Raw genomic sequence first — 56,989 nt, forward strand, 5'->3', positions numbered from 1 at the left:
CGAGGAACTTGCCAAAGCTGTGGATGTCCTCGAGACCCTTCTCGATCTCCAAGGGGTAGATGTCCACGCCGCTGCGGCCGAGCGTGATGATGTCGAGATCGGGTGCTGCCATGGGTCTCGTGGCCTCTCTGCTGACGGAACGGGTCGGCTACCCGGGGTGACCCGGCCGACGATGTCGCTCGATATCTCCATTGTGACATTTCCGACGCTATTTGTACAGACAAACAGGCCGGGGCGTCGGCGGCTAACGGTTGGCCTCCGGCGGCATTCCGCCGCTCCACCCCCGCACCGCGGGCCACCCGCTCCCGACGGGCCTTCGTTATGCTCGCACTCATGCCTCCCTCCCCCCAGGCGGTGCCGCAACGGCCGACAATCCGTGACGTCGCGGCGGTGGCGGGGGTCTCGAAGTCCCTGGTGTCGCGGGCTTTCGCGTCCCCCGGACGCGTCGGCGAGGACAGCCTGCGACGGATCATGGAGGCGGCCGATCAGCTCGGCTTCCGGCCCAGCTGGCCGGCCAGGGCGCTGAACAGCTCCGACGGGGGTTTCACGGGCATCGTCGTCTCGGATCTGTACTCGCCGGCGCTGGCTCCCATCGTCATCGGGGCGCATCGACGGCTCGAAGCGGCCGGCCGTCGTGTGCTCCTCTGCTCGGCGAGCTTGAACCAGCCGGGAGCCGATCGCGCCCTCGAGAAGGCCGCGATCGCCTTTTTGGGCGATCTGCGCCCCCAGAGCCTCCTGATCGTGGGCGCGGTGCGGGACGAGTCCAGCCTGGAGCCCCTGGGGAAGCTCGAGCCCACCGTCATCGCCGGGACCAGGGACGCCGGCATCGCCGCCGCGGCGGAGGTGTCAACCGATGACGAGGCCGGGATGCTCGCCGTCATCGACCACCTGGCGGGCCTGGGCCATCGGCGGATCGCGCACACCTCCGGGATCGGGCGGGTCGGCGAGGCTCGTGCCAGGGCATATGAGCATGCCATGGAGAGCAGCGGTCTCGCCGGGCACGTCCTGATCGACCGGGCCGACTTCGAGGAGGAGGCGGGCTACGCAGCGGCTCGACGTCTCCTCGCGCTGCCCGAGCCGCCGACGGCGATCACCACGGCAGGGGACCATGCGGCGCTGGGGGTCCTGGCGGCCGTGCGCGAGGAGGGGTCAGGGACGTCCGTGGTCGGCTACGGAAACGCTCCGGCCTCGGCCTATCACCTGGCGCGGCTGACGACCGTCGATCCCGACAATCAGGCGATTGGTGCGGCGGCGGCGGAGGCCCTGCTCGATGCGGGCCCGACGCAGGGGTCCCCGCCGCAGCAGATCCGCGTGGCACCGCGCCTGGTGGAGCGTTCCACGACGGGCCCTCCGCCGCGGCGCTGAGCGCGGGAGCCGAGGAGCGCGGGAGCGCTCGGCGACCCCACCGGTCGGGAGCTCCCGGCGCACCCGGAGCACCGCCCGCACGCAGACCTCTCGAGCCGTCACCGGCGGTCTCCGGAAGAGAAGTCAACCTCCAGCAGAACATTGACAGGACATGAAACGCCGATGTACGTTGTGGACCGGTCCACGGCTTGTGGACCGGTCCACATGGTCGTGGACGACTTCCACGCTAACGGAGGAAGAGCCGATGCGCACAGTCGCGGAGGAGTACGACGTCGTCGTGTGCGGAGGAGGGCTGGCCGGATTCTCGGCCGCCCTGTCCTCCGCGCGGCATGGGGCCCGGACGGTCCTGGTCCAGGACCGTCCGGTACTCGGCGGCAACTCGTCCTCGGAGGTGAGAGTCACCCCGCACGGCGCGGCGGCCTTCCACGGGTATGCCCGCGAGACCGGCATCATCTCCGAAGCCCTGATCCAGGACCGGGCGACCAACCACGTCCCGATCGAGGAGAACGGCTGGACCAACTCGGTCTGGGACATGATCCTGTACGACATGGCGGTCCGCACGCCGCACCTCACCCTGCTCCTCAACACCGGTGTCGAGTCCGCCGTGGTGGCGAACGGCAGGATCGCCGCCATCACGGCGCGCACCTGGGGTGCGGAGCTGATCCACGAGATCACCGGATCGGCGTTCATCGACTGCACCGGCGACGGGACGCTCGGAGCGCTCGCCGGCAACCCGTCGCGCCAGGGCATGGAGGCCGCCGCGGAGTTCGGTGAGACCTATGCGCCCGAGGAGGCGGGCTCGGGAACCATGGGATCCTCGCTGCATTTCAAGACTGTCGACACCGGTGTGCCCACGCAGTTCCGCGCTCCCGACTGGGCAGAGCGCTACGACAACGACGACTTTCTCGTCAAGGGCGGGAGGAAGATCCAGACGTTGGTGAGCGGATACTGGTGGATCGAGCTGGGTGCTCCGTGGGACACCCTGTACGAGAACGAGACGCTGCGCCACGAACTCACCCGCCATGTCCTGGGCATCTGGGACTACCTCAAGAACCGCCACCCCTACTGGTCCCCGCGTGCCGAGAACCTCGCCCTGGACTGGGTGGGGCAGGTGCCCGGCAAGCGCGAATCCCGTCGTCTCGAGGGGCGCCACATGCTCGTCGAGCAGGACCTCATCGAGAACCGGGTGTTCGAGGACGAGGTCGCGTTCGGCGGCTGGTACATGGATCTCCACACCATCGGCGGACTCCTGAAGGAGGTCGCCGAGCCCTCGACGCAGAAGCAGTGGGCTGATCCGGCCACGGCGTCGATGGGATCGAAGTACGTCAGACCGTTCGGGATCCCCCTGGGTGCGCTGACCTCCGGCAGCCTGGACAACCTCCTCTTCGCGGGGCGCAACATCTCGGCCTCGCATGTTGCGATGTCCGCCACCCGCGTGATGGGCACCGCCGCGTCCATGGGCCAGGCGGTGGGGGTCGCGGCGGCCCGGAACTTCGCCGCTCCGAAGGTCCTCGACGCCGCCTTCGCGGACATCGACGGGATCCAGCAGTCGCTGCTGCGCGACGGGGCGTTCCTCGTGGGTGTCAGCAATCATGATCCCGCTGACCTCGCGCGCTCCGCCGAGGTGACCGCAAGCTCCACCGACGTCGTACGCGGTGTCGGGCCGGCGACCGCGGCTCGCCTCGGCGGACTCGACTACTGGCGCAACTATCCGCTCTTCCCCTACAGCGGTAAGCTGGAGCGCCGCGTCGGCCAGTGGATCGCACGCGGGCAGGGCCAGCACCTGGAGACGATCGGCCTGTGCCTGTCCAACCACCACGACGCTCCCGTCGCAGTGTCGGCGACCGTCCACGCGGTCGACGGCATCTGGGACTACCGCACGGAGCCGGGAGAGCCGCTGGCGACCGCCGAGCTGATGGTCCCCCCGGGGGGGCCGGCCTGGCTGGACTGGGACATCGGGCTGCCCGAGGCCGCGGAGAGCGACTACGTGCGCATCGATCTCCGACCGGCCGACGGTGTCGAGTGGCACATCTCCCCGGCGGTGCAGCCGGGACAGATCGCCGCCTTCGAGGATCGACCGGGCCACTATCGCCGGTTCGGCTCGGGCCAGACTCTGAGCTTCCGCCTTACCCCGGCGCAGCGTGCCTACGAGCCCGCCCAGGTGACCTCCGGCTGCACCCGTCCGCGCCGCTCCACGAACCAGTGGCGCTCCGATCCGGCAGAGCCCCTGCCACAGTGGTTGCAGCTGAGCTGGACGGAGCCGCAGTATCTGCGGCAGGTCCAGCTGACCTTCGCGGGCCACCTCCTGCGCGAGTACCACGCGTATCCCCCGTTCTACCGGGACCCGCAGTGCGTCCGGGACTACGATCTCCAGGTCCCCGAGGGGGAAGGATGGCGGACGATCATCCGGGTGGAGGACAACACGGCCACCCGGGTCGTGCACACCCTCGACACCCCCGTGAGGAGCGACCGCCTGCGCCTGGTGGCGCTGGCGACCCACGGCGACCCCTCCGCCGGGGTGTACGAGTTCCGCGCCTATGCCGACTCGGTATGCACGGAGCCCTCGTTCTCGGGTCGCGAGACGACCCCCGCTTAGCCCCACAGGGCGACTCCCAGGCAGTCGCCACCCGCGCCGGGCGGATCGAATGATCGATCGACCCGTCACCCGCTGCAAGCAGTGCTCGACGAGGAGAGGCTTGAGAGACATGAGATCGCAGATGGCACCCTCGAGGTCGGTCCGACCTCCCGCCCTTTCGAGGGCCGACAGGTGAGCGTCGCCCAGGGCGCCGCGACGGCGCACCGCGAGCAGAGCCATCACCGCAGGGGGTGGAGCAAGCGCGGGTTCGCCTACGCCCTCGCGGCGCCCGCGCTGGTTCTGTTCGTCGTGGTGATCGCGTACCCGCTGCTCCAGGCGCTCTGGTACGGCTTCACCGATCAGAGCCTGCTGGATCGGGAGGGCGGCTTCATCGGCCTCGTGGGCATCACCGCGAAGCTCACCGATCCGGAGTTCTGGCGCGTGGTCGCACAGACGGTGATCTTCGTCGTGGGATCCACCGGCGGATCCTTCGTCCTCGCGCTGGCGATGGCCCTGGGACTGAACGCCCCTATCCGCGCGGTCGCGGTGTGGCGTTCGGCGCTCCTCATCCCGTGGTTGCTGCCGGGGGTCGTCGTCTCGTTCCTGTGGGCGTGGATCCTCAACGCGAACTACGGCCTCCTCAACGGCGTCATCGCACTGCTCGGCGGGGACGGGACGATGAATTGGCTCGACTCCCCGGTCTTCGCGATGGCCGGCGTCATCCTCGCCAAGGTGTGGACGACGTTCCCCTGGATGGCCGTGCTGCTGCTGGCAGCTCTGCAGGGTGTACCCGACGAGGTGCACGACGCGTCCGCGGTCGACGGCGCCTCCGGCTGGAAGAAGCAGTGGCACGTCATTCTGCCGCAGATCAAGCCCGCGATCGCGCTCACGCTGCTCCTCGAGTGCATCTGGGGATTCCAGCACTTCGAGATCCCCTACGTGATGACGGGCGGCGGGCCCGTTGGATCTACGACGACGCTGTCGGTCGATCTCTACCAGGCCGCGTTCGAGCGCTTCGATCTGGGCGAGGCGGGCGCCATCGGCGTGCTGTGGACGATCCTCATGTCGGCCATCGTCGTCGTCTATCTGCTCTACACCGCACGGCAGGAGAGGGAGGCGAAGTGATGACCGCGATAAAGACATCACCCACAGTGACGCCGCGGCACGGCCGCTCGAGACTGCAGGCGCGCCCCACCGCTCCCTATCTGACCCTGATCGTCGTCGGGCTGTTCGCGCTCGTACCCGTTGTCTGGATGGTCATCACGTCGATGACCTCGGACACGGACATCTTCCAGTTCCCTCCGACACTGGCGCGGGACTACACGCTCGACAACTTCCTCTTCGTCCTCACGGATGCGACGCTGCTCGGCTTCGTCGCCAACGGCATCCTGGTCTCGGGCCTGACGTGCCTGTGCAGTCTCGTCGTCGGATCCTTCGCCGGGTACGCGTTCTCGAAGTTCCGGTTCCGCGGACGCGCGACCATGATGTTCCTCATCCTGACCGCCCAGATGGTCCCGCAGGTGCTGCTGCTCATCACCCTGTACACGCTGTTCGACGCGGTGGGCATGATCGATACCTATCTGGCGCTCGTGCTCTCGTACACGACGTTCACGCTCCCGCTGTCGGTCATGATGATGAAGAACTCCTTCGATGCGCTCCCCGACGCCCTCCTGGAGGCGGCCCGTCTCGACGGGGCCGACGAGCTGCGCACGATGTTCAGCGTGATGCTCCCGGCGGTGCGCACGCCGATGATCGCGATCTGCCTCTTCTCCTTCATCCGGGCCTGGAACGACCTGCCCTTCGCACTCACGCTGGTCAGCACGGAGAGGCAGACGCTCCCCGCCGGTCTCGCGCTCGCCTTCACGGGGGAGTTCCAGAACGCGTACGGCGAGATGATGGCGGCCTCCATCCTCACCTCCCTGCCGGTAGTGGTCATCTTCTTCGCGCTGCAGAAACACTTCGTCAGCGGTGCCATGACAGGAGCGGTGAAATGAACTCCACTACGGATCGACGCGGCTTCCTGCGCACGTGCGCGGCCGGTGCCGCCGGCGCACTGCTGGCGGGTTCGGCCTCCTGCTCCACGGCCGATCGCAGCGGTGCTGACGACACCTTGTCCTTCACCTCCTGGGGGTTCGCCGAGACCCGGAGCAGCACGGCCATGCGAGAGGCCTGCGAGGTCTACACGGAAACCACGGGCCTGACGGTCGATGAACGGGTGTATCCGTACGACAAGTACCTCAACCAGCTCGTCCTCTCCGCGCGCGGTGGTCGGATGACAGGGATCGTCCACATCGACGAGGAGTGGATGAGCGCCCTCGCGACCGCGGAGGTCATCAAGGATCTCAATCCTCACGTGGACACCGCGCTCTACCCCCGGGTGATCGACAAGGCCGGCAGCTACGACGGCGTGCGGTACGCCATGCCCTGGACGCAGTCCGCCCTCGGGATCGTGACGAACGGTCCGATGCTCCGCGATCTCGGGATCGACACTTCGACCTTCGACGACATCGACGGGTTCACCCGTGCGCTGCGGCGCATCAAGGATTCCGATGGTTCGCTGATCCCCTACGCCCCCTGCTCCGCGGTCACCCAACTCAAGGACTTCATTCCCTGGATCTGGGCGTTCGGCGGGACCGTGTACGAGAGCGGCGAGGTCACGCTCGGCGACCCGGGCTCGAAAGATGCTCTGGACTACTGGAAGATGCTGCTCGACGACGGGCTGATCCAGGCGGGCATGGACCGTGAGGGCGCCCGGACCCTCTTCGCTCAGCAGCGGACAGCGATCTACGATGACGCCCCGCAGGCCATCGGGGTCATACCGCCGCAGTCCAGCGATCCCGACATCGCGTCCAAGATGGAGGTGGTGCGGCGCCCCGCACGAGACGGCGAGGGCCACAACCTGATCTGGAGCCAGCCTCTGGTCGCGCTGGACGACAGCGAGGCCACCGTGGAGGCCCTGCGCATCTTCAGCACGGATCTCCGCACGCAACAGATCGCCTTCGAGGGACTGGGGAACCCGCCCACGACGATCGAGGCGATCGAGTCGCCGTGGTTCGCCGAGGACAGCTTCCACGAGCAGTGGAACCGCGTCGTGGTGGCGTCCGCCCGGCGCAATCCGCTGTGGGACTTCCCGATCGGCTCATCGGCGCAGCGCGCTCATGACGAGGCGATCGAACAGGGGCTGCGCGGCACGGTGTCCTCGACCCAGGCGTTGAAGGAAGGCAAGGAGGCGCTGATGGAGCTCCTAAGGGGCTGAGAACGACGCGCGGGGCGCGCCGGACAACCCGGGTCACTCACACGACGGCATATGTCCTGACAAATACTTGACAGCTGCTGTCATGTCTCGTCATGCTGGTCCCATCTGAACTCACCGTCGAGTCCGAGCGACAGATGGTGTCACCCACGGCCCGTCCAAGACGGATCCAGCATCACGGAGGCAGCATGAGCGAGAATCCTTCGGCCCCTGCCGCGGCGTCGGCCGCCGGCGCATCGTCGGCCCCCGCCGGCACGATCCGGCTCACCGTCGCCCAGGCCCTGGTGCGCTTCCTCGCCGCTCAGCACAGCGAGCGCGACGGCGTGCGACAGCGTCTGATCCCCGGCACCTTCGGCATCTTCGGCCACGGCAACGTCGCGGGCGTCGGCCAGGCGCTCCTGCAGAACGCGCTGGACCCCGCCCCCGCCGAGGCCGGCGCGCCGGCCGAGGCCGCCATCCCCGCCGAGGCGGAGATGCCCTACTACCAGGCCCGCAACGAGCAGAACATGGTCCACACGGCCGTGGCCTACGCGCGCACGAAGAACCGTCTGCAGGCCATGGCGTGCACCGCCTCGATCGGCCCGGGCTCGACGAACATGGTCACCGGCGCGGCCCTCGCCACCATCGACCGGATCCCCGTGCTGATCCTGCCCAGCGACGTCTTCGCCAACCGCGCCGTGGACCCTGTGCTGCAGCAGCTCGAGGACGAGCGGGCCATGGACGTCACCGTCAACGACGCCTTCCGCCCCGTCTCGCGCTACTTCGACCGCATCTGGCGCCCCGAGCAGCTGATCCCCTCGCTGCTGGCCGCGATGCGCGTGCTCACCGACCCCGCCGAGACCGGCGCCGTGACCCTCTGCCTCCCCCAGGACGTGCAGGCCGAGGCGCACGACTGGCCCGTGGAGCTGTTCGCCGAGCGCACCTGGCACGTCGGCCGCCCCGTGCCGGAGCCCGCGGCGCTGGACCGCGCCCTCGAGGTGATCCGCGGGGCGGAGCGCCCCGTCGTCATCGCCGGCGGCGGCGCGATCTACTCCGAGGCGAGCGAGGCGCTCGCGGCCTTCACCGACGCGACCGGCATCCCGGTGCTGGACACTCAGGCCGGCAAGGGCGCCCTCAGCGCCGACCACCCGCTGTGCATCGGCGGCGTCGGCGCGACCGGCAACGACGCGGCGAACACCCTCGCCGCGGAGGCCGACGTGGTGATCGGCGTGGGCACCCGCTACACCGACTTCACCACCGCCTCCCACACCGCCTTCCGCAACCCCGACGTGCGCTTCGTGAACCTCAACGTCAAGGCCTTCGACGCCGCGAAGCACGCCGCGACCATGCTGGTGGCCGACGCCCGCGAGGGCCTCGCCGCCCTGCAGGCCGGGCTCTCCGGCTGGCAGGCCCCGGCCGCGCACGGCGAGCGGGCCAGGCAGCTCCGCGCCGACTGGGAGCAGCTCGTCGAGCCCTGCTTCCGGCCCCACGACCAGGAGCTGCCCGCCCAGACCGAGATCTTCGGCGCGCTGAACGAGCTGATGGGCGACACCGACATCGTCATCAACGCCGCCGGGTCCATGCCCGGCGACCTGCAGGCGCTGTGGAAGGCCCGCTCCCCGCAGCAGTACCACCTCGAGTACGGCTACTCCTGCATGGGCTACGAGCTGCCGGCCTCGCTCGGCGCGAAGATGGCCGCGCCGGAGTCGGAGGTCGTCGCGATCATCGGCGACGGCACCTTCCAGATGGCGCCGCAGGAGATCGCGACCATCGTCGCCGAGCGGATCAAGGTCATCCTGGTGATCCTGCAGAACCACGGCTGGTCCTCGATCGGCTCCCTCTCGGAGTCCCACGGCAGCCAGCGCTTCGGCACCAAGTACCGCATGCGCGACGAGAACAGCGGGATGCTCGACGGCGACAAGCTCCCCTTCGACATCCCCGCGAACATCCGCTCCTACGGGCTCGAGGTGCAGGAGGTCTCCGACACCGAGTCCTTCCGCGAGGCGTACCGCCGGGCGGAGCAGTCCGAGGAGGCGACCGCGATCGTGGTCAACACGAACCTGTACGGCCCGAACCCGCCCGGGATCGGCTGGTGGGACGTGCCGGTCAGCGCCGTCTCCCGCCTGGAGTCCACCCAGCAGGCCCGCGCCCAGTACGAGCAGGACCTCGTCCCGCAGCGCCACTACCTCTGAACCGTTCCAGGCCGCGCACGATTCTGCGTCCTGTGCGTGGCCTTAACTCCATATACGTCCTGAGGTCACGCCTGGAGCGCAGAAGTTCGCGCAGCGCCACTACCTCTGATCCACCGCAGACCACCACGACACCCCACCTCCGAGGAGAGACACCATGGGATACGAGATCACTCACTGGATCGACGGCCGCGAGGTCGCCGGAGCCGGCTCCACCCAGCCGATCATGAACCCCGCCACCGGCGGCGAGGTCGGCACGCTGCAGCTCGGCGACGCCTCCACCGTCGACCAGGCCGTCGAGGTCGCCCGGCGCGCGCAGAAGGAGTGGGCGAAGGTCTCGCTCGCCAAGCGCACCCAGATCCTCTACCGCATGCGGCAGCTGATGATCGAGAACACCGACGAGATCGCCGTCGTGATCTCCCGCGAGCACGGCAAGACCGTCGGCGACGCGAAGGGCGAGATCGCCCGCGGCCTGGAAACGCTCGAGTTCGCCACCTCCATCACGCAGGACCTCAAGGGCGGCTTCTCCCAGAACATCTCCACCGGCGTGGACGGCCACACCCTGCGCCAGCCGCTCGGCGTCGTCGCCGGGATCACCCCCTTCAACTTCCCGGCGATGGTGCCCTTCTGGATGCACCCGATCGCGATCGCGACCGGCAACGCTTTCATCCTCAAGCCCTCCGAGCGCGATCCCTCCGCCTCGAACATCGTCGCCCGCCTCTACCAGGAGGCCGGCCTGCCCGACGGCGTGTTCCAGGTGGTCCACGGCGGCAAGACCGTCGTCGACGCGCTGTGCGAGCATGACGGCGTCGCAGCCGTTTCCTTCGTCGGCTCCACCCCGATCGCCAAGCACGTCCACGCCACCGCCTCCGCGGCCGGCAAGCGGGTCCAGGCCCTCGGCGGCGCGAACAACCACGCCGTGGTGATGCCGGATGCGAACGTCGAGTTCGCCGCCGCGCAGGTCGCCTCGGGCGCCTTCGGCTCCGCCGGCGAGCGCTGCATGGCCGTCCCGGTCGCGGTGACCGTGGGCGACGTGCACGAGGAGTTCCTCGCCGCGATCAAGGCCGAGGCCGAGAAGCTCGTGGTCGGCCCGGGCGACGACGAGAGGACCGACATGCCGCCGGTCATCACGCCCGACGCGAAGGCGCGCGTGATCCGCATGACCGACGAGGCCGAGCAGGCCGGCGCCACCATCGTCGTCGACGGCCGCGGCCTCGTGGTCGAGGGCCACGAGAACGGCAACTTCGTGGGGCCGACGATCATCACCAATCTGGCCGCCGACCACCCGACCTACACCGAGGAGGTCTTCGGCCCGGTGCTCGTGGTGATGCACGTGAACAACTTCGACGAGGCGATCGACCTGGTCAACGCCTCGCCGTTCGGCAACGGCACCGCGATCTTCACCGACTCCGGCCACTACGCGCGCCGCTTCGAGGACGAGATCCAGGTGGGCATGATCGGCATCAACGTGCCGATCCCGACCCCGGTGGGCTACTACTCCTTCGGCGGCTGGAAGGACTCGCTGTTCGGCGAGCACCACGCCCACGGCCCCGAGGGCGTGTCCTTCTACACCCGCCAGAAGGCCGTCACCACCCGCTGGCCCTCGCAGAACGAGACGGTCGAGTCCTCGATGAGCTTCCCGACCCACCACTGAGCAGCTGCACGGGCGGCCGACGGGGCCAGGCGGGCTCCGTCGGCCGCCCGGCCCCGTCGAACATTCGACCTGTCCTGTCAGCCGCCCGCCCGTCGGCCATCCGACCCGTCCCGTCAGCCACCTGGACCGTCCCGCTGGCCGCTCAGTCCGGCGCTTCAGCCGCATGGCGCGTCCCGTCGGCCCCCGGTTCCCGGCCCCGCAGGTTTTGCGTCCGCTACGACTCATAGCAGCACCCGCATGAGTCGTAGCGACAGCAAAACCTAATCAGCAGCCGCGCAGCCGCCGGTTCCACGGCCGGCACCGCCGGCCCCACGCCCCGCATGACCTCCGAAGGAGCAGAGTCTTGACCACCACCTCGCCCTCCCCCGCCGCCGGCGACAAGTCGCGCAATCCCGAAGCGCCCTACGACAAGCTCACGATCGGCGTGTGCCCCGACCAGTGGGGCGTGTGGTTCCCCGAGGACGAGAAGCAGATCCCGTGGCGCACCGCGCTCGGCGAGATGGCCGAGGCCGGCTTCTCCGTGATGGAGACCGGGCCGTGGGGCTACTTCCCGAAGGACGCGAAGGAGCTGAAGTCCGTGATGGACGAGCACGGCTTCCGCGTCGTGGCCGGGACCGGCTGGGGCATCCTGCACAAGGAGGAGGCCTGGCCGGAGACGGAGAGGACCTTCCGCGCGATCGCCGAGACACACGCCGCCGTCGGCGCGGAGTACATGGTGCACCTGCCGCCGATGTACCGCGACGAGAAGACCTGGGAGTTCACCGACGATCGGGAGCTGACCGGCGAGGCGTGGCGGCGCTACGTCGAGAACGCGAACGAGCTGGGCCGCATCATGAAGCAGGACTACGGCCTCACGATGGTGCTGCACCCCCACGGCGACTCCCACATCGAGACCCCCGAGGAGATCGCCCGCGTCTTCGAGGCGACCGACCCGGAGCTGGTCAGCTTCTGCCTGGACACCGGCCACATCGTCTACGGCGGCGGCGACCCGATCTCGATGATCGACGAGTACCCCGAGCGGATCGGCTACGTGCACATCAAGGCCTTCGACCCGGACATCACCCGCGAGGCGCACGAGAAGGACTGGCCCTTCGGCGAGGCCGTCGCCAAGGGCGCCTCGGTGAAGCCGCCGGCGGGCCTGCCGGACATGAAGGACCTGGTCCAGAAGCTGGTCACCCTCGACAAGGAGCTGTACGTGATCTGCGAGCAGGACCTCTATCCCTGCGATCCGTCGCTCCCGCTGCCCAACGCCATCGCGACCCGCGAGTTCCTGGCCGAGTGCGGCCTGGGCGTGAAGTGAGAGGAGACCTCCCATGGTGAAGATCCTGCTTGACCCGTCCATGTACCACCCCCACCTCAGCGTCGCCGAGGAGCTCGCGAAGGCCGCCGAGCTCGGCTTCGAGTACCTCGAGCTCTCGCCCCGCGCCGACTTCCACGAGTGGCACCACTACCCCAAGGTGGACCGCCACCAGATCGCCGAGGTGAAGCAGGCGATGAAGGACACCGGAGTGAAGATCTGGACCTTCAACCCCGTCTTCGACTGGGCGAGCCCCGACGAGCAGGAGCGCCAGGCTCAGGTGCGCAACTGGAAGCGGCTGCTGGAGATCGCCGACGCCCTCGAGGTGCCGCTGATCGCGACCGAGTTCTCCGGCGACCCGAACCGTCCCCGGCAGAGCGAGGGGCAGTTCTACAGGTCGATGGAGGAGCTGATCCCCGTCTTCGAGAAGTACGGCCTGGAGTGCACGATCGAGGCGCACCCCTACGACTTCGTCGAGGAGAACGACCGGGCCGTGCAGATCATCCGCGGCGTGGACCGCGACTGGCTCAACTACGAGTTCTGCTTCCCGCACGCCTACCACCTGGGCCAGGGCGCGCGGGATCCGCGCGAGATGATGGACTACGCCGGTGACCGGCTGAAGCACCTGCACATCGCGGACGTCTTCGACCACACCGCGAACGTCGGCAACCGCTACATCATGAACCCGCCGGGGGTCGACGCCCGCATCCACCAGCACAACGAGATCGGCAACGGCGAGATCGACTGGGACGCCGCCTTCGCCTACCTGCGCGAACGCGAGTACGACGGGCCCGTGTCCGTGTGCGTGTTCGGCTGGGAGGAGGAGGCCGACGCGATCAACGTGCGGATGCGCGAACGGATCCAGAAGGAGCTCGGCGCCGACTGAGCCCCGGCGGCCCGACCTCGACCCTCGAAGGAGACGACATGCGTGAGATCGGCATCGGCGTGGTGAGCCTCGGCTGGATGGGGCGGCTGCATTCCGCGTCCTACCAGCGGATCCCCTCCCGCTTCCCGGAGCTCGGCATCCGTCCGCGGCTCGTGGTCGCGGCGGACCCGATCGAGGAGAACCAGCAGGCCGCCGTGGAGCAGTTCGGCTTCGAGAAGGCCGTCGCCTCGATCGACGAGGTGCTCGCCGATCCGGAAGTGGACGTCGTCTCGATCTGCTCCCCGAACTTCCTCCACCGCGACTTCGCGGTGAAGGCGGCCACGGCGGGCAAGCCCTTCTGGATCGAGAAGCCGATGGGCGTCTCCGCCGAGCAGTCCCGCGAGATCCGCGACGCCGCGGCGGCGGCGCGGGACGGCGCCGGCATCGCGACCGCGGTGGGCTTCAACTACCGCCATGCCCCCGCGATCGCGCACCTGCGCGAGCTCGTCCGCGGTGGGCGGCTGGGGCGGATCACGAACGTGCGCTGCTGGCTGATCGCCGACTACGCCTCCTCCCCCGAAGGCCCGCTGACCTGGCGCTACGACCGCGCCAAGGGTGGCAGCGGTGTGATAGGCGACCTGCTCTCGCACGGCGCGGACCTGGTCCAGCACGTCACCGGTCAGCGGATCGCCGAGGTCTCCGCGACCACCGACATCTTCGTCCGCGACCGGCCGGTCCCGACGAAGCTCGGCGTGGGCCACGGCGGCTTCGAGGTGGGCGAGGAGCGAGGAGAGGTCGAGAACGAGGACTGGGTCGCGGCGCTCGCCACCCTCGACGGCGGTGCGCATGCAACGCTCGAGTCCTCCCGCGTCGCCCGCGGCCACCGCAGCGACTACGCGCTGGAGGTGTTCGGCACCGAGGGCTCGGCCCGCTGGTCCTTCACCCGCATGAACGAGTTCGAGGTGATGATCGGCGAGGGCGGCACCGAGCACGGCTATACCACCGTGCTCGCCGGCCCCGGCCACGGGGACTACGCCCGCTTCCAGCCCGGCCCCGGCATCCCCATGAGCTTCGACGACCTCAAGACCATCGAGGGCGCCGCCTTCCTCTCCGACGCGGTCCACGGCACGCAGCTCGCGCCGACCGCGGAGGACGGGCTCAGCGCCGCCGAGATCTGCGAGGCGATCGTGCGCTCGGCCGCCTCCCGCAGCTGGGAGGACGTCGTCCAGGACTGACGGCGCCCGGGTGACAGCTCCCGCCCACGCCGGCACCGTCCTCGCTGCAGCGCACAATTCTGCGTCCCCTGCGTGATCTCACCGCCCTGTGCGCGCTGAGGTCACGCGGGGGTCGCCGAATTGTGCACGCCCGAAGAGGTGAGCGGCGTCAGCCCGTTCGGCGCAGGCGCGCCGCCGACGTTCCGGTCGCCTCAGTCCGCCCGTGCCGCCGAGACCGCGACCGGTGCCGCCTCCACACCGACGAGGCTCACCTCGACCCCGCCTGTCGGCCAGTCGTAGCCGGCGGGCAGCGCCGCGGCGTCGATCCGCACCTCGCCCGCGGGGCCGCTGAGGAAGACGTGGCACATCCCGTCCTTCTCGACCGCCCGCGCCCAGTCGACGCCGTCGAGCGTGAGCTCGCCGAGGCCGCGGGAGCCGGCCAGGTGCGCCTTGTGCTCGGCCATGAACTCGCCGAGCGACTCGAGCGCCGCGACCTGCAGCTCGTGGAGGGAGCCGTCGGCGCGGGGGCCGACGTTCAGCAGCACCCGGCCGCCCTTGGAGACCGCGTCGACGACATGGCGCACGGCCTCTGCGCCGGACATGTACTGGGAGGCGTCCTCGACCTGGTTGTACCCGAAGGACAGGCCCACGCCGCGGCAGTTCTCCCAGGGCAGCCCCTCGGGGATCTCGCCGGCCTGGTACTCGGTGGTCACGAAGTCCTGGTGCGCGCCGGCGAAGCGGTCGTTGATCAGGCCCTCGGGCCGCTCCGCGTAGAAGTGCTCGAGCAGCTGGCCGAGCCCGCCCTCCTCGAAGTGGAAGTTCTCGTCGGGCCAGCCGATGTCGTTCCAGAAGACGTCGGGTGAGTAGCGGTCGATGAGGTCGCGGACGTGGGAGGCGCAGTACTTCCCGTACTCGTCGTCCCGCGGACGCTTCAGGTCGTGCACGTCCTCACCGCTGACCAGCGGCTCCGTCGGCCGGACGTGCCAGTCCAGACCGCCGGAGTAGTAGACGCCGAAGCGCATGCCCGCCTCGGTCACCGCGCTCGCGATCTCGCCGACGAGGTCCCGCTGCGGGCCGCGGTGCACGGTGTTGCGGTCCCCGGTGCCGGGGGCGTCCCACAGGGTCACGCCGTCGTGGTGCTTGGTGGTGGGCACGACGTAGTCCGCGCCGGCGCGGCGGAACAGGTCGGCCCAGGCGGCGGGGTCGAAGTCGGAGGTGTCCCACTGGTCCAGGAAGTCGTCGTAGGGCGCGTCGCCGTGGACCTCCCGGTGGTGCTCGGCCGCCGGGGAGCCCTCGATGCGGATCGTGTTGAAGTACCACTCGGCGTAGGGGTTGTGGGCGAACCAGCCGGCGTCGTCGGGGACCGCGCCGAGCTCTGCGGTGGGCTCGGCCCAGGCGGGCACGGAGTACGGGCCCCAGTGGATGAAGATGCCGAGCGGGGCGTCGCAGAACCACTCGGGCAGTCGCTGCGGGAGGGAATCCCAGGTCGAGGGGTCGCTCATGGCGGTGGGGCTCTCCTTCGAGTCGGGCGTGCAGGCTTGGTCCGAGTGTCCTCCTTGCTCAGCCCTCCCGCAGCACCCGGTACACGATCGAGTCGTCGCGGCGGTCCCAGCCGAGCTCGCTGCCGCGGCGGTAGAGCTGCTGTGCGGCGGTCGCGAGCGGCACCTGCTGGTCCACCTCCTCTGCGGCCTCGGCGACCAGCCCCATGTCCTTGACGAAGATGTTCAACGCGGTGCGGACGTCGTCGTAGGCGCCCTCGACCATGCGTGCGCCGCGGTCGCCGAACATGAATGAGGCGGCCGCGCCGGTGCCGAGCACCCCGTGGACCTGGCGGAGGTCCAGGCCCATCGAGTCGGCGAGCGCGAGCGCCTCGCCGGCGGCGGCGATGTGCACGCCGCACAGCAGCTGGTTGACGATCTTGAAGCGCTGCCCGTCCCCGGGCTTCGGGCCGACGACGGGGGCGTTCGAGGCCAGGGCGTCCAGGACCGGGCGCGCGGCCGCGACGTCTGACTCCGCACCGCCGACCATGACCAGCAGGTCGCCGTCGGCCGCGCGGGCGGCCCCGCCGGAGACGGGCGCGTCCACGATCCGCACGCCCGTGCCCGCCAGACGGGTCGCGGTCGCGTCGAGGGCGGCGGGGCCGACGGTCGACATGATCAGCAGGATGGTCCCGTCGGCGAGCTCGCCGGCGATCCCGTCCTCCTCGCCGAAGAGGACGGCGTCCAGCTGGTCGGGGGTCGCGACCATGACGGCGACGACGTCGGCGCCTCGCGCGGCCTCGCGCGCTGTCTCCGTCGTGGCGGCGACCTCGGCGATCGCCTCACGGGCCGCGGGGAACAGGTCGTAGGTGGTCACGGGCAGTCCTGCGCCGGCGAGGGCGCGGGCCATGGGGGCGCCGATCGCGCCCAGTCCGATCCAGGCGACAGCGGGGGTGGTGGTCATCGGGAGCTCCTCAGGTCGGGGGCTGGAGACGGCAGGGTGGCGGTCGGCGTCAGCGGGCGGCGACGGCGGCGGTGAGCACGTCGACCACGTCGGCGAGGGCCTGCTCGCCGCCGACGTTGCCGGGGAAGACGACGTAGGGCGCACCCATGACCTCGTCCGGCGCCTCCTGGGCGGAGAACAGCGAGACCTGCCCGGGCCAGAACTGTCCCTCGACGCGGGCGCGACGGATCCCGAGGCCGTTCTCGGCGACCTCGTGGGAGGTGATCCCGCCCTTGGCGACCACCCAGGCGGGCTTCGCCGCGCGCACCCGCCGGACCACCTCGACCACGGCGTCGGAGACGCTGCGGGCGATGGCGAGGGACTCGGCGGGATCGTCGGTGCGCACCAGGTCGCGGCTGGTAAAGACGACGCAGTCGGAAGTGCGGAGGGTCGCCGTCGCCTGCGCGGCGACGTCGGCGAGGTGGTGCTCGCGGCGCTCGTCGAGCACGGAGGGGACGTGGATCTCGACCTCGGCGAGGGTGCCGCGCTGCTGGACGGCGCGCAGCTGCGTGGTGGTCAGTCCGACGTGGGAGCCGACGACGACCAGGCCGTGGTCGAGCCGCCCCTCGGGGATCGTGATCGAGTCGGGGTCGACGACGCGTGCGCCCTGCTGCCCGACCAGTGGGCGCACGAAGGAGGGCGCGCAGCGGGTGACGAAGGTGCGCCCCTCCGCCTCCAGCAGCGCCATGGCCTCGGCGACGACCTTGAGATCGGTGTACTCGGTGGCGTTGACGACCACCCAGCGGCGGTCCCGGGCGTCGGCGAGGATCTCCCGCACCCGGCCTGCGCCGGCGCGGATGTCCTCGAGGGAGACGGAGAGGACGTCGGCCGCGCGCACCGCTCCCCCGGAGCGCTCCTCGAGGAAGGCGCGCAGGTCGGAGCTGGTGAACCCGAAGGTGGCGTCGCGGGCGAAGTCCGTCTCGGCGACCTCGACGGCCTCGCCGTCGACGGTGGCGTAGTGGACGTCGCGCTCGGTGAACCGGCCCGCCTCGAGCATCGCGGGGCAGAGCACGAAGGCGTCGACGTCGATGCCGCGCGCGGCGAGCTCGTCGGCGATCGCGACCGGTTCGGCGATGACGTGCCCGCGCAGGGTCGAGTCGGAGCGGGAGACGACGTGGAGCCCGGTGGCGGGCACTCCCCCGTCGAGCACCCCGGCCAGGACGCGCCGGTTCAGCGCGACCGCCTCCTGCTCGTCGAGCGCGCGCGTGTTCGTCAGGACGAAGCAGGCGCTGCCGGGCTGCTCGAGGACGCCGACGGGGATCGCCGGGTCGAGGTCGAAGGCGACATCGATCCCGGCGACGCACTGCGAGCCGGTGGGGTCGTCGTCGAGGATCAGCAGGCGACGGTCGGAGGGCGAGGTCGCGGTCACGGGTCCTTCTTCCAGGGGGCGGGACGAGGCGGGCAGCACGGGGCAGATGCCGCTTCACGAGCAGGGCCGGGACGAGGCGGAGCAGGGACGACGAGCGCCCCTGCTCCCACCTTGTCAGATCTGCACCGGTCGTCTACGCGGCGATCAGGAACACGACCGAGGACAGCGCGAAGCCGAGCAGCGAGATCGTCGTGCCGACCAGCGACCAGGTCTTGAACGTCGTGATCGTGTCGAAGCCGCAGAACTTGCCGATCAGCCAGAAGCCGGAGTCGTTCACGTGCGACCAGCCGATGGACGCGGCGCCGATCGCGATGACGACGGCGGCGACCGCGATGGTCCCGAAGTCGCCGGCCATGATCGCCGGCGCCATGATCGAGGCGCCGGTGGTCGCGGCGACGGTCGCCGAGCCCTGCGCGATGCGCATCGCCATGGTCACGAGGTACGCGGCGATGATCAGCGGGAGCCCCATCGCATCCAGGCCCTCGGCGACCTGTCCGCCGATGCCGGTCTCGGTGAGGACGCGGCCGAAGGCGCCGCCGGCGCCGGTGATCAGGATGATCGAGCAGACGGGGGCGAGCGCGTCGTCCACGAGCTCCTCGAGAAGTCCGCCCACCTGCTGACCGGAGCGACGGCGCGGGATCACATAGAGCAGCACCATCGCGGTCAGCGCGGACAAGGACATCGCGACCGGGGTCGCCCCCACTAGTCGGGAGAGCTGGTAGAGGACGTTCTGATCGGAGACGGAGCCGGAGGCCTCCATGGTCGAGAGCCCGGTGTTGAAGAAGATCAGCACCAGCGGCATGAGGAGGACCAGCAGGATCGCCCCGAAGGCGGGCCGTTCCCCGACCGGGACCTCGCGCGGCTCGCCGAGCAGGGCCGGCACCGGGGTGTCCGGGAAGCGCTTCGAGATCGCCCGGGCGACCAGGTAGCCGCCGAAGTACCAGGTGGGAAGCCCGATCAGAAGCCCGACGAGGATCACGAGACCGATGTCCGCGCCCATCACCGTCGCGGCGGCCGTGGGCCCGGGGTGGGGCGGCAGCAGCGCGTGCATCATCATGAACGACGCGATCGAGGGGAGCACGTAGAGCATGAACGAGCCGCCGAGGCGTCGGGCGACCGTATAGATGACCGGCAGCATCACGATGAAGCCGGCGTCCAGGAAGATCGGGAACGCGTAGAACAGCGAGGCGACCGAGAGGGCGAGCGGCGCCCGCTTCTCCCCGAAGGTGTCGAGCATCTTGTCGGCGAGCACCTGCGCGCCGCCGGTGACCTCGATGATGCGTCCGAGGACCGCGCCGAAGCCCACGAGCAGGGCGACTGTGCCCACGGTGCTGCTGAAGCCGGCGATGACCACGTCGATCACGTCGGCGACGCCGATGCCGGCGGCGAGGCCGGTCAGAACAGCGACGATCAGCAGCGAGAAGAAGGCGTGCAGACGGGTCTTGATGATCAGGAACAGCAGGAAGGCGATCGCGACGACCGCGATCGTCAGGAGCAGCCAGACAGGCCGCTCCGCGAGGACGAGTTCTTCCACGGGAGTGTCTCCAGGGGTGTGGTGGCGGTGCTCGTCGGGTGCCGTCACGCCGGAGCGCTCGGGACCCGGGTCGGCGCGCGGGTCCCGAGCGCTCGCTCGAGTCCCGGGCGTCGATGCCCGGCCGACGGGCGGAGCCCGCAGGATGGATGGGTGGGTTACGGCGTGATCCTGTCCGACGGACAGAGCCCGCAGGACTGCTCGAAGAGGTGCGGCGCGGGGCCGGCCGATGGGGCGTCGGCCGGCCCACGTCGTCAGGAGTCCTTCGGCGTCGCCTTCGGCGCGGGACCGAGCTCGGCCAGGAGCTGCGACATCTTCGCGTAGGCCTTGTTGCGGTAGGCGATCAGCTCCGCGGCGGTCGCCTCGTCGTAGTCGCCGAGCAGGCCCTTGCCGTTCTTGACGCCCTTGCGGTCCGCGGCGACGGCGTCGGTGAGGATCGTCGGGGTGGCGAGGCGGTCGCCGAAGGCGTCCTCGAAGGTCACGAAGCAGTTGGCGTAGACGTCCAGGCCGGCCTGGTCGGCGATCGCGAAGGGGCCGAAGAAGCCCAGTCGGAAGCCGAAGGTGGTGCGGACGATGGTGTCGACGTCCTCGGCGGTGGCGACGCCCTCCTCGACGATGGAGGTCGCCTCCTTCAGCAGCGCGTACTGGAGGCGGTTCAGGACCATGCCGGGGGTGTCGGCGACCTGGGCGCCCTCGTTCCCCGACTTCTCCAGCAGCTCCTTGACCGCGGCGACGGTCTCGGGCGTCGTGGCCTCGCCCGCGACGAGCTCGACGCCGGGGATGAAGGGGGCGGGGTTGGAGAAGTGGACGGTGAGGAAGCGCTCGGGGTTCTTCACGGCGCTGACCAGCTCCTTGACCGGGATGGTCGAGGTGTTGGTGCCGATGATCGCGTCGGGACGGGCGTGGGCGGAGATCGTGCCGAGCACGTCGCGCTTGACGTCGAGGCGCTCGAAGACGGCCTCCTCGATGAAGTCCACGTCCGCGACGGCCTCCTCGAGGCTCTTGCCGGCGGAGATGTTCTTCGCGACGAGGTCCGCGGAGCCGGGCGAGAACAGGCCCTGCTCCTCGAACTCGCGCGCCTCGCGCTGCAGGCGCTCGAGGGAGGCGTTCGCGTTCTCGACGCTGACGTCGGCGATGGTCACGTCGAAGCCGGCGATGGCGAGGACCTGGGCGATGCCGCCGCCCATGTATCCGGCGCCGACGATGGTGACGGTCGAGATGGTCGAGATGGTCATTCGGGGGAACTCCTTCGTCCGGGGGCGCCTCTCGGACAAGGGCGCCGGCGCTGCCACGCCGAACGCCGCCTTCGCGAAGGCGTTCCGTGGGCTCGCGACAGCCATTCTAGCTATCCTATTGGATATTGACCAGGGCGGTCCTACGACGTGATAAAGCCTCAGAGCCGAGGACCGAGGCGCCTTATGGGCGCCTTGCCCCTGTCTGCCGCGCAGGTCAGTGCATGTGCTTGCCGCCGTCGACGTTGATCGACGTGCCGCTGACGAAGCTCGAGTCCTCGCCGACGAGGAACGCGATCAGGCCGGCGACCTCCTCGGGCTGTCCCACGCGCTGCAGCGGGATGTTCGAGCTCATCCCCTCCTTGCGCTCGTCGGTGAGGGTGCCGCCCATGATGTCGGTGTCGATCGGACCGGGCAGGATGACGTTGGCGGTGATGCCGTGGACGCCGAGCTCGCGCGCCGTGCCGCGGGTCAGGCCCTGCACGGCGGCCTTCGCCGCGGCGTAGCCGGTCTTGGAGAAGGTGCCGCCGCCGTCGAGGGCGGTGATCGAGGAGGTGTTCACGATGCGGCCGCCGACACCGCCGTCGATCATGCGGCGCGCCGCGGCCTGGGTCATCAGCAGCGCGCCCTTGGCGTTGACGCCCATGACGCGGTCCCAGCTCTCCGGGGTGATCTCCATGAGCGGCTGCGGGGAGGGGATGCCGGCGAGGTTCACCAGCGCCACGACCTGAGGCAGCTCGCGGTCGATGCGGGAGAAGCCCGCCTCGACGGACTCGGGGTCGGCCACGTCGATGCCGACGCCGAGCACCTTCCGGCCGGACTCCGCGGGGATCTCGTCGTTCAGCTGCGCCGCGAAGGCCTCGACGGCGGCGCCGTCGATGTCGGCCGCGGCGACGCTCCAGCCGTCGGCGACGAGCTTGCGGACGACGCGTCGGCCGATGCCGCGCTCGGCGCCGGCGCCGGTGACGACGGCGGTGCGGGCCTCGGGGAAGGGCTGGACGCGAGTGATCTCGAGGGTCATGGTGTTCTCCTTCGAACGGGGGTCTCGGGCCGGGGGCTCAGGCGGTCTCGGCCAGCGCCGAGCTCAGCACCTGCCGGATGTACTGCACGTTCTCGGCGATCACGCCGAGGGAGTCGGAGCCGTAGTGCTCGCAGCAGAACGGTCCGGTGTAGCCCAGGTCGAGGGCGCGGCGGATGACCTGGCGGTAGTTGATGTAGCCGTACTTCAGCGGCATGGGCGCGCTCGAGTAGGCGCCGGTGGCCGGATCCAGATCGCGCGTGTAGTTCTTGATGTGCCAGAAGTTCGAGTGCGGCAGCACCTTCTCGAACATGTCCGCCCACGGCTCGACCTCGCGGTGCAGGCGCACGAGGTTGCCGAGGTCCGGGTTCAGACCGACGGCCTCGTGGTCGACGTCGCGCAGGAAGGCGACGGCATCGTCGGCCGTACCGATGTAGGTGTCCTCGTACATCTCGAGGCTGACCTCGATGCCCTGCGCCTTCGCGGCGTCGCCGAGGGTGCGGACCCGCTCGATCGCGAGGTCACGCAGCGCCGGGTCGTCGACGTGCCCGTCGGCGAGCCAGAACCAGATCGCCGCGGCCTGCTCCTCGGTGAGGGCCTGCATGAAGCCGGTGTTCACGACGGTCACGCCGAAGCTCGGGGCCAGCTCGATGAAGCGCAGCGCGTCGGCGAGGTTCTCCTCGCCGTTCTCGACGTCGACGACGGAGTTGCGGGTCATGGAGATCGAGGAGAGGGTCAGTCCCTCGCCGTCGAGCACCCGACGGAACTCCTCGACGCGCTCGTCGCTGAGCTTCGCCAGCGGCAGCCAGGCGTCGGTGGGGTCGATCTGGTCGACGCCGAGCTCCTTGACCTGTCGCAGCTGCGAGGCCCAGACACTCGACGAGGCCTCGAGGGTGGGAGTGCCGTCCGGCGTGGTGCTGCCGAACGAGAGCATGTTGGCACCGATCGGCCAGGTCTCAGCGGTGTGCATGGGGGTCCTTCCGGGAAGATGCAGGACCGGGTCCGGTCCTGGGAGATGGGATGGAATGCTCGGGTGCCGTCTCAGGCGTCGACGGCGGTCTTCTCTGCCCGAGCCTTCTGGCGACGACCCTGGATGGCCGTCCACAGCGGCGGGACGACGAAGGCGAGGATCGCCACGACCATGAAGAACGCCGACAGCGGGCGCTCGAACACGATCAGCAGGTTGCCGTGACCCATGGACGAGGTCTGCACCAAGGTGCGCTCCAGCATCGGGCCGAGCACCAGGCCCAGCACGAGCGGCGCCGCCGGGAAGTCGTACTTCTTCATGAAGAAGCCGAGCACACCGGCGAAGAACACGACCCACACGGCGAACAGGCTGTTGCCGACGGCGTAGGCGCCCACGAGGCTCAGCACGATGATGATCGGGTACAGGTAGCTGTACGGGACGCGGAGCACCTGGGCGAAGACGGGGGCGAGCGGCAGGTTCAGGACCAGCAGCAGCAGGTTCCCGAAGAAGAACGAGACCAGCAGGCCCCAGACCAGGTCGGGCTGCTGCTCGAAGAGCATCGGCCCGGGCTGCAGACCGAAGATCACGAAGGCGCCGAGGAGAATAGCGGTGGTGCCGGACCCGGGGATGCCGAGCGCAAGAGTGGGGATGAAGCTCGCGTTCGCGGCGGCGTTGTTCGACGCCTCCGGGGCGGCGACGCCCTCGACGGCGCCGGTGCCGAGCTCCTTACGGTGCTTGCCCACGCGGCCCTCGAGGCCGTAGGACATGAACGAGGCGAGTGTGGCTCCCGCACCGGGCAGCACGCCGAGCGCGGTGCCGAGGAAGGTGCCGCGCAGGGCGGGGCCGGGGATGCGCTTGGCCTCGTCCTTCTTCAGCAGCAGGTCGCGGAACCCGGCGCGGATCGGCTTCTCGCCGCCGCGCTGGATCTGGTGGAGCACCTCGCCGAGGGCGAAAATGCCGATCATCACCGCGACGAACTCGAGCCCGCTGAGCAGCTCCACGCTGCCGAAGGTGAAGCGGGCGGTGGTGAACCCGGAGGCGATGCCGATCATCGACAGGAGCAGGCCGACGGCGGCCATGATGATGCCGCGCAGCATGTTCTCGCCGGCGAAGGTCACGATCGTGGCCATGCCGAGCAGGATGATCGCGAGGGTCTCCGGCGGTCCGAAGTTCAACGCCCAGGACGCGATGGGGGCGGCGATCGCGAGCATTACGATCAGCGAGATGATCGCCGCGATGAACGAGGCGATCGCGGAGATCGCGAGAGCCGCACCGGCGCGTCCCTTGCGCGCCATCTGGTAGCCGTCGAGCGTCAGCACCACGGAGGAGGAGTCGCCTGGCGTAGAGATCAGGATCGAGCTGGTGGAGGCGCCGTACTGGCTGCCGTAGTAGATCCCGGCCAGCATGATCAGCGCGGTCACGGGCTCCATGGTGAGGGTCACCGGCAACAGGATCGCGACACCGGTGGCGGAGCCCAGTCCGGGCATCATACCGATCACGGTGCCCAGGACCACGCCGATCGCGCACCACAGGAGGTTCTCGGGGCTGACCGCGGTCTCGAGCCCCAGCATCAGATTGTCGATCATCGGGAGTTCCTCACAGGATGCCGAGCATGCCCTGGGGCAGCGGCACCCCGAGCATGACGGCGAAGATCAGATAGGCGGCCGCGAGCACGGCGAGGGACGTCAGCAGGGACGGGACCAGCGGCTTCTTCTCGATCAGGAAGACGATGACGAACATCATCAGCGCGAGGGAGAGCAGCATCCCGAGCACCTGGGTGAGCAACACGGCGCCGAGGATGATCGCGAAGACCAGCGGCACCGTGCGGTTGCGCTGCTTGGCGGTGCGGCCGAAGACGTCCCGCTCCTCGTCGGCGTCCTGCGCACCGCTCCCCTGCCCGTCGGCGTCGTGCCCGAGCTCCGACCTGGCCGCCGCCTGCGCGGCCGCGGCCTCGGCGGAGAGCTCCTCAGCCACTCCGCCGAGGCCGGCGGTCGAGCCGTCCTTCGGCGCCAGGAAGAGCCGACCGATCTCGGCGAGCGAGGCGACGAGGATGAACGCGCCGGTCAGCACGGGCATGAAGCCAGGCCCGATCTGGCCGTTGTCCCCGATGAACCCGTACCCGAATCCCATCAGCACCGCGACGAGGCCCACCAGCGCGAGGATCCCCGTGCCGACGAGGTCGCTCGTCTTCGGCATCGAACGGGCTCGCGGCGTCTCGATCGTCGAATCGGTCATGGCTCTCCCCGTCAGTTCCCGAGCACGGACTCGACGTCGGCGGCATACTGATGGAGGTACTCCACGAAGTCGTCGCCGTAGGCCGTGACCGGCTGCAGCATGTTGGACTCGATGAACTCCTTGTACGCGTCGCTCTGCTCGTACTCCTTGGCCTTCGCGATCCAGTACTCCTTGGCGGCGTCGTCGATGCCGCCGGGCGCGATGAAGCCGCGCCACTGGGCGAAGGTGACCTCTACGCCCTCCTCGGAGCCCGTGGGGATGTCGGCGAGCAGGTCGTACTCGTAGCGCTCCGGGGCCAGGGCGCACAGGGCGCGGATGTCGCCGGACTCGAGCTGGCCGGTGAGCTCACCGGGGCTCGAGGCGGCGACCTGGACGTGGCCGCCCATGAGTGCCGCGAGCACCTCAGAGCTGGACTCGAAGGTCACGCGCTCCAGGGTGATTCCCTGCTCCTGCTCGATGAGGCTCCAGGCGATGTGGTCCGGTCCGGTCGCGCCGGAGACGGCGGCGTTGAGCTGCTCGGTCTTCGCGGCCTCGATCACGTCGGTGATCGACTGGAAGGGCGAGTCCGAAGCGACGACGACGAGGTTGTAGTCCTCCCCCGCCTTCATGATCGGGGTGAAGGACTCGTAGGTGAAGTCGACGTCCTGCACGATCGGGAGGGTGATCAGCGCGGTCTCGCTCGCGAGCAGCATGGTTCCGTCGCCCTCGGCGTTGACGAGCCCGGAGTAGCCCACGGCGCCGGAGCCGCCCACCCGGTTCTCCACGGTGATGGTCGCGCCGGTGGCCTCCTCGAGGCCTGCGGCGATCGCGCGTCCGGCGATGTCAGAGCCGCCGCCGGCGGAGAACGGGACGATCATCGTCACGCGGTTGCCGGGGTCGAACTCCCCGTCGGCGGAGCTACCTCCGCCGGAGCCGCCGGAGCAGGCGGAGAGTGCAAGGCCGACGGTGCCGATGGCGCCTGCGGTGAGTACGGAGCGTCGCTTCATGATCAGATCTCCTCGTTGAGACGGGCGGCCGACGCGTCGTCGACCGAAGGGTGGCGGTCCGCGGAGCGCCGTTCGGAGACGACGATACCGAGGATCCTATTGGAAATGTGGAGTAAGAGGTCTCGTTCGCGCAACGACTGCCGAGCACGACCCGGATGACCTCAGAGCTCTCCGGCCCTCGACCCGGACGTCCGCCCGGGTGCCGACACCCCTGGGGTGCCGGATGCAGGGCGTCCCGACCGGCCCTCCGGAGCGCCCTGCGCTGAGCTCAGGCGATGCGGGACTCCGCGGTCTGAGCGCCGAGTCCGACGGAGATGTCGAAAGCCCGCTGGCTGGGGCCGAGGTGCGCCACGTTCTTGCCGACGATCTCGTAGGCGGTGCCGTGCGCAGGGGTGGCGATCGGGACGGGAAGGCCGCCCTGAACCGTCACGCCCTTGTCGAAGCCCATTAGCTTCACGGCGATCTGGCCCTGGTCGTGGTACATCGTGACGACGCCGTCGAACTGGCCATCGCGCGCCTTGATGAACAGGGTGTCGCTCGGGAAGGGACCCTTCACGTCGATGCCGTCGACCTCACGGGCGAGCTCCACACCGGGGGCGATGTGGTCGATCTCCTCGCGGCCGAACTGGCCGTTCTCGCCCGCGTGGGGGTTGAGGGCCGCGACCGCGATGCGGGGCTTCTCGACCCCGGTGCCGAGCACGACCTGGTTCAGCAGCTGGATCGCCTGGCGCACCCGGCCGGCGCTGATGTGCTGGGCGACCTCGGAGATAGGGATGTGCGAGGTGACGCGCGAGGTCGTCAGCCCGGGCACGAAGTTCAGCTCGCTGGTGAAACCGTCGAAGCCGAGCTCCTTGGCGAACCAGCGCAGCTCGTCCTCCTCGTGCATCCCGGCCAGGTGCAGCGAGGTCTTGTTCAGCGGCAGGAACATGATCGAGTCGACCTGCCCGTCCTTGAACATGGCCAGCGCCTTCTCGAGGTCCTCCATCACCCGCGCACCGGCGGCGACCGAGGTCTTCGCGACCTCGACCTCGATGTCTTGGCGGGGCGAGCCGACCAGGTGCACCGCACCGGTGGTGGGGGAATCCGCGACGGGCACGTTCACGCCGGCGGCCGCGCAGGCGCGGTCGAACTCCTCACGGGAGACGAGGGCGAGCACCTGGGCCTTGTCGAGGTTGCCGGGCTCGGCGAGCAGGCGGACGGCGAGCTCGGGGCCGATGCCCGAGAAGTCGCCGAAGGTCATCGCAATGCGGGGGGCGGGGGCGGGCATCATCGTCCTCTTCCGTCGTCGGTCCGTGAGCGGAGGCGCAGACCGGCATGCCGCGTCGCTGCAAACTCACTATCCAATAGGATCGTGGATCATCTTAGGGTCAGCGGCACGGATGTCAAGGGCCTCGGCGTGCACGACGACCGCATCGTCCCTCCTCTTGATACCTTCCCAGGCATGCCCGCCTTCTCCGACAGCACCTCCGACGCCCTCGCCGTGGCGCTGTCGGCCGTCCCCGCGGGCACGCCGGTCTCCGGCGTCGCCGGGCGGATGCTCGAGCTGTTCACGGGCGGTGACCTCGAGCCCGGCACCCGCCTCCCCCCGGAGCGCCAGCTCGCCTCCGCCCTCGGCGTCGGCCGCTCGGCCATCCGCGAGGCGCTCGCGGCCCTCGAGATCCTCGGCATCGTCGACGTGCGCCCCGGCTCGGGCACCTATCTGCGCGGCACGGCGAGCGAGCTGCTCCCCCAGACCCTCAGCTGGGGCCTGATGATCGGCGAGCGCAGCACCGACCAGCTGATGGAGCTGCGAGCGGGCCTCGAGAGCTTCTGTGCCCGCCTGGCCGCCGAGCGGATCTCCTCCGAGCAGATCGACGCTCTGCGCGAGTCGATCGAGGGCATGCGCGAGGGCTTCGAGGACCTCGACACCTTCGTCACCGCCGACGCGGCCTTCCACGCCGTGCTCGGCGCCGCCGCGCAGAACCCGATCGTCACTGACCTGCTCGCCATGAGCCGGCAGCTTCTGCGCGTCTACAACGATCGCTCCGTGCACGAGGCCGAGGACATGCGCATCGCGCTGGAGGAGCACGCCGCGATCCTCGAGGCGCTCGAGGCGCACGACGGCGACCGCGCGGCCTCCGCGATGATCGCCCACATGGCCACCGCCCGGGCTCGGCTGCTGCGGGTCGCAGAGGTCGCCGGGGCGAGGTCCGACGAGGGCGTCGACGCGGGCTGACCCAGCCGCTCGCCCCGCTCACCCTGCTGGGCCGTTCTCGAGGCCCATCCCTCCTGAGGTGTCGCTACGGGGGTCCGTCCCGTCTGAGCTGCCCGAATGACCGGGTGATTCCGACACCTCAGACGGGATGTATCGACGCGAGCAGAGCCAGCACACCCCACCCGAGACGCGCGCTCTCGCTCGACCGCGCCTCGGCGCCCCTGTGCTGGCAACGGCGCAACACCTCGCCACCTTCGGCACCCCGACACTCTGAACCGCCCTCCCGCGGGCCCATCTATGGCCAACCGGTTGACCAGTTGCGGTTCTTCCGTCTACGGTGACCACCACGCACCTGCCCGACACCAACGACGGAGTCCCCCGGACAATGAAGATCGGCATCGGCACCTACTCCCTGTTCTGGGAGTTCGAGAGCCGCAACCCCGCCCCGCTCGACATCCCCGCGATGGTCGACCGGGCCGCGCGCCTGGGCTGCGAGGTCTTCCAGATCTGCGACGACCCGCGCGTCGAGCAGCTCGACACCGCCGGCCTGCACGACCTGCGCGAGCGGGCCGAGCTGCTCGGCGTCGAGCTCGAGCTGGGCACCCGCACGATCGGCCGGGACCATCTGGGCCGCTACCTCGACATCGCCGAGGCGCTCGGCGCCCGCACCCTGCGCTCGATGATCCAGTCCCAGGAGGTCGCCTCCGGCTCCGAGGAGGCGGTCTCCGAGCTGCGCGCCTCGCTCCCCCGCCTCGAGGCGGCAGGCGTCTCCCTCGCGCTGGAGACCTACGAGCAGGTCACCACCTCCACCCTGCTCGGCATCGTCGAGGAGCTGGACTCCCCGCACGTGGGGATCTGCCTGGACCCGGCCAACTGCGTCTCCGCGCTCGAGCACCCGAAGGACGTGGTCGAGGCCTGCGCCCCGCGCACCGTGAACCTGCACGTGAAGGACTTCGCCTTCGCACGCCAGGAGGGCTGGGTGGGCTTCACCTACTCCGGCGCCCCGCTCGGCGAGGGCCTGCTCGACCTCGACCACGAGCTGCGCCACGTCTACTCCGGCGATCGCGCCGCGTCGGCCGTCGGCCGCGCCCCGTCCGCGATCGTCGAGCACTGGCTGCCCTGGCAGGGCGATCTCGAGACCACGCTCGAGACCGAGCGCGCCTGGACCGACCGCACCCTCGCGGCGCTGCGCGACTGGCGCGAGACGCACCGCCTCTCCGCCGCCTGACCCGTCGGCCGACGACGACACCGTCGGCCCGCCCCGACCAGCACCGGCCCCACCGGTCCCCGCCCCGCGACCTCGTGTCGCGCCGCCCCGCGGCCCCGCCGCACCCCCTGCGACACCCGTCGCCCCACCAGAAGGAGTCACCGATGACCAGCAGCAAGGAACTGAACCCCCTGTACGGCAAGACCGTGGAGCTCGATCCGTCGATCACCGTCGCCGTCGTCGGCGCGGCCGGGAAGATGGGTACCCGCGTCTCGAACAACCTGGGCCTCACCGACGCCCCGATCCTCTACGTCGAGGCCTCCGAGGCGGGCCAGCAGCGCCTGAAGGAGCTCGGCCGCGAGGTCTCCACCCTCGAGGACGCCGCGACCGCGGCCGACGTCGTGATCCTCGCGGTCCCCGACGTGGTCCTCGGGAAGATCTCCGAGCAGGTCGTGCCGCTGTTGAAGGACGGTTCGGTGCTGCTGACCCTGGACCCGGCGGCCGCCTACGCGGGCCTGCTCGCCGAGCGCGAAGGCGTCCACCAGGCCTGCGCGCACCCCGCCCACCCGTCGGTCTTCCTCGAGCGCACCACGCCCGAGGAGTGGGCCGACACCTTCGGCGGGATCGCCGCGCCGCAGGAGGTCGTCGCCGCCTACGAGGGCGGGGACGAGCAGGTCCGCGAGCGCACCGCCGAGGTGATCCGCGCGATCTACGCCCCCGTCATCGACGTGCACTGGGTGACGGTCAAGCAGCTCGCCCAGCTCGAGCCCACCCTGGTGGAGACCACCGGCTGCATGATCGGCCAGTTCCTCAAGGACTCGATGGACCACGCGATCAACGAGGTCGGCATCCCCGAGAAGGCCGTGAAGGCTCTGTTCTACGGCCACATCTTCATCTCGCTCACCAACGCGCTGCGCGGCTCGAACCCCTTCTCCGAGGCGTGCCTGCGCGCGATGGACTACGGCCGCGAGTCCATCATCAAGCCCGACTGGACGAAGGTCTGGGACGACGAGGAGCTCGACAAGGTCCTCGCCCAGATGCTCAATCTCGACAAGATCGAGCGCTGACCAGCACACCCTCACGCCGGGGCGGTCGCTGACGACCGCCCCGGCCCGTTCCGAGAGGTTCCGATGGACCCCCTTCTCCTCGTCGGCATCGCCGCCGGCGCGATCGCGATCCTGCTGTTCACGGTCATCAAGCTCAAGTGGCCCGCCTTCGTCGCCCTGCTCGTCGTCGCGGTGCTGACGGCGCTCGCCGGCGGCATCCCCGTCCAGGACGTCGTCCCCCTGATGATCGAGGGCATGGGCGGCACGCTCGGCAGCGTCGCCCTGCTCGTCGGGCTCGGCGCGATGCTCGGCGGGATCATCGAGCGCACCGGCGGCGCCGAGGTCATCGCCCACGCGGCCGCCGAGGCGCTGGGCGAGAAGCGCCTCGCGCAGGCGCTGCTGATCGCCTCGGGCCTGGTGGCGATCCCGATCTTCTTCGACGTCGCCTTCATCATCCTGGTCCCGATCATCTTCGCCTTCGCGAAGGCGGCCGGGCATCGCGGACCGGTCGCGATCGGCATGCCGGTCGCCGTGTTCATGGTGTTCATCCACAACACCGTGCCGCCGCACCCCGGCATCGTCGGCTCCACCACCCTGCTGGGCGAGGACCTGATGGGCCTGGTGACCCTCTCCGGCATCGTGCTCGCGATCCCGATGTGCCTGCTCGTCCATCTCGTCGGCAAGCGTGTGACCTCGACGGTCTTCGCGCTCTCCCCGGAGATCGCGGAGAAGTACGCCGGCACCGGCGCGGCTGAGCTCGGCGGCGCGGGGCACGGTCGCCGCGCCGCCGTCGGTGGGAACGACGGCGCAGCGGTCGACGGCGCCTCCGGCTCCTCGCACGTCGCCGCTGCCTCGTCCCTCGCCCTCGCCCCCGCGGACGCCCGCACGGGCGACGACTTCACCGGCGGCGGCTCGACCGCCGTGTCGTCGGCCGACGGGGAGCTCGCCGGGCGTCGCCCGTCGGCCGGCCTGGTGATCGCGCTGATCCTGCTGCCGATCCTGCTGATCGCGCTCGGGACCGTCGGCGGGCTCCTGCTGACCGAGGGCTCGACCGCCGCGCACGTGGTCTCCTTCCTCGGCGCCCCCGCCTTCGCGCTGCTGGTCGCGACGCTCGCGGCGATGTATTTGCTGGGGATGATGCACGGCTGGGGCAGAGCCCAGATCAGCGAGGTCATGGACGGCGCGCTCGGCCCGGCCGCGATCGTCATCCTGGTCACCGGCGCCGGCGGCGTCTTCGCGAAGGTGCTGACGGAGACCGGCGTGGGCAATGCGGTCTCCGGCCTGCTCCTGGACGCGGGCGTGCCGATCCTGCTGCTCGCCTTCCTCGTCGCGCTCGCCTTCAAGGTCGCCCAGGGCTCCGGCACCGTCGCGACCCTCTCGGCCGCGGGCATCGTCCAGGGCACGGTGATGGGCGGGGACTACTCGTCGATGCAGGTCGTGCTGATCATCCTCGCGATCGGGCTGGGATCGGTCTCGCTCTCCCACATCAACGACTCGGGCTTCTGGATCGCCACGAAGTTCCTGGGCCTCTCGGTGGCCGACGGTCTGCGCACCTGGACGGTTCTCACCTCGGTCCTGGGCTTCACGAGCATGCTCCTGCTGTCGCTGGTGTGGATGGTGGTCTGACCATTTCCCGGTGGCTCTCCGCCCGGAGGGCCGGCACCGCATGATCAGGGGTCGGGCAGGGCGCTCCGCTCCAGGGGAGCCTCCGCCCGACGGGACTCTCCTGCCGCTCGGCGCCCCCTGCCCCACCCTGTACATTTCCTATAGGATCAATATGCTGCGGCGCGGTGCGCCCGGCTTCCCCACGACCCCGCGCCGTCGACCCCCGCACGGCAGCTCCCGGAGGAATCCACGATGACGTACCTCTTCAACGACCCGGCCGCCTTCGCCGCCGACGCGGTCCAGGGCCTGGCCCTGTCCCATCCCGATCACGTGGCCGTGGTCCACGGCGGTGTGGTCCGCGCGACCGAGACCCCCGCCGGCCAGCCTGCCCTCGTGATCGGCGGCGGCTCCGGCCACTATCCCGCCTTCGCGGGCTGGGTCGGCCCCGGTATGGGCCACGGCGCCCCCTGCGGCAACGTGTTCGCCTCCCCGTCGGCCTCGCAGGTGTACTCCGTCGCGCGCAACGCCGAGAACGGCGGCGGCGTGGTCCTCGGCTTCGGCAACTACGCCGGCGACGTGCTCCACTTCGGCGCCGCGGCCGAGAAGCTGCGCGCCGAGGGCATCGACGTGCGGATCATCAAGGTCAGCGACGACATCGTCTCCAACACCCCCGAGAACCACCGCGACCGCCGCGGGATCGCGGGCGACCTGCCCGTCTTCAAGATCGCCGGTGCCGCGATCGAGGCCGGCGCGGACCTCGACGAGGCCGAGCGCCTCGCGTGGAAGGCCAACGACGCGACCCGCTCCTTCGGCGTCGCCTTCGACGGCCCGACCCTCCCCGGCGCCGCCGGCGCCCTCTTCCACGTGCCCGACGGCCAGATGGGCGTGGGCCTGGGCATCCACGGCGAGCCCGGCGTGCGCGACGAGCCGATCGGCACCGCTGACGAGATCGCGACGATGCTGGTCGAGGGCGTCCTCGCCGAACAGCCCGAGCGCACGGAGGGCGGCTACCAGGGCCGCGCCGCGGTGCTGGTCAACGGCCTCGGCACCGTGAAGTACGAGGAGCTCTTCGTCGTCTACGCGAAGGTCGCCGCGCTGCTCGAGGACGCGGGCATCACCCCCGTCCGCCCCGAGGTGGGCGAGCTCGTGACCAGCCTCGACATGGCCGGGCTGTCGCTGACCCTGGTGTTCCTCGACGAGGAGCTCGAGCAGCACTGGCTCGCGCCGGTCGACACCCCCGCCTTCCACCGCGGCGCGATGCCGGCCGTGGAGCGGCCCCGCCGCACCTCCTTCTGGGAGGCCGGGGCCGACGAGACCCCTGCGGCGAGCAGCGAGTCCCGCGAGGTCGCCGAGAAGGTCGCCGGCGTGCTGGACCTGTTCGCGGGCGTGTGCGCGCGCGAGGAGGCGGAGCTGGGCCGCATCGACGCGATCGCGGGCGACGGCGACCACGGCCAGGGCATGGCCTACGGCTCCAAGGGCGCCGCGGCCGCCGCACGCCAGGCGCTCGAGGACGGCGCAGGGGCTCGCACCCTGCTGGTCCGCGCCGGTGAGGCCTGGTCCGAGTCCGCCGGCGGCACCTCCGGCGCGCTCTGGGGCGCGGCCCTCATCGCGGCCGGCGCCGTCTACGACGACCAGGCCGGTTCGGAGGCGCGCACCGTCGTGGACGCGGTCGACGCCGGGATCGACGCGATCCAGCGCCTCGGCGGCGCCCAGGTGGGCGACAAGACCATGGTCGACGCCGCCGCGCCCTTCCGCGAGGAGCTCGCGAAGGCCTTCACCGGCGAGAACGCGGCCGAGGCGATCCTGCAGGCCGCGGACGTGGCCCGCGAGGCGGCCGACGCGACCGCCGAGATCACTGCGACCCTGGGCCGTGCCCGCGTGCTCGGCGAGAAGTCGGTCGGCACCCCGGACCCGGGGGCGATCTCCTTCTCGATCCTCATGCGCGAGCTCGGCCAGCACCTGTCCTGACCTGCTCGCCCCTGAATCCTCCTGGCCGGGAGGGTGATCAGCTCCCCTCCCGGCCAGGGCCCCCACGGACGGGAGAGTCCCTCCCCCGCCGCGGCTTCGCCCCGGGACTCGCACCGACCGCGGGTTCACGCCGCGATCCCGTCCCGGGCATGCTGGGACGAAGGACCCCACCACCCAGGACGGAGGGACCCACCGCCTCGACCCCCGATCCGTACCCGCCACCTGCACATCCGTCACGCATCACCCGAAGGAGAACATCATGGCTCTCACCATCGTCACCGGTTCCGACAACGCCGGCCACGGCCACAAGTCCGCGCTCAAGGAGCTGCTCGAGAACGATCCCCGCGTCGGGAAGGTCATCGACGTCGGCGTCACCGGGCGTGAGGACAACGAGCTCTACCCCAACATCGCCGTCGCCGCCGCCGAGAAGGTCGCCGCCGGCGAGGCCGACCGGGCCCTGCTGGTCTGCGGCACCGGTCTGGGCGTCGCGATCGCGGCGAACAAGGTCTCCGGCATCCGCGCCGTGACCGCGCACGACCTCTACTCCGTGCAGCGCTCGGTGCTCTCGAACAACGCGCAGGTCCTCTGCATGGGCGAGCGCGTGATCGGGCTGGAGCTCGCGAAGGAGCTGGTGAAGGTGTGGCTCGACCTCGAGTTCGACCCGGAGTCGAGCTCCGCGGCGAAGGTCGATGCGATCTGCGCCTACGACGGCTCCCTCGACAAGTGAGCTGAGCCCGGGCACGGCACGGCACCCCTGACCGGGACTTCACCCGACCCCGGCACCCCCGACCGGGACTTCACCCGACCCCGGCACCGGCACCCCGCCGCTTGATCGACGTCCGATACCAGGCCCTGCCAGTTGTGCGACGTCGGGTACCAGGCCCTGCCAGTTGTTCGACGTCCGTTACCAGGAAACTGGTACCGGACGTCGAACAACCCCCGCGACGTGGTACTAGACGTCGAACAACCCCCGCGACGAGGCACCGGACGTCGAACGACTCTCGCGCTGCGGTACCGGACGTCGAACAACCCCCGCCCCCATGGAACGTCTCGTCGAAGGAGCAGCATGTCCCCCCTCTGGATCGGCACCAGCTGGAAGATGACCAAGACCCTCGCCGAGGGCCGCGCCTGGGCCGAGGGCCTGCGCGATCACCTCGCGAGCGAGCACGGCGGGCAGGCCCCCTCGGGCGTGCAGCCCTTCGTGATCCCCTCCTTCACCGCCACCACGACGGTGCGCAGCGTCCTCGGCGAGGGCTCCCCCGTGCTGCTCGGCGTGCAGAACGCGCACTGGGAGGACGAGGGCGCGTGGACGGGCGAGGTCTCCGTGCCGCAGGCCAAGGATGCCGGCGCCCAGGTCGTCGAGATCGGGCACTCGGAGCGGCGCGAGCACTTCGGCGAGACGGTGGAGACCACGCGCCTGAAGGTCGCCGCGGCGCTGCGTCACGGCCTCACCCCGCTGCTGTGCATCGGGGAGAGCGCCGAGGTGAAGGAGGCCGGCGGCTCCAGTGCGTTCATCCTCGAGCAGGCCGCGGGCGCGCTCGAGGGGCTCTCCGCCGAGGAGCTCGCCCGCTTGGTGATCGCCTACGAGCCGATCTGGGCGATCGGCGAGAAGGGCCGCCCCGCCACGGTCGAGGAGCTCGTCGAGCCCTTCGCCGCGCTCGGCGAGCAGTACTCGGGGAAGGTCGCGGGGCTGCTCTACGGCGGGTCGGTCAACCTCGACAACGCCGCGGACCTGCTCGGGATCGAGCGCGTGACCGGCCTGTTCGTCGGCCGCACCGCGTGGAAGCTCGAGGGCTATCTCGAGCTGCTGCGGATCGCCGGGGCGCACGCGGCCTCCTGACGGGCCAGGCGTCCACAGCGCCTCGGACCGGCGGCCGGCGACGTCGCGCCGCGGGCACGGATGTGCTGTGGTGGGGGCATGCACACACCCTCCGCCCTCACCGCCGACGACCGCCGTCACCTGCGCCGCTGCGTCGACCTCGCCGCCGAGGCGCTCGCGGCGGGTGACGAGCCCTTCGGCTCGGTGCTCGTCGATGCCGACGGCGTCGAGCGCTTCGCCGACCGCAACCGCGTCGCCGGCGGCGACCACACCCGTCATCCCGAGTTCGAGATCGCCCGCTGGGCAGCCGCACACCTCACGCCCGAGGAGCGGCGGGAGTCGACGACGTACACCTCGGGCGAGCACTGCGCGATGTGCGCGGCGGCCCATGCCTGGGTGGGGCTGGGCCGGATCGTCTACGCCTCCAGCACCGAGCAGCTGCTCCAGTGGCAGGGCGAGCTCGGCGTCCCCGCCGGGCCCGTCGCCCCGCTGCGGATCGCGGAGGTCGCACCGGGGATCGTCGTCGCAGGCCCGGACCCGGAGCTCTCCGCGGAGGTCCGGGCGCTGCACACGAAGGCCGCCGGCCGCTGAGCCCTCCCCGGCGACCGCTGAGCCGCGCCGCCGAGTCGCGGGACCGTGCCATGCGGAGCGGCCCCGCGACCCAGCACAGTCGGTCTCCGCGCCGGCTTCAGCGCTGGTCACGGGACCGGCGCCGCCCCGCCGCTCAGCGCTGCTGGGCCGCCATCCAGTCCCAGATCCGCATGCCCTCGTGCTGCGGGTCGTTGCGGGCCACGTAGATCCACGACCAGTGGCCGGGGTACTCGACCCCGTCCCACTCGACGGTCGGGTAGAGGCTGAGGATCGAGCCCTCGATCAGCTCGTGGAAGCGCACGGTGTTCGCCTCGGCGTCGATCGTGTCGTCGTTCGCGGCGGCGACCAGCCAGGTCGGGGTCCCGGCGAGCGAGCGCAGGGTGTCGTCGGAGAGGTGGTAGGTGCCCTCGGGGCCGCTCACCGCGCCGCAGATCGGGACCTGCGAGGCGAAGCGCCCGGGCTGCTCGGCGACCATCTTCAGCGTCATGAAGCCCCCGTTGGAGCAGCCGAGCACGTGGATGCGGTCCTCGTCGATGTCCTCCCGGGCCACGACCTCGTCGATCACGGCCTGGATCTGCGGGGCGAAGCCGTCGCCGTCCTGCATCCACGCCGAGGTCGACTGCGGGGCGAGGACGTAGGCGCCGCCGAACGCCTCCTGCGCCTCGTCGGTCGCGAGGCCGAGGGCGCCGCGGTTCGCCCGCAGGGTGGTCTCGTTGTCGTAGTAGTCGTGGCCGCCGGTGAGGAGCCCGCCCTCGCCGCCGCCGTGCAGCCACACCACCAGCGCCCGGCCCTTCCGTCGGCCGGCGCCCTTCGGCCCCTTCGAGGAGGGGGTGAACAGGCGGTACTTGAGCCCGCCGTCGACCTGGTGGTGGGTGAAGGCGTCGACCTCCGGGGAGACGAGCTCACCCTGGACGAAGGAGCCGAGCTCGACCGCGGCCCCGCTGCCACGCTTCCGCAGGGGCGCTGCCTGGGTGATCGTGTACTCGAGGTCGAGCCGGACGTTGCGGCCCGAGGTGTACAGCAGAGTCGACGCGCCCGTGACGTCCTGGCCGTGCTCGAGCTCGAGCACCGCGTCCCGTCCCGACCATCGCACGGCCGTCACAGCGCGGTCCTGCTCGTAGACGAGCGTGCCGTCCAGCGGACTGGTCGCCCGGACGTGGACGGCGAAGGTGTCCACGGTGAGGGACTCGCGGGCCACGGGGGCGAGGGCCGGGGATCTCAGCGCCACGGAGACGACCTGCTCGCCGCCGTCGAGCACCTCGGCGCGCAGGTCGAAACGAGTCTCCGCGTACCCGCCGCGGCCGGGCGGGGCGGCCTGGGCGCAGACGGGAAGAAGGGCTGTCGCGCCGACGGCAGTGCCGACGGCTCCGGCGGTGAGGAGGGAACGGCGGGGCAGGGTGGTGCGCATGTGAGGGACTCCTTCGTCCATGGCATCCGGGCCGGCACTTCGGGGCTGCGTGCCGGTGGACGGAGATTAGGAGCGGCTCACTAATTCCGTCAAGGCCGGGACCGGGCTCTGGGACCCGGCCGCCCCGCACGGCCGACGGTCGCCGCCCGCGCGCGGACGCCTCCGGGACCTCCCGCCGAGAATCGGGGGGACATCCCCCAGGGGATCCTCACGGTGCCGCGATAGCCTGGGAGCCGTCGACGACGAGGGTCCGCGCCCCGTCCGCGTCCGGGCTGGTCGCCTCGCGCGATCGCCCCGGGACCGGACCCCCGCGCCCTCCCCGTCGATGGCCTCAGCTCCGTCCACAGAGAGGTCCGCGGTTCCCATGAGCCCCCAGAGCCCCTCGCCCCGCCGGCACCCGGCCCGTCCCGGCGGGACGCCTTCGCGCCCCGGTCCGGGCGGGCACCCTGGCCTGCGCGCCCCGGCGCCGCCCGCGCCCGGGTCGTGGGCCGCTGGCACCGCACCCCTCGAGGGCACGGTCCACGCCCCGCGCTCCCGCTCGGTCTCGCTGCCCCGCAGGCGAGGGCGCTGGCTGACCGTCGGCGTGCCGGTGGTGCTCGCGGGCGTGCTCGGGATCAGCAGCTTCATGCTCCTCGGCGTGAGCGCCCTGGTGGGCGGTGCCGGTCTGCTCACCCCCTTCCTGGCGAGCCTCGGCATCGCCGCGGTCGCGGGCGGCGGCAGCGCCTTCCTGCTGCGCAACCGTCGGCCGAGGCCGACGCGCCTGGGCCGCTCCGCGGAGGAGATCTCCTCCGGCACCCGGGCGATGCTGGAGAAGATCGTCAAGGACTCCACCCAGCAGCGCCGACGCATCCATCGGATGCGGCGCCACGTCCAGGGGCCGACGGAGAAGCGCCTGCTGGACCGCGCCGAGACCCTCCTGCTGCGGGTCGACGCGCTGCTGGGCTCGGCGGCGCTGCAGTCCCGTCGCGCCTCGGACCCCGACGTGATGCTGCTGGAGGGCATGACCGAGCGCTACGTCCCCGAGCTGGTGGGCGCGCTCGAGGACACGGTCGCCTTCCTGACCCCCACCTCGACGGAGGACACCCGCACCCGCGCGGCGGGGAACCTGCAGCGCATCGACGAGCAGCTCGCCGTGCTGGACGGGCGCCTGGACCGGCTCGAGCACGAGGTCGTCTCCGGCGTCTCGCGCACCCTCGACGTGCACTCGGAGTTCCTGCGCGCCCGCTTCTCGGAGCCGTCGGCGGATCCGGCCGCCGACCGCTGAGATCGCGTCCCGTCAGCCCTTCGCGGTGCCGCCGGACTCCTCGGCCTCGGCGACGACGTGGGAGCGCTCGAGAACGGCGGCGAGATGCTCGTCCAGGGCCTGCAGCGCCCCGTCGTGGTGGTGGCGGCGCACCTTCTCGAGGATCCTGCCGTGCTCGGTGTAGGCCTCGTGGACGTCGAGCGCGGCGGGGCCGCCCACCCAGGTCTGCCGCATGCGATGGGTGTGGGCGCGGACCGTCTCGACCATCGTGGAGAGGTAGCGGTTCCCGGAGTGGTCGAAGAGGGCCTGGTGGAAGGACCAGTCGGCGTGGAAGTGCTCCTGGAGCAGCTCGATGGTCACCTCGCCGGCGGCCTCGATCCGGGCGATGACGGCGCCGTGGGCGGCGTGCGCCTCCTCGAGGGCGGCGAGCAGCGCATCCACGTCCTCGAAGGCTCGGCCGAGCGCGGCGGTCTCGACGACGCGTCGGGCATCGAGCAGCTCGGTCATCTGCTCGGCGTCGAGCATCGGCGCGACGACGTAGCCTCGCAGCGCCACGTACTCCACCAGCCCGGAGCGCTCGAGGGACACCATCGCCTCCCGCACCGGTGTCGGGGAGACCTCGAGGTCTCGGGCCAGCCCGTCGATGCTCAGCCGCGCCCCCGGCGGCCAGCGCGCCTCCAGCAGCCGCTGCAGGATTAGCTCCTCGACCTCGGCGCGCAGCACCTGCCGTCGCACAGCCATCACAGCACTCCCCTCTCTTCCCGGGCCCTGCGTCATCGCCTGTCCCGGCGGCGTCGATCGTCGCACGGGCGGGCCGCTCTCGGCGACGCACCCGCTCGACCGGCACCCTATAGGAAGTGTGGCTGTGGGGCCGACGGATCGCTGCGGCCCGGCACCTCACGCCCCGGCACCTCTCGGCCCTGCACCTCACGCCCCGGCCCCGTGCGGCCCTCAGCACCGCTGGTCTCGCAGCACCGCACGATGCCCAGCACCGCTCCCCTCACCCCGCGAGCGCCCCAGGGAAGCCGAGGTGCTTGGCGATGATCCCGAGCTGGACCTCGTCGGTCCCCTCCCCCACCTGCAGCACCCGCGAGTCCCGGTAGTGGCGGGAGACGACGTTCTCGTTGAGGAAACCGTAGCCGCCCCAGATCTGGCAGGCGTCGCGGGCGTTGTCCGCAGCGGCGTGGCTGCCCACGAGCTTCGCGATCGAGGCTTCCTGCGAGAAGGGGATGCCGGCGTCGAGGCGGCGGGCGGCCTCGTGCATGAGGGCGCGGGCGGAGGCGACGCGGGCCTGCATGCGGGCGAGGGTGAAGGCGATGTGCTGGTGCTCACCCAGCGGCTTGTCGAAGACGATGCGGCTCCTCGCCCGCTCGACGGCCTGCTCGAGACAGCCCTGGGCGGCGCCGACGCACAGCGCCGCGATCGCGACGCGCCCCTGGTCCAGGCTCGCCAGGAAGTTCGCGAAGCCGCGGCCCTGCTGGCCGAGCAGGTTCTCCTCGGGCACGCGCACGCCCTCGAGCAGGAGGGGGTGGGTGTCGGAGGTGTGCCAGCCGACCTTGTCGTAGCTCGGCAGCACGGTCAGCCCCGGGGTGCCGGTGGGGACGATGATGCTGGAGAGCTCCGGGACGGTGCGTCCGTCGGCCGCGCGCTTCTGCCCGGTGACGGCGGTGATCGTGACCAGCGAGGTGATGGGGGTGCCGGAGTTGGTGATGAACTGCTTGGACCCGTCGATCACCCACTGCGCGCCCTCGCGCCGCGCGGTGGTGCGGGTGGCGCCCGCGTCGGAGCCGGCCTCCGCCTCGGTGAGGCCGAAGGCCGCGAGCTCCTCGCCGCGGGCGAGGGCGGGCAGGTAGCGGCGCTTCTGCGCCTCGGTGCCGTGGGAGAGGATCGGCATGGCGCCGAGGCCCAGCCCGGCCTCGAGGGTCACGGCGATGGACTGGTCCACGCGGGCGAGCTGCTCGACGGCGACGCAGAGGGAGAGGTAGTCGCGGCCCTGCCCGTCGTACTCGCGCGGGATGGGCAGGCCGAACAGGCCCATCCTCCCCATCTCGGCGATGATCTCCATCGGCAGGCGGCGGGCGGTGTCGTACTCGTAGCTGGCGGGGGCGACGACCTCGTCGGCGAAGTCGCGCACCTGGGCGGCCAGGCGCTGGTGCTCCTGCGGGAGCATCTCGGTGCCGGCGGGCGGGGCGGGGGTCAGCAGGGCGCTCATCGGAGGGTCTCCTTCTCGGGCCGGACGTCGGTGTCGGGCGACGCGGCGGGGGCGGGTGGTGCGGCAGGGGCGGCCGACGGGTCCTCGCCGGCGGGCGAGGCCGATGGGCCGACGGTGGGTGCGGCCGACGGGCCGACGGTGGACGCGGCGGGAGCTGCCTCGGGCGCGGCCGCCGCGGCGCGGGCGAGCAGGGTGCGGGCGTGGCGCAGCAGCGGCCCGTCGACCATCCGCCCGTCGTGGGCGAAGACACCGCTCCCGGCCCGCTCGGCGGCGTCGAGCAGCTCCCGGGCGCGCTCGACCTCCTCGGCCGACGGCGCGTAGGCGGCGCGCACCACGCCGACCTGGTCCGGGTGCAGGCAGGCGGTCGCGGTGAAGCCGCTCGCGGCGGCGTCGACCGCCTCAGCGCGCAGGCCGTCGTGATCGGGGAGATCGAGGTGGACGGCGTCGATCGCGGACTTGCCGTGCGCACGAGCGGCGAGCAGCACGGCGGAGCGGGCGTGGCGGACCACCTCGCGGTAAGAGCCGTCCTCGCCGCGGGAGGAGGTGCCGCCGAGGTCGGCCACGAGGTCCTCCCCGCCCCACATCAGCGCGACCACGTCCGGATGGGCGGCGAGCGCGGGCGCGGCGAGGATCCCCCGAGCCGTCTCGCACAGCACCAGCACCTTCGCGCTCGGGACCGCGGCGACGAGCCGGTCCACCTCGGCGACGGAGCCGGCCTTGGGGAGCATCACCCAGCGGGGGCGCAGGGCGGCGAGCGCGTTCACGTCGGCGGTGAAGTCGGAGGTGGCGGGCGGGTTCACGCGCACGATCGTGCGGGCGGGGTCGAGCTGGTGCGCGGCGACGGCCTCGCGGGCGGCCTGCTTGTGGTCGGGGGCGACGGCGTCCTCGAGGTCGAGGATCACGGCGTCGGCGCGGGCGGCGGCCTTCGCGAAGCGGTCGGGGCGGTCGCCGGGGCAGAACAGCAGCGCGGGGCCGACGGACAGCGGCTCCTGGGCTGTCTGCTCGGCGGCTCCGGCGGGTCGGCCGACGGGGCGGTGCAGGGTGTGGTCGGCGAGGGTCATGAGGGCTCCCGGGTGTGCATGAGGGTGGTGCGGGCGGCGCGGACGACGATGTCCCCGTGCTGGTCACGGCCCGTGTGGACGAGGGAGACGACGGACTGCCCGGGCCGCGAGCGGGACTCCCGGACGGAGAGGATCTCGGTCTCGGAGTAGAGGGTGTCGCCGTGGTGGAGGGGCCTGGGGAAGCTGATCTCGGAGAAGCCGAGGTTCGCCACCAGCGTGCCCTGAGTGAGCTGGGCGACCGAGGCGCCGACGACGGTGGCGAGGGTGAGCATCGAGTTCACGAGCCGCTGCCCGAACTCTGTGGTCTCGGCCCAGGCTGCGTCGAGGTGGAGGGCCTGCGGGTTCATGGTCATGGTGGTGAACAGGACGTTGTCCGCCTCGGTGAGGGTGCGGCCGGGGCGGTGGGCGTAGACCGCGCCGATCTGCAGCTCCTCGGCGTAGAGGCCGCGCTGCACGATCCGTGGACGGTCGGGGTCAGCAGTCATCAGGAAGCCTCCTCGAGGCTGAGGTCGGGGGTCGCGTCGTCACCGGTTTCCGCCTCCACCAGCGCGAGCTCCTGCCCGCGGGTGACGCGCTGACCTGCGCTGACGTGGAGGCGCAAGGTGCCGGCCGACGGGGCGTGGAGGGTGTGCTCCATCTTCATCGCCTCGACGACGAGCACGGCCTGGCCCTCTTGGACCTGGTCCCCGTCGGCGACGAGCACGGCGGTGACCGCGCCCGGCATCGGGGAGTCGAGGGTGGGAGCGGTCTCTCTACGGGAGCCGGCACGGGCGGGGCGGTGCAGCACGAGCTCGCGGTCCTCGCCGGGCAGGCCGATCCAGACCGCGTCCTCGCTCGCGTGGTGGCGCAGCGGCAGGCGCAGCCCGTCCACGGTGACGGCACCGTCGTGGAGGGCGAGGCTCAGTGCGCCGGACTGGTCCTCGCGCTCGATCTTCGCCATGGCCTGCGTGGACGGCCCGGTCAGCGCCATGGTGACCGCTCCCCCGTCGGCCGCCGCGAACCGCACCCGGAAGGGCGCCGGCTCCCCGAGCCGCCAGCCGGAGGGGCGATGCCAGAGCCCCTCGGGCCGGGCCGTATCGAGCCTTTCACGGTGCACCAGCGCGGCGACGGCGAGGGCGCGGTCGCTGACCGGCCCCCGTCGCAGCTCCGGAAGGTGCCGCTCGATGAGCCCCGTGTCGAGCCGTCCTTCCACCACCTCAGGCAGGGAGAGCAGGGCGCGGAGGAAGGCGATGTTGGTGACGACACCCAGCAGGTGCGTGCCCGCGAGCGCACGATCCAGGGCGGCGAGCGCGGCCTCGCGGGTCGGGGCGTGGGTGATGACCTTGGCGAGCATCGGGTCGTAGGAGGTGGAGACCTCGAGGCCCTCGGCGAGCGCGTGGTCCACGCGCGCCCCGCGGGGCAGGGCGAGGTCGAGGATCCTCCCGCCGGTGGGGAGGAAGCCGGAGTCCGGGTCCTCGGCGTAGACCCGGGCCTCGATCGCATGGCCGCTGAGCTGCACGTCCTCCTGCGCGACGCCGAGCTGCTCCCCCGCGGCGATGCGGAGCTGCGCGGCGACGAGGTCGATGCCGGTGACGGCCTCGGTGACGGCGTGCTCGACCTGGAGGCGGGTGTTCATCTCGAGGAAGAACGGCTCGTCGGGGGCGTGCGCGTCGACGATGAACTCGACGGTGCCTGCGCCCACGTAGTCCACCGCCCGCGCCGCCTCGACCGCGATCTGCCCGAGCTGCTCGCGCTGGGCGGGGGTGAGGGTGGGGCTCGGCGCCTCCTCGACCACCTTCTGGTGGCGGCGCTGGAGGGAGCACTCGCGCTCCCCCAGGTGGATGACATGGCCGTGGGTGTCGGCGAGGATCTGCACCTCGAGGTGGCGGGGCGCGGTGATCCAGCGCTCGAGGAAGAGGGTGTCGTCGCCGAAGGCCCCGGCGGCCTCGCGCCGCGCGGTCTCGAGCGCGGCGGGCAGCTCGGCGAGGTCCTCCACGCGGTGCATGCCCTTCCCGCCTCCGCCGGCGGCGGGCTTGATCAGCAGCGGGACCCCGATCTCGGCGGCGCCGGCGAGCAGCGCCGCGTCGTCCAGCCCGGGCGCGGCCAGGCCCGGCACGACGGGCACGCCGCGGGCGGCGACGGTCTCGCGGGCGGTGATCTTGTCGCCCATGGTCGCGATCGCGGCGGCGGGCGGGCCGACGAAGGCGATGCCCGCCGCGGCGCAGGCGGCCGCGAGCTCGGCGCGCTCGGAGAGGAAGCCGTAGCCGGGGTGGAGCGCCTCGGCCCCGCTGGTGCGGGCGGCGCGCAGCACCTCGTCGACGGAGAGATAGGAGTCGATGCGCATGGCGGCGTCGGCCGCGGCGACGTGCGGGGAGGCGGCGTCCTCGTCGGTGTGGACGGCGATGCCGGCCATGCCCAGCGCGTGGACGCTGCGCAGGATGCGCAGGGCGATCTCGCCGCGGTTGGCGATCAGGACGGTGCGGAGGCTCATGATTCCCTCACATCCGGAGGACGCCGCGGCGGATCGCGGGCAGCGGGGTGCGGGTGACTACGTCGAGGGCGAGGCCGAGCACGGTGCGGGTCTGGGCAGGCTCGATCACGCCGTCGTCCCAGAGCCGGGCGGTGGAGTAGTAGGGGCTGCCCTGCCGGTCGTAGTCCTCCTCGATCGGCCGACGGAACTCCGCCTCGTCCTCGACGGACCAGGTGCCGCCGCCCGCCTCGATGCTGTCCCGGCGCACGGTGGCGAGCACGGCGGCGGCCTGGGGCCCGCCCATGACGGACACGCGCGCGTTCGGCCACAGCCACAGGAAGCGGGGCGAGTAGGCGCGGCCGCACATCGAGTAGGTGCCGGCACCGAAGGAGCCGCCGATGACGACGGTGAGCTTGGGGACGCGGGCGCAGGCGACGGCGGTGACCATCTTCGCGCCGTCCTTGGCGATGCCGCCGCGCTCGTACTCGGCACCGACCATGAACCCGGCGATGTTCTGCAGGAACACCAGCGGGATCGCTCGCTGGTCGCAGAGCTGGACGAAGTGGGCGCCCTTGAGCGCGGACTCGCTGAACAGCACCCCGTTGTTCGCGACGATCCCGACGCGGTGGCCGTGGATCCGGGCGAAGCCGGTGACGAGGGTGGTGCCGTAGGAGGGCTTGAACTCGGAGAACTCTCCCGCGTCGACGATCCTCGCGATCACCTCGCGGACGTCGTAGGGGGTGGCGAGGTCCGAGGGGACGGCCGCCCCCATCGTGGCAGTATCCACGACGGGCTCCGCAGGCGCCGGACCCGGGACGGTCGCCGAAGGGGCGAGGTCCGGCAGGGTCCCGACGATGTCCCGCACGATCTGAAGGGCGTGGGCGTCGTCCTCGGCGAGGTGGTCGGCGACGCCGGAGACCTCGGTGTGCATCTGCCCGCCGCCGAGCTCCTCGGCGCTGACCTCCTCGCCGGTCGCGGCCTTCACCAGCGGCGGCCCGCCGAGGAAGATCGTGCCCTGGTCGCGGACGATGACGGTCTGGTCGCTCATCGCGGGGACGTACGCGCCGCCCGCGGTGGAGGAGCCCATCACGACGGAGATCTGCGCGATCCCCTCACCGCTCATCCGCGCCTGGTGGTAGAAGATCCTCCCGAAGTGGTCGCGGTCGGGGAACACCTCGTCCTGCATCGGCAGATAGGCGCCGCCGGAGTCGACGAGGTAGAGGCAGGGCAGGCGGTTCTCCTGCGCGATCTCCTGGGCGCGCAGGTGCTTCTTCACCGTCATCGGGAAGTAGGTGCCGCCCTTGACGGTCGCATCGTTGGCGAGGACGAGGCAGTGGCGGCCGTGGACCATCCCGATCCCGGCGACGACCCCGGCGCCTGGCGCGGCCCCGTCGTACATCCCCTCCGCCGCGAGCGGTGCGATCTCGAGGAAGGGGCTGCCGGGGTCCAGGAGCTGGTCGATCCGCTCGCGGGCGAGGAGCTTGCCGCGGGCGCGGTGCTTCTCCCGCGCCGCCTCGGACCCGCCCCGGGCCGCGGCCGCGAGACGCTCCCGCAGCTCGGCGACCAGGGCGTCCATCGAGGCGGCGCGGGCCGTGGCCTCCGGCGAGGCGGGGTCGACGGCGGTGCGCAGCTGCTCCATGGCGCTCACCGCACCAGCAGGGTCGCGGGATCGGCGAGGGTCTCGGCGATGTCCGTCAGGAAGGCGGAGGCCTCGGCGCCGTCGAGCACGCGGTGGTCGAAAGAGAGGGTGAGCGTCACGACGGTGCGCAGCGCGATCTCGCCGCGGTGCTCCCACGGCTGGCGGCGCAGCGCCCCGATCGCGAGGATCGTCGACTGGCCGGGGTTGAGGATCGGGGTGCCGCCGTCGACGCCGAACACGCCGACGTTGGTGACGGTGAGGGTCGAGCCGGTGACCTCGCCCGGGGTGAGCGCCCCGTCGCGGGCCTTCTGCGCGGTCTCGGCGATCGCGGCGGTGAGGGCGGGGCCCGACGGATCCTGGTGCCCGTCGGCGTCGATCTCGGGGAGGGTCGCGACGAGCAGGCCGCGGTCGGTGGCGACCGCGATCCCGAGCCTGACCTGGTCGAACATCTCGATCTCACCCGCCTCCGCGTCGTAGCGGGCGTTCGCCGCGGGGGTGCGGGCGGCGGCGGGCAGGATCGCCCGGCACACGCTCGCGAGGAAGGAGGTGCGTCCGCCCTCCCGGGTGCCGCGGCCGAGCAGCTCGAGGGTGTCGGTGACGTCGATCGTGACGTGCACGGAGGCGTGCGGGGCGGTGAAGGCGGAGGCGGACATCGCCTGCGCGGTCTGCTTCCGCAGTCCGGTGACCGGGATCGTGTGGGAGCCCGGCGCACGGGTGGCGCTGCCGGGCAGCCCCTGCGCACGGGCCTCGACGTCCGCGCGGAGGATCCGCCCGCCCGGGCCGCTACCGTGCACGCTGCGGAGGTCGACGCCCAGGTCGCGGGCCCGTCGACGCACGGGCGGCATGGCCCGCGGCGTCGGGCCCTCCCCTGCCTGGCGCGAGGGGCGCTCGTAGGGCGTGGTGGCGAAGGCGCGCGGCCGACGGCGGGGTCTGCCGGTGCCGGGCAGCACGGGCCCGTACCCGACCAGCACCTGCTGGCGCTGCGGCCGCGCCGCAGGCTCCGCGGAGGCGGTGGCCTCGTACGAGCCGTCGACGCTCGCGCCGACTCCGACCGGCACCGCGGCAGGCTCCTCGGCCACGGACCCGCTGGTCACAGCCTCGTCGACGGCGGGCCCGTCGGCGGATCCGTCGGCCGCGGACCCACCGGCGGGCTCGTCGGCGACGGACCCGTCGGCCGCATTCCCGCCGGTCCCGGGCTCCGGTGCCGCACCCACTTCGGCGAAGCCGACGAGCGGGGAGCCGACGTCGAGGGTCTGCCCCTCCTCGGCGTGCAGCGCCGTGATCCGTCCGGCGCGGGGGCTCGGGAGCTCGACCAGCGCCTTCGCGGTCTCGACCTCGGCGAGCGCCTGGTTGCGCGTGACCTCGTCGCCGACCTTGACATGCCAGGCGATGATGGTGGCCTCGGTGAGTCCCTCGCCGAGGTCCGGGAGCAGGAAGTCGCTCATCATGCCGCCTCTCTCGAGCTGCGGCGGCCGAGCGTGCGGTCCACCGAGTCCAGGATCCGGTCGATGCCGGGCAGGTGGTGCTCCTCGAGCGCCGCCGGCGGGTAGGGCACGTCGTAGCCGGTCACGCGCTCGGGCGCGGCCTCGAGATGCTCGAAGCAGTCCTCGATCACGGAGGTGATCACCTCGGAGGAGACCGAGACGTTCCCGGGCGCCTCATGGGCGACGATCAGCCGTCCGGTGCGGCGCACGCTCGCGGCGACCGTGTCGCGGTCCAGCGGCGCGAGGGAACGCAGGTCGATGACCTCGAGGTCGATGCCGTCGTCCTCCGCGGCCACGGCCGCCTCGAGCGCGGTGACCACGAGCGGGCCGTAGGCGACGAGGGTCGCGTCCCGTCCCTGCCGCAGCACCCGGGCCGTGGAGAGGTCGGCGGTGCGGGTGGTGTCCACCTCGCCCTTGCCCCAGTAGCGGCGCTTCGGCTCGAGGAGGATGACGGGGTCGTCGCAGTCGATCGCGGCGCGCATCGTGGAGTAGGCGTCCTGCGGATCGGCGACGGTGACCACGCGCAGGCCCGGGGTGTGGGCGAAGTACGCCTCCGGGGACTCGGAGTGGTGCTCGACGGCGCCGATCCCGCCGCCGAAGGGGATCCGGATGACGAGCGGCATCCGCACCTTCCCGCCGGTGCGGTAGTGCAGGCGGGCGACCTGCGCGACGAGCTGGTCGAAGGCCGGGAACACGAAGCCGTCGAACTGGATCTCGCACACCGGCCGCATCCCGGCGTACGCCATGCCGACGGCGGTGCCGACGATCCCGGACTCGGCCAGCGGCGAGTCGATCACGCGCCGGCCGCCGAAGCGGTCCTTCAATCCGTCGGTGATGCGGAAGACGCCGCCGAGGGTGCCGATGTCCTCGCCGATCAGGAGCACGTCCTCGTCGGCGGCGAGCGCGTCACCGAGCGCCGTGTTCAGCGCGGCGGCCATGGTCATCGAGGTCGTGGCCTGCGGGGTCGAGGCCGACGGTCCGGTGGTCGGCGCGGTCATGACGCACGCTCCGCGGGGGCGAGCGAGGCCTCGAGCGCGGCGAGCTGCTCCCGCTGGCGGGCGAGCTGCGCGGTCTCGGTGGTCAGCACGTGGTCGAAGAGCGACTCCGGCGAGGGGGTCGGGATCTGCGGGACGGCGGCGTGGAGGGCGTCGGCCGCCTCCTGCCCGCGCCGTGCGGCCTCGGCGCGCAGCTCCTCGACCGGGGCGCCGAGCTGCTCGAGGTGCCGCTCCAGGCGCAGGAGCGGATCTCGCCTGCGCCAGGCGGCGAGCTCGTCCTCGTCGCGGTAGCGGGTGGGGTCGTCGCTCGTGGTGTGGGGGCCGATCCGGTAGGTGACGGCTTCGAGGAACAGGGGCCCGGCGCCGGAGCGGATCCGCTCGGCGGCGAGCCGGGTCGCGGCGTGGACGGCGAGGACGTCGTTGCCGTCCACGCGCAGGGAGGGGATGCCGAAGCCGGCGGGGCGGTGGGAGAGCGGGACGGTGCTCTGCAGGGCGACCGGCTCGGAGATCGCGTAGTGGTTGTTCTGGCAGAAGAACAGCACGGGGACGCGGAAGGAGGAGGCGAAGACCATCGCCTCGTTCACATCGCCCTGGCTCATCGCGCCGTCGCCGAAGCAGGCCACGGAGATGCCGTCCTCGCCGCGGGCGCTGGTCGCCATCGCGTGGCCGACGGCGTGATGGGTCTGCGCGCCGATGATGACCTGCGGGGTGGCCATGCGGCGGGCGAAGGGGTCCCAGCCGGACAGGGTCGTGCCGCGCCAGACGGAGAGCATCTCGGCGGGCTCGACGCCGCGGCACCAGGCGATGCCGTTCTCGCGGTAGGAGGTGAAGAAGAAGTCGGTCTCCGGCAGGGCGCGGGCGAGGCCGATCTGCGCCGCCTCCTGCCCGCGCAGCGGGGGCCAGAGCCCCAGCTCGCCCTGGCGCTGCAGGGCCACGGCCTCGTCGTCGAGCGCGCGGATCACGGTCATGTCGTGCAGCAGCGCGACGAGCTTCTCCTGGTCGACGTCCCGCAGATAGGGGTCGAGCTGGGCGTCGGAGCGGCGGGTGCCGTCCTCGGCGAGGAGTCGCAGGGGCTGGTCGAGGGCGCCGGCGAGGACGTGGTCGGGCTCGGCCGGGTCCGGAGCGGTCGCGTCGTGATCGGGCTCGGCCGCGCCGCGCGCAGGCGCGGCGGGATGCTGCGTGCTGGGCCGCTCGTCCCGGGGTGACCGGGTGGAGCCGGCGGACATCGTCGTCGACATGCGGACCTCCAAGATCCGTGGCGCCTCGTGAGCACCGAGGGGGCACCGGGGTGTGGTGCCGCAGGGACGTCATCGTCCCCGTCCACGCTACGCCGCACGTGCAGGACGATCAATCACTTGTCCCGAATGAGTGCAGAATGCTCAACAATCCTGGCTACGGTGCCGTAGGATCGTGCACTATGCACATCGTCGATGACACCGACCGTCGCATCCTGCTGGCGATGACGGAGAATCCGCGGGCCACGATCGTCTCCGTCGCGCAGAAGCTGGGGCTCTCCCGGAACACGGTCCAGGCGCGTCTGGCGGCGCTCGAGGCGGGGCAGGCGCTGCAGGGCTACGACCGGCGCCTGCACGCCGCCTCGCTCGGCTATCCGCTGACGGTTTTCATGGAGACGCAGGTGGACCAGCCGAAGCTCGAGCAGGTGATCGCGCAGCTGCGGGAGATCCCCGAGGTGGTGCAGGTGCATGGCCTGTCCGGTCTGAACGACATCCTGGTGCGCTGCGTGTGTCGGGACGCCGAGGACCTCTACCGGGTCAACAAGCTCGTGCTGGGCTGCGACGGCGTGATCCGCACCGACACCTCGCTCGCGATGGGCGAGCTGATCCCCTTCCGCCTCGCCCCGGTGCTGGAGCGCGACCTGGAGCGGTGAGGGCGCTGGCCGGCACGTCAGTCCTCCGCGAGCGCCACCGGCTGCCCGGTGCGCACGGACTCCTGCGCGGCGGCGACGATGCGGACGGTCCGCAGCCCCACCTCGCCCGTCGGCTCCACCGCCTCGCCCGCGCGCACGGCGTCGAGGAAGGCGTCCAGCAGCAGGGCGTCGAGGTCGGTGCCGTAGGGCAGCCACTGGCCGGGCCCGCCCACGTGCTGGGCGAAGGCGTCGATCTGGAGCTGACCGCCGGTGCCGAGGGCCTGGAGGGTGAGCCCGCCCCAGGTGGGCGCGTCGGCCGGCATCGACCAGGAGCAGTCGATGGTGGCGACGACGCCGGAGGCATAGGTGAGGGTGACGAGCCCGCCGGTCTCGGCGCCCTCCCCCGCACGGTCCGCGTACAGGATCCGGTTGGAGACGGCGTGGACGCTCTCGGGCTCCCCGAGCACGGAGTCGAGGATCTCGGCGAGGTGCACGGTGTGGTCCACGAGGGAGCCGCCGCCGGCGAGCTCGACGTCGGTGAACCAGTCGCGCCCCGCGGGGAGCTTGCCGTTGTTCGTGCCGGTGAGGCCGACGATCTCGCCGAGGGTGCCGTCGGCGACCGCGGCGCGCAGCGCCTGGACGGCGGGCGAGAAGTGGACGGGGAAGGCGGTCATCAGCACCACGCCCGCCTCACGGCAGGCGGCGACCATCTCCTCGGCGTCGGCCACGGCGGTCGCCAGCGGCTTCTCGCACAGCACGTGCACGCCGCGGCGAGCGGCCTCGAGAACGAGCTCGCGGTGGTGGGCGTTCGCACTGGTGACGACGATGGCGTCGGGGCCTTCCGGCCAGGCCTCCCAGGCGTCCTGGTAGCTGCCGACGACCCGCACCCCGCGCACGTCCCCGTAGCCGTCGGGGTCGGCGACGACGAGGTCCACGTCGGCGCGGGCCTCGAGCAGCGCCGCGTAGGAGAAGGCGTGGGTGTGGGCGCAGCTCATCAGCGCCACGCGCAGCTGGGCGTCGGCCGATGCGTTCGCGGCGTCCTGACCTGGGGCGTTCAGCATGGGATGCTCCGTCCGGTGCGCAGGGAGTCGAGGGCGGCGCGGGAGACCTCCACGGCGCGGGCGCCGTCGGCCGCCTCGACGCGGGTGGCGCCGCCGACGGTGACCGCGCGGGCGAACTCGGCGATCTCGGCGGCGTAGGGGTCCTCCATGGTGGAGACGTCGGGCAGGAAGCCGTCACCGCTCGCCTGCCGGGCGGAGGCGACGTCGTCGAAGGTGATGCCCGCGTCGCCGGCGCTGTCGTACCGGAGGCGGCCGCGGTCACCGGCGAGGTCGAAGGTGTAGCGGAACCGTGTGCCGCCCGGGCCCCAGAAGCCGCGGCAGTGGCTGAGCGCGCCGGAGCGGTGGGTGAGGACCACGTGGGCGGTGCGCACGGCCCTGTCGGAGGCGGCGACCTGCTGGCGGGCGTGGACCGACTCCGCGTCGCCGGCGAGCCAGAGCGCCTGGTCGATGTCGTGGATCATCTGGTCCATCACGATGCCGCCGGAGCGCTCCTCGTCGGCGTACCAGTCCCGGTCCGGCAGGGCGCCGGTGCGCTCGAAGCGCAGCACGGCGGGGGTGCCGATCGCGCCCGTGTCGACGGCGCGCTTCGCGGCGGCGTACTGCGGGAACCAGCGCACGACGTGCGCGGGGAACAGCAGGCGGCCGACGCGCTCGGCGTGCGCGACCAGCTCGCGCGCCTCCTCGCCGGTCAGCGCGAGCGGCTTCTCGCAGAGCACGTCCTTCCCTGCATCGAGGGCGGCGCGGACGATGCCGGGGTGCGAGGGGGTGGGGGTGCAGACGTCCACGACGTCCACCGCCGCGAGCAGCGCGTCGAGGTCCGGGTGCACGCGCGCCCCGGCCTCGGCGGCGAATGCCTCGGCGCCCTCGGGGCTGGTGCAGTGCAGCTCGGCGCCGAGCGCCTGCCAGCCGGGCAGATGGGCCCGGGAGATCCCCCCGGTGCCGACGATGCCGACGCGCAGCGCGGCCGGCGGGTCCTGCAGGGACATGGGTGCTCTCCGTCGTCGGAGCGGTCACGGTCGCCGTCGATCCTAGTCACGCGGCCGCGGCGGCGGCCAACGCGGTCCGGCAGCGGCGCCCCACCACCGACCCCGCCCCTGCGGACCCGGCCCAGGAGCGTCCGGGACGGGCGGGGTCGGCCCCGAGCGTGCCGTTCCCGCATCGAGTGGCAGGTTTCGACCGCTTCAGCGCACTCGAAGCGGTCGAAACCTGCCACTCGATGTCGGTCCTGGCGGCCGGCCGCTCAGAGCAGCCCAGGCCTCAGAGCAGCCCGCGCACCTTCTCCACGATCGCGCCGGTGCTGACCCCGTACCGATCCGCGAGGGTCGGCAGCGCGCCGGCGTCGAGGAACTCGTCGGGCAGGGCGATGGGGTAGATCCTCTCCCCCAGCCCGTGCGCGGCGACGGTGCGGGCGACGATGTCGAACAGCCCGCCGACCACCGAGTGGTTCTCGGCGGTGAGCACCAGGCGGCCCTTGCCGAGCTGGGCCAGCAGCGACTCCTCGTCGAAGGGCTTGAGGGTGGGGCTGTGCAGCACGGCGACGCCCACCCCGTCGGCCTCGAGCGAGGCGGCCGCCTCGAGCGCCCGCTCGACGAGTTCGACCCTCTGGACTGGGTCCTCGGCACCGCCGAGGAAGCCGCAGGATGGACCTGGGACAACATCGGTGTACCGGTTGTGAACGGTCTGGCATCCTTCGGCCAGGCGATGATCGACAATCCTGCAGCAACCGGAACAATGCTCCTCGGACTCGGCATGATGGCACTTGGAGCTGCGGGAGAGGGTGTCGGAATCGCGTTGCTTCCGACTGGGCTGGTCACCTTCGGAGGGGGAACCGCAGCCGGCGGCGTCGTCATGGTCGGATCGGCTGAACTCATAGCTGCAGGCGCTGCCGTCACGGCAGCCGGGGGCGGGATCCTTTTCGCAGAGGCGGTGAACAACCCTCAGTTCCCGGCGTCACCTCGCCAGAGAATGGGTCAGGCAACCGGACGGGACCGAGATCGGACTACGTGAGAGTTCACGCTCCGGGGGTCGCACGATCGACGTACGCCACCCTGATGGAACGACTGAGAAGGTGCACATCCGATGAGCTTGCATGAGGATTCTCTGAGCGGTGCATTCGAGACCTTACGCGGGCAATGGGTCGAAGCGCTGGACATCGATGCCGGACAGACTCGACTGGTCACTAGTCGTGGAGCCGTTCTGCACGGAAAGTCGCCTACTTCTGGAGGCGCACTGCTCACGGACGACAGTCGACTGCTTGGCTCTGTGATCACAGCATCAACGCTTGCCCCTGACGGTGTATTGACACTCGCTCTCGCGCGTCCCGACAGCGGCAACACGATGCTCATCACGACCCGGGCACCATGGGCTCTCGAGTTCCCCCTCGGTGCCGCGATCGCCGCACGCGCAGACGGCCACATAGGCCGCCGCCCGGCGACCGGACCTAGGTTTGCAACGCCCCAAGCCCTGGATGAGTGGGCGGCTTCTTCGCCAGACGAGGTCGAACAGGCCGTGCTCAATGCTGCTGCCGACGACTGGGTGAGTCCCGGCGACGTCGTCTCGACACTGCTCCGCTCCGGAGTGAGTGATGATCGAGAGATCGAGCGACGCGGGATCGATGTCCTGGCACGACTTCTGGTTCGCGGGGACCTTGTGGCCGGATCGATCGACGATACCGGCTTCCACCCCGCGCCGGAACCAGTCGAGGCAGTCGTTGAGCACGTAGGCACCGTGTGGCAGGCACTCGGCGGGCGCCGTCCCGGACCTGGACAGATCGGGTGGTTCGATCTTCCTCCTGAAGAGAGCGTCTGATCCGGTCGGAGGGATGCAGGCGATGCCCCTCATCGAGTGGTGCATCTCGACCGGTATTCGCAGGGCCGCTTCAATGGGTGAGTGCGACTCCCGAGGAGGGAGTTGCCGATGTTGCCTGCGTCGTTTCGAGCGGAGGTCATCGAGACAGTCATAGCGGGGAAGCCGGCGATGGTCGCTGCGCGAGAAGCAGGTATGAGCTGTTCCCGGCTGAGGAAGTGGCTGCGGCAGGCTGGGGTGATGCTCAAACGCGGAATGCCCAGCAGTCACGCCTCGTCCTCGGTCATCCTCCCTCCGTCTGCGGAGAGTTTCGGCGCGGCATCGGGGAATGGGCGTAGGCTCCAGCTCGCTGACCGGGTGCTCATCGAGCTGGGCATCTTCCAGGGCCGCAGTTCTGGCGAGATCGCGTCTGGCCTGCGGGTGCATCGCTCGACCGTGTTCCGCGAGATCGCTCGTCACAGCCTGATCGCGGAGGACGGCCGGTGGGGCCATGACGATGCTCATTACAGTGCCGCGCTGGCACAGTTCTGGGCTGATCAGGCCCGGGCGCGCCCGAAGGCGTTCAAGCTCAAGACCCTGCCGTTGCTGCGCCGGGTGGTCGTGGCGCTGCTGGATCAGAAGCTGTCGCCGCAGCAGGTGAGCGTGCGTCTGCGGCGGTTGTTCCCGGACGATAAGGACATGCAGATCAGCCACGAGACCCTCTACCAGGCTCTTTACGTCCAGGGCGCGGGCGCGCTGCGTCACGAGCTGACGGTCGAGGGCGCGATCCGTTCCGGTCGCAAGGGTCGTATCCCGTCCTCGAAGCTGCCGGCCCGGAACAAGCGCCGCTGGCTGGACGGGCACCGGCTGGCCGATCGAGAGGAGATGCTCGCGGCCGAGCACGCGGGCAGGAAGATTCCCGGCCACTGGGAGGGAGACCTGGTCGTGGGGCCGAACAACTCCGGGATCATCACGCTGGTCGAACGGGCCTCCCGGTTCACGCTCCTGGGACGACTGCCCGGGACTCGTGACTCCGCCACCGTGATCGACGTGCTCACCAGCATGGTCGAGGACCGGCCCGAGGCGGTGAAACGCTCGATCACCTGGGACCAGGGAACCGAGATGGCCCAGCACTCCCGGTTCACCGTGGCCACGGGCTGCCCGGTGTTCTTCTGCGATCCTCATTCGCCCTGGCAGCGTCCCACGAACGAGAACCTCAACGGCCAGCTCCGCTGGGAATACCCCACGGGCACCGACTTCAACCACGTCACCGACGACGAACTTCGCACCGTTCAGGACATGCTCAACGCAAGACCCCGAGTGGTCCTCGACGGGGCTACTCCCAGTGAGACACTCGACGAACTGATCACCACAGTCGCACTCACCGACTGAACCGGCCCAGCCGAAGCGGTCGAGATGCGCCACTCGATCCTCGTCCGGGCGGGCGGGGACGGGCCGGCCGGGGCCGCCACCGCCGCCACGGGTAAGATCTCCCGGGTGACCATCGAGGACCCGCGCTGGCTGACGCCCGAGGAGCAGGCCACCTGGCGGGCTCTCACGAGCCTCCTCGTGCGGCTGCCCGCGGCGCTCGACGCACAGCTGCGTCGCGACGCGGGGATCACCCACTTCGACTACCAGGTGCTCTCGCAGCTCTCCGAGCAGCCGGAGCGCCGCCTGCGCCTGCGCGAGCTCGCGGCGCGCGCGGACTCGAGCCTCCAGCGCCTCTCGCAGGTGGTCACCCGCCTGGAGACGAAGGGCTGGGTGGAGCGCCTGCCCGACCCGGCCGACGGACGCACCACCCTCGCCGTGCTCACCGACGCCGGCCTCGAGAAGGTCGTGGCCACCGCGCCGGGCCATGCCGCCGAGGTGCTCGACCTCGCGATCGACCCGCTCGATCCCGAACAGCTCCGCCGGATGCGGGAGATCGCCGAGCGGATCGTCGGGACGATCGAGGAGCGCCGGTAGGGCTCGACCCGGTGGGCAATCGGCAGCGATCACTCGACGCGGCCCCGATGGCGTGATGCGGTAGGGATCCGCTCATCCTCGACCTCCAGGAGTGATCCCCATGCCTCGCCTCGTCTCCATCGAGTTCTCGTCCGACGGCCCCTTCGGCGCGGAGGCCGCTGCCGCCTACGCGGAGCTGGCC

The 56,989-nt window shown here is 71.3% G+C and carries 49 protein-coding genes and 1 pseudogene (2 of these 50 cut by a window edge); 25 read left to right on the top strand and 25 right to left on the bottom strand.

All coding sequences use genetic code 11. The features are described from left to right. Positions 1-112 carry the 5' end (the start) of a 5-dehydro-2-deoxygluconokinase gene (gene iolC / locus DEU31_RS12130; protein WP_133677313.1) on the bottom strand. 929 nt of this gene lie to the left of the window's left edge, so 112 of the gene's 1,041 nt are visible here — the first part of the coding sequence; the start codon lies at positions 110-112; its stop codon lies beyond the left edge, outside the window. A gap of 221 nt (positions 113-333) precedes the next feature. On the opposite strand from iolC, the gene DEU31_RS12135 reads away from it, so the two are divergent. From DEU31_RS12135 to DEU31_RS12180, 10 genes are all read left to right on the top strand, one after another. Beyond that, entirely contained in the window at positions 334-1,365 is a 1,032-nt protein-coding gene (locus DEU31_RS12135; RefSeq protein WP_166649494.1) for a LacI family DNA-binding transcriptional regulator, read from the top strand. Positions 1,366-1,609: 244 nt separating this feature from the next. Further along, positions 1,610-3,961: an FAD-dependent oxidoreductase gene (locus tag DEU31_RS12140; RefSeq protein ID WP_133677315.1), complete on the top strand. Its 2,352-nt coding sequence runs from the start codon at positions 1,610-1,612 to the stop codon at positions 3,959-3,961. A 171-nt stretch (positions 3,962-4,132) separates the two neighbouring features. Then, on the top strand, positions 4,133-5,065 hold the full coding sequence (locus tag DEU31_RS12145) for a sugar ABC transporter permease (protein WP_243733825.1): 933 nt from the start codon (positions 4,133-4,135) through the stop codon (positions 5,063-5,065). Continuing rightward, positions 5,065-5,934 carry a carbohydrate ABC transporter permease gene (locus tag DEU31_RS12150; RefSeq protein WP_208109986.1) on the top strand — a complete coding sequence of 290 codons (870 nt, stop codon included), beginning with the start codon at positions 5,065-5,067 and terminating at the stop codon, positions 5,932-5,934. Before DEU31_RS12145 ends, DEU31_RS12150 begins: the two co-directional genes overlap by 1 nt. Then, positions 5,931-7,196 (top strand): extracellular solute-binding protein, encoded by a 1,266-nt coding sequence (locus tag DEU31_RS12155; RefSeq protein ID WP_133677316.1) that lies wholly within the window; start codon positions 5,931-5,933, stop codon positions 7,194-7,196. The genes DEU31_RS12150 and DEU31_RS12155 overlap by 4 nt, the downstream gene beginning before the upstream one ends. A 185-nt stretch (positions 7,197-7,381) precedes the next feature. Further along, positions 7,382-9,364: a 3D-(3,5/4)-trihydroxycyclohexane-1,2-dione acylhydrolase (decyclizing) gene (gene iolD, locus DEU31_RS12160; RefSeq protein WP_133677317.1), complete on the top strand. Its 1,983-nt coding sequence runs from the start codon at positions 7,382-7,384 to the stop codon at positions 9,362-9,364. Between the two features lie 154 nt (positions 9,365-9,518). After that, the gene (locus tag DEU31_RS12165) at positions 9,519-11,015 is read left to right on the top strand and encodes a CoA-acylating methylmalonate-semialdehyde dehydrogenase (RefSeq protein WP_133677318.1); all 1,497 of its coding nucleotides are present in this window, start codon (positions 9,519-9,521) and stop codon (positions 11,013-11,015) included. Positions 11,016-11,358: 343 nt separating this feature from the next. Continuing rightward, entirely contained in the window at positions 11,359-12,315 is a 957-nt protein-coding gene (locus tag DEU31_RS12170; protein ID WP_133677319.1) for a TIM barrel protein, read from the top strand. A 13-nt stretch (positions 12,316-12,328) separates the two neighbouring features. After that, positions 12,329-13,198, top strand: coding sequence for a sugar phosphate isomerase/epimerase (locus DEU31_RS12175; protein ID WP_133677320.1), 870 nt, complete (start codon positions 12,329-12,331; stop codon positions 13,196-13,198). Between the two features lie 38 nt (positions 13,199-13,236). After that, a complete protein-coding gene (locus DEU31_RS12180; protein WP_133677321.1) occupies positions 13,237-14,412 on the top strand; it encodes a Gfo/Idh/MocA family oxidoreductase in 1,176 nt (391 codons plus the stop codon). Between the two features lie 191 nt (positions 14,413-14,603). On the opposite strand, the gene DEU31_RS12185 is transcribed toward DEU31_RS12180, so the two are convergent. The 11 genes from DEU31_RS12185 to DEU31_RS12235 all read right to left on the bottom strand — a co-directional run bounded on the left by DEU31_RS12185 (position 14,604) and on the right by DEU31_RS12235 (position 27,477). Further along, positions 14,604-15,893 (bottom strand): alpha-L-fucosidase, encoded by a 1,290-nt coding sequence (locus DEU31_RS12185; RefSeq protein WP_133677322.1) that lies wholly within the window; start codon positions 15,891-15,893, stop codon positions 14,604-14,606. A gap of 58 nt (positions 15,894-15,951) precedes the next feature. Then, positions 15,952-16,833 carry an NAD(P)-dependent oxidoreductase gene (locus DEU31_RS12190; RefSeq protein ID WP_133677323.1) on the bottom strand — a complete coding sequence of 294 codons (882 nt, stop codon included), beginning with the start codon at positions 16,831-16,833 and terminating at the stop codon, positions 15,952-15,954. 49 nt (positions 16,834-16,882) lie between these two features. Beyond that, the gene (locus DEU31_RS12195) at positions 16,883-18,241 is read right to left on the bottom strand and encodes a four-carbon acid sugar kinase family protein (protein ID WP_166649495.1); all 1,359 of its coding nucleotides are present in this window, start codon (positions 18,239-18,241) and stop codon (positions 16,883-16,885) included. 133 nt (positions 18,242-18,374) lie between these two features. Then, positions 18,375-19,775, bottom strand: a complete 1,401-nt coding sequence (locus DEU31_RS12200) for a GntP family permease (RefSeq protein ID WP_133677324.1) — start codon at positions 19,773-19,775, stop codon at positions 18,375-18,377. A gap of 251 nt (positions 19,776-20,026) precedes the next feature. Continuing rightward, complete coding sequence (locus tag DEU31_RS12205) at positions 20,027-21,007, bottom strand: 3-hydroxyacyl-CoA dehydrogenase family protein (protein ID WP_133677325.1); 981 nt, start codon at positions 21,005-21,007, stop codon at positions 20,027-20,029. A gap of 214 nt (positions 21,008-21,221) precedes the next feature. Then, positions 21,222-22,025, bottom strand: coding sequence for an SDR family oxidoreductase (locus DEU31_RS12210; RefSeq protein ID WP_133677326.1), 804 nt, complete (start codon positions 22,023-22,025; stop codon positions 21,222-21,224). Between the two features lie 37 nt (positions 22,026-22,062). Beyond that, a complete protein-coding gene (locus tag DEU31_RS12215; protein ID WP_133677327.1) occupies positions 22,063-22,992 on the bottom strand; it encodes a sugar phosphate isomerase/epimerase family protein in 930 nt (309 codons plus the stop codon). A gap of 71 nt (positions 22,993-23,063) precedes the next feature. After that, entirely contained in the window at positions 23,064-24,575 is a 1,512-nt protein-coding gene (locus tag DEU31_RS12220) for a tripartite tricarboxylate transporter permease (RefSeq protein ID WP_133677328.1), read from the bottom strand. 10 nt (positions 24,576-24,585) lie between these two features. Continuing rightward, the gene (locus DEU31_RS12225; protein WP_133677329.1) at positions 24,586-25,224 is read right to left on the bottom strand and encodes a tripartite tricarboxylate transporter TctB family protein; all 639 of its coding nucleotides are present in this window, start codon (positions 25,222-25,224) and stop codon (positions 24,586-24,588) included. An 11-nt stretch (positions 25,225-25,235) separates the two neighbouring features. Further along, positions 25,236-26,210: a tripartite tricarboxylate transporter substrate binding protein gene (locus DEU31_RS12230; RefSeq protein ID WP_133677330.1), complete on the bottom strand. Its 975-nt coding sequence runs from the start codon at positions 26,208-26,210 to the stop codon at positions 25,236-25,238. Between the two features lie 268 nt (positions 26,211-26,478). Continuing rightward, a complete protein-coding gene (locus DEU31_RS12235) occupies positions 26,479-27,477 on the bottom strand; it encodes a 4-hydroxythreonine-4-phosphate dehydrogenase PdxA (RefSeq protein ID WP_243733826.1) in 999 nt (332 codons plus the stop codon). An 84-nt stretch (positions 27,478-27,561) separates the two neighbouring features. Between DEU31_RS12235 and DEU31_RS12240 the strand changes: the two genes are divergently transcribed. The 8 genes from DEU31_RS12240 to DEU31_RS12275 all read left to right on the top strand — a co-directional run bounded on the left by DEU31_RS12240 (position 27,562) and on the right by DEU31_RS12275 (position 36,640). Continuing rightward, the gene (locus DEU31_RS12240; RefSeq protein WP_347876459.1) at positions 27,562-28,425 is read left to right on the top strand and encodes a FadR/GntR family transcriptional regulator; all 864 of its coding nucleotides are present in this window, start codon (positions 27,562-27,564) and stop codon (positions 28,423-28,425) included. Positions 28,426-28,741: 316 nt separating this feature from the next. Further along, positions 28,742-29,632 carry a sugar phosphate isomerase/epimerase family protein gene (locus DEU31_RS12245; RefSeq protein ID WP_208109987.1) on the top strand — a complete coding sequence of 297 codons (891 nt, stop codon included), beginning with the start codon at positions 28,742-28,744 and terminating at the stop codon, positions 29,630-29,632. Positions 29,633-29,775: 143 nt separating this feature from the next. After that, positions 29,776-30,678 carry a phosphogluconate dehydrogenase C-terminal domain-containing protein gene (locus DEU31_RS12250; protein WP_133677332.1) on the top strand — a complete coding sequence of 301 codons (903 nt, stop codon included), beginning with the start codon at positions 29,776-29,778 and terminating at the stop codon, positions 30,676-30,678. Between the two features lie 63 nt (positions 30,679-30,741). Next, entirely contained in the window at positions 30,742-32,283 is a 1,542-nt protein-coding gene (locus DEU31_RS12255; RefSeq protein ID WP_133677333.1) for an SLC13 family permease, read from the top strand. Positions 32,284-32,514: 231 nt separating this feature from the next. Further along, positions 32,515-34,230 carry a dihydroxyacetone kinase family protein gene (locus DEU31_RS12260; RefSeq protein ID WP_133677334.1) on the top strand — a complete coding sequence of 572 codons (1,716 nt, stop codon included), beginning with the start codon at positions 32,515-32,517 and terminating at the stop codon, positions 34,228-34,230. A 259-nt stretch (positions 34,231-34,489) separates the two neighbouring features. Next, positions 34,490-34,957, top strand: a complete 468-nt coding sequence (locus DEU31_RS12265) for a ribose-5-phosphate isomerase (RefSeq protein WP_133677335.1) — start codon at positions 34,490-34,492, stop codon at positions 34,955-34,957. 339 nt (positions 34,958-35,296) lie between these two features. Further along, on the top strand, positions 35,297-36,070 hold the full coding sequence (locus DEU31_RS12270; protein ID WP_133677336.1) for a triose-phosphate isomerase: 774 nt from the start codon (positions 35,297-35,299) through the stop codon (positions 36,068-36,070). A gap of 78 nt (positions 36,071-36,148) precedes the next feature. After that, the gene (locus DEU31_RS12275) at positions 36,149-36,640 is read left to right on the top strand and encodes a nucleoside deaminase (RefSeq protein ID WP_133677337.1); all 492 of its coding nucleotides are present in this window, start codon (positions 36,149-36,151) and stop codon (positions 36,638-36,640) included. Between the two features lie 133 nt (positions 36,641-36,773). Here DEU31_RS12275 and DEU31_RS12280 read toward each other — a convergent pair whose 3' ends face one another. After that, on the bottom strand, positions 36,774-38,048 hold the full coding sequence (locus DEU31_RS12280; RefSeq protein WP_133677338.1) for a prolyl oligopeptidase family serine peptidase: 1,275 nt from the start codon (positions 38,046-38,048) through the stop codon (positions 36,774-36,776). Between the two features lie 364 nt (positions 38,049-38,412). On the opposite strand from DEU31_RS12280, the gene DEU31_RS12285 reads away from it, so the two are divergent. After that, entirely contained in the window at positions 38,413-39,312 is a 900-nt protein-coding gene (locus DEU31_RS12285) for a hypothetical protein (protein ID WP_133677339.1), read from the top strand. 12 nt (positions 39,313-39,324) lie between these two features. Here DEU31_RS12285 and DEU31_RS12290 read toward each other — a convergent pair whose 3' ends face one another. The 9 genes from DEU31_RS12290 to DEU31_RS12330 all read right to left on the bottom strand — a co-directional run bounded on the left by DEU31_RS12290 (position 39,325) and on the right by DEU31_RS12330 (position 50,369). Next, on the bottom strand, positions 39,325-40,032 hold the full coding sequence (locus tag DEU31_RS12290; RefSeq protein ID WP_133677340.1) for a GntR family transcriptional regulator: 708 nt from the start codon (positions 40,030-40,032) through the stop codon (positions 39,325-39,327). A 259-nt stretch (positions 40,033-40,291) separates the two neighbouring features. After that, positions 40,292-41,503, bottom strand: coding sequence for an acyl-CoA dehydrogenase family protein (locus tag DEU31_RS12295; RefSeq protein WP_133677341.1), 1,212 nt, complete (start codon positions 41,501-41,503; stop codon positions 40,292-40,294). After that, the gene (locus DEU31_RS12300; RefSeq protein ID WP_133677342.1) at positions 41,500-42,564 is read right to left on the bottom strand and encodes a CoA ester lyase; all 1,065 of its coding nucleotides are present in this window, start codon (positions 42,562-42,564) and stop codon (positions 41,500-41,502) included. The genes DEU31_RS12295 and DEU31_RS12300 overlap by 4 nt, the downstream gene beginning before the upstream one ends. Beyond that, positions 42,561-43,049 (bottom strand): MaoC family dehydratase, encoded by a 489-nt coding sequence (locus tag DEU31_RS12305; protein ID WP_133677343.1) that lies wholly within the window; start codon positions 43,047-43,049, stop codon positions 42,561-42,563. The genes DEU31_RS12300 and DEU31_RS12305 overlap by 4 nt, the downstream gene beginning before the upstream one ends. Beyond that, complete coding sequence (locus tag DEU31_RS12310) at positions 43,049-45,034, bottom strand: biotin carboxylase N-terminal domain-containing protein (protein ID WP_133677344.1); 1,986 nt, start codon at positions 45,032-45,034, stop codon at positions 43,049-43,051. Before DEU31_RS12310 ends, DEU31_RS12305 begins: the two co-directional genes overlap by 1 nt. Before the next feature lie 7 nt (positions 45,035-45,041). Beyond that, the gene (locus DEU31_RS12315) at positions 45,042-46,652 is read right to left on the bottom strand and encodes a carboxyl transferase domain-containing protein (protein ID WP_133677399.1); all 1,611 of its coding nucleotides are present in this window, start codon (positions 46,650-46,652) and stop codon (positions 45,042-45,044) included. A gap of 5 nt (positions 46,653-46,657) precedes the next feature. Then, entirely contained in the window at positions 46,658-48,097 is a 1,440-nt protein-coding gene (locus DEU31_RS12320; RefSeq protein ID WP_133677345.1) for a dihydrolipoamide acetyltransferase family protein, read from the bottom strand. After that, on the bottom strand, positions 48,097-49,134 hold the full coding sequence (locus tag DEU31_RS12325; RefSeq protein WP_133677346.1) for an alpha-ketoacid dehydrogenase subunit beta: 1,038 nt from the start codon (positions 49,132-49,134) through the stop codon (positions 48,097-48,099). Before DEU31_RS12325 ends, DEU31_RS12320 begins: the two co-directional genes overlap by 1 nt. Then, the gene (locus DEU31_RS12330) at positions 49,131-50,369 is read right to left on the bottom strand and encodes a thiamine pyrophosphate-dependent enzyme (RefSeq protein WP_133677347.1); all 1,239 of its coding nucleotides are present in this window, start codon (positions 50,367-50,369) and stop codon (positions 49,131-49,133) included. The genes DEU31_RS12325 and DEU31_RS12330 overlap by 4 nt, the downstream gene beginning before the upstream one ends. Positions 50,370-50,548: 179 nt before the next feature. Here DEU31_RS12330 and DEU31_RS12335 point away from each other — a divergent pair, with 179 nt between their 5' ends. Continuing rightward, positions 50,549-51,019 carry an Lrp/AsnC family transcriptional regulator gene (locus DEU31_RS12335; protein ID WP_133677348.1) on the top strand — a complete coding sequence of 157 codons (471 nt, stop codon included), beginning with the start codon at positions 50,549-50,551 and terminating at the stop codon, positions 51,017-51,019. A gap of 17 nt (positions 51,020-51,036) precedes the next feature. On the opposite strand, the gene DEU31_RS12340 is transcribed toward DEU31_RS12335, so the two are convergent. The 3 genes and pseudogenes from DEU31_RS12340 to DEU31_RS12350 all read right to left on the bottom strand — a co-directional run. After that, positions 51,037-52,059 (bottom strand): Gfo/Idh/MocA family oxidoreductase, encoded by a 1,023-nt coding sequence (locus DEU31_RS12340; RefSeq protein WP_133677349.1) that lies wholly within the window; start codon positions 52,057-52,059, stop codon positions 51,037-51,039. Continuing rightward, positions 52,053-53,045: a Gfo/Idh/MocA family oxidoreductase gene (locus tag DEU31_RS12345; RefSeq protein ID WP_133677350.1), complete on the bottom strand. Its 993-nt coding sequence runs from the start codon at positions 53,043-53,045 to the stop codon at positions 52,053-52,055. The genes DEU31_RS12340 and DEU31_RS12345 overlap by 7 nt, the downstream gene beginning before the upstream one ends. Positions 53,046-53,316: 271 nt before the next feature. Beyond that, positions 53,317-53,643: pseudogene (locus DEU31_RS12350) on the bottom strand (transketolase C-terminal domain-containing protein); the annotation flags it as partial. On the opposite strand from DEU31_RS12350, the gene DEU31_RS12355 reads away from it, so the two are divergent. From DEU31_RS12355 to DEU31_RS12375, 5 genes are all read left to right on the top strand, one after another. Continuing rightward, positions 53,584-54,066, top strand: a complete 483-nt coding sequence (locus DEU31_RS12355; protein WP_133677351.1) for a hypothetical protein — start codon at positions 53,584-53,586, stop codon at positions 54,064-54,066. The pseudogene DEU31_RS12350 and the gene DEU31_RS12355 overlap by 60 nt on opposite strands. Positions 54,067-54,138: 72 nt before the next feature. Further along, a complete protein-coding gene (locus DEU31_RS12360) occupies positions 54,139-54,867 on the top strand; it encodes a hypothetical protein (protein ID WP_133677352.1) in 729 nt (242 codons plus the stop codon). A 252-nt stretch (positions 54,868-55,119) separates the two neighbouring features. Next, positions 55,120-56,235, top strand: a complete 1,116-nt coding sequence (locus DEU31_RS12365) for an IS30 family transposase (RefSeq protein WP_279535631.1) — start codon at positions 55,120-55,122, stop codon at positions 56,233-56,235. A gap of 105 nt (positions 56,236-56,340) precedes the next feature. Beyond that, positions 56,341-56,808, top strand: coding sequence for a MarR family transcriptional regulator (locus DEU31_RS12370; RefSeq protein ID WP_133677353.1), 468 nt, complete (start codon positions 56,341-56,343; stop codon positions 56,806-56,808). A gap of 100 nt (positions 56,809-56,908) precedes the next feature. Next, positions 56,909-56,989, top strand: the 5' portion of a protein-coding gene (locus DEU31_RS12375) for a monooxygenase (protein WP_133677354.1). It continues 231 nt past the right edge of the window; 81 of the gene's 312 nt are visible here — the first part of the coding sequence; it begins with the start codon at positions 56,909-56,911; its stop codon lies beyond the right edge, outside the window.

Source organism: Brachybacterium sp. AG952, from assembly GCF_004362645.1.
In the GTDB taxonomy this organism is placed as follows: domain Bacteria; phylum Actinomycetota; class Actinomycetes; order Actinomycetales; family Dermabacteraceae; genus Brachybacterium; species Brachybacterium conglomeratum.

Excerpts from the sequence above, each read along its gene's own strand:
- DEU31_RS12135 (WP_166649494.1), top strand. The coding sequence starts at position 334 with ATGCCTCCCTCCCCCCAGGCGGTGCCGCAACGGCCGACAATCCGTGAC.
- DEU31_RS12140 (WP_133677315.1), top strand. The coding sequence starts at position 1,610 with ATGCGCACAGTCGCGGAGGAGTACGACGTCGTCGTGTGCGGAGGAGGG.
- DEU31_RS12150 (WP_208109986.1), top strand. The coding sequence starts at position 5,065 with ATGACCGCGATAAAGACATCACCCACAGTGACGCCGCGGCACGGCCGC.
- DEU31_RS12155 (WP_133677316.1), top strand. The coding sequence starts at position 5,931 with ATGAACTCCACTACGGATCGACGCGGCTTCCTGCGCACGTGCGCGGCC.
- iolD (WP_133677317.1), top strand. The coding sequence starts at position 7,382 with ATGAGCGAGAATCCTTCGGCCCCTGCCGCGGCGTCGGCCGCCGGCGCA.
- DEU31_RS12165 (WP_133677318.1), top strand. The coding sequence starts at position 9,519 with ATGGGATACGAGATCACTCACTGGATCGACGGCCGCGAGGTCGCCGGA.
- DEU31_RS12175 (WP_133677320.1), top strand. The coding sequence starts at position 12,329 with ATGGTGAAGATCCTGCTTGACCCGTCCATGTACCACCCCCACCTCAGC.
- DEU31_RS12180 (WP_133677321.1), top strand. The coding sequence starts at position 13,237 with ATGCGTGAGATCGGCATCGGCGTGGTGAGCCTCGGCTGGATGGGGCGG.
- DEU31_RS12185 (WP_133677322.1), bottom strand. The coding sequence starts at position 15,893 with ATGAGCGACCCCTCGACCTGGGATTCCCTCCCGCAGCGACTGCCCGAG.
- DEU31_RS12190 (WP_133677323.1), bottom strand. The coding sequence starts at position 16,833 with ATGACCACCACCCCCGCTGTCGCCTGGATCGGACTGGGCGCGATCGGC.
- DEU31_RS12205 (WP_133677325.1), bottom strand. The coding sequence starts at position 21,007 with ATGACCATCTCGACCATCTCGACCGTCACCATCGTCGGCGCCGGATAC.
- DEU31_RS12210 (WP_133677326.1), bottom strand. The coding sequence starts at position 22,025 with ATGACCCTCGAGATCACTCGCGTCCAGCCCTTCCCCGAGGCCCGCACC.
- DEU31_RS12215 (WP_133677327.1), bottom strand. The coding sequence starts at position 22,992 with ATGCACACCGCTGAGACCTGGCCGATCGGTGCCAACATGCTCTCGTTC.
- DEU31_RS12220 (WP_133677328.1), bottom strand. The coding sequence starts at position 24,575 with ATGATCGACAATCTGATGCTGGGGCTCGAGACCGCGGTCAGCCCCGAG.
- DEU31_RS12225 (WP_133677329.1), bottom strand. The coding sequence starts at position 25,224 with ATGACCGATTCGACGATCGAGACGCCGCGAGCCCGTTCGATGCCGAAG.
- DEU31_RS12230 (WP_133677330.1), bottom strand. The coding sequence starts at position 26,210 with ATGAAGCGACGCTCCGTACTCACCGCAGGCGCCATCGGCACCGTCGGC.
- DEU31_RS12235 (WP_243733826.1), bottom strand. The coding sequence starts at position 27,477 with ATGCCCGCCCCCGCCCCCCGCATTGCGATGACCTTCGGCGACTTCTCG.
- DEU31_RS12250 (WP_133677332.1), top strand. The coding sequence starts at position 29,776 with ATGACCAGCAGCAAGGAACTGAACCCCCTGTACGGCAAGACCGTGGAG.
- DEU31_RS12255 (WP_133677333.1), top strand. The coding sequence starts at position 30,742 with ATGGACCCCCTTCTCCTCGTCGGCATCGCCGCCGGCGCGATCGCGATC.
- DEU31_RS12260 (WP_133677334.1), top strand. The coding sequence starts at position 32,515 with ATGACGTACCTCTTCAACGACCCGGCCGCCTTCGCCGCCGACGCGGTC.
- DEU31_RS12265 (WP_133677335.1), top strand. The coding sequence starts at position 34,490 with ATGGCTCTCACCATCGTCACCGGTTCCGACAACGCCGGCCACGGCCAC.
- DEU31_RS12270 (WP_133677336.1), top strand. The coding sequence starts at position 35,297 with ATGTCCCCCCTCTGGATCGGCACCAGCTGGAAGATGACCAAGACCCTC.
- DEU31_RS12275 (WP_133677337.1), top strand. The coding sequence starts at position 36,149 with ATGCACACACCCTCCGCCCTCACCGCCGACGACCGCCGTCACCTGCGC.
- DEU31_RS12280 (WP_133677338.1), bottom strand. The coding sequence starts at position 38,048 with ATGCGCACCACCCTGCCCCGCCGTTCCCTCCTCACCGCCGGAGCCGTC.
- DEU31_RS12285 (WP_133677339.1), top strand. The coding sequence starts at position 38,413 with ATGAGCCCCCAGAGCCCCTCGCCCCGCCGGCACCCGGCCCGTCCCGGC.
- DEU31_RS12290 (WP_133677340.1), bottom strand. The coding sequence starts at position 40,032 with ATGGCTGTGCGACGGCAGGTGCTGCGCGCCGAGGTCGAGGAGCTAATC.
- DEU31_RS12295 (WP_133677341.1), bottom strand. The coding sequence starts at position 41,503 with ATGAGCGCCCTGCTGACCCCCGCCCCGCCCGCCGGCACCGAGATGCTC.
- DEU31_RS12300 (WP_133677342.1), bottom strand. The coding sequence starts at position 42,564 with ATGACCCTCGCCGACCACACCCTGCACCGCCCCGTCGGCCGACCCGCC.
- DEU31_RS12305 (WP_133677343.1), bottom strand. The coding sequence starts at position 43,049 with ATGACTGCTGACCCCGACCGTCCACGGATCGTGCAGCGCGGCCTCTAC.
- DEU31_RS12310 (WP_133677344.1), bottom strand. The coding sequence starts at position 45,034 with ATGAGCCTCCGCACCGTCCTGATCGCCAACCGCGGCGAGATCGCCCTG.
- DEU31_RS12315 (WP_133677399.1), bottom strand. The coding sequence starts at position 46,652 with ATGGAGCAGCTGCGCACCGCCGTCGACCCCGCCTCGCCGGAGGCCACG.
- DEU31_RS12320 (WP_133677345.1), bottom strand. The coding sequence starts at position 48,097 with ATGAGCGACTTCCTGCTCCCGGACCTCGGCGAGGGACTCACCGAGGCC.
- DEU31_RS12325 (WP_133677346.1), bottom strand. The coding sequence starts at position 49,134 with ATGACCGCGCCGACCACCGGACCGTCGGCCTCGACCCCGCAGGCCACG.
- DEU31_RS12330 (WP_133677347.1), bottom strand. The coding sequence starts at position 50,369 with ATGTCGACGACGATGTCCGCCGGCTCCACCCGGTCACCCCGGGACGAG.
- DEU31_RS12335 (WP_133677348.1), top strand. The coding sequence starts at position 50,549 with ATGCACATCGTCGATGACACCGACCGTCGCATCCTGCTGGCGATGACG.
- DEU31_RS12340 (WP_133677349.1), bottom strand. The coding sequence starts at position 52,059 with ATGCTGAACGCCCCAGGTCAGGACGCCGCGAACGCATCGGCCGACGCC.
- DEU31_RS12345 (WP_133677350.1), bottom strand. The coding sequence starts at position 53,045 with ATGTCCCTGCAGGACCCGCCGGCCGCGCTGCGCGTCGGCATCGTCGGC.
- DEU31_RS12360 (WP_133677352.1), top strand. The coding sequence starts at position 54,139 with ATGAGCTTGCATGAGGATTCTCTGAGCGGTGCATTCGAGACCTTACGC.
- DEU31_RS12365 (WP_279535631.1), top strand. The coding sequence starts at position 55,120 with ATGCCCAGCAGTCACGCCTCGTCCTCGGTCATCCTCCCTCCGTCTGCG.